The 44,820-nt window shown below is 48.8% G+C and carries 44 protein-coding genes; 19 read left to right on the top strand and 25 right to left on the bottom strand.

The genetic code is table 11. From position 1 onward, the window contains the following. Positions 1 to 197: 197 nt before the first annotated feature. Positions 198 to 416, bottom strand: a complete 219-nt coding sequence (locus AC1S52_RS26550) for a hypothetical protein (protein ID WP_482032009.1) — start codon at positions 414 to 416, stop codon at positions 198 to 200. Positions 417 to 626: 210 nt separating this feature from the next. Beyond that, positions 627 to 767 carry a hypothetical protein gene (locus AC1S52_RS26545; protein ID WP_482032010.1) on the bottom strand — a complete coding sequence of 47 codons (141 nt, stop codon included), beginning with the start codon at positions 765 to 767 and terminating at the stop codon, positions 627 to 629. 1 nt (position 768) lies between these two features. Here AC1S52_RS26545 and AC1S52_RS26540 point away from each other — a divergent pair, with 1 nt between their 5' ends. Both AC1S52_RS26540 and AC1S52_RS26535 read left to right on the top strand, forming a co-directional pair. Further along, on the top strand, positions 769 to 996 hold the full coding sequence (locus AC1S52_RS26540; protein WP_482032011.1) for a hypothetical protein: 228 nt from the start codon (positions 769 to 771) through the stop codon (positions 994 to 996). Positions 997 to 1,019: 23 nt separating this feature from the next. Next, the gene (locus AC1S52_RS26535) at positions 1,020 to 1,415 is read left to right on the top strand and encodes a PIN domain-containing protein (RefSeq protein ID WP_482032012.1); all 396 of its coding nucleotides are present in this window, start codon (positions 1,020 to 1,022) and stop codon (positions 1,413 to 1,415) included. 200 nt (positions 1,416 to 1,615) lie between these two features. Here the strand turns inward: AC1S52_RS26535 and AC1S52_RS26530 are convergent, their stop codons facing one another. Both AC1S52_RS26530 and AC1S52_RS26525 read right to left on the bottom strand, forming a co-directional pair. Further along, positions 1,616 to 3,871, bottom strand: a complete 2,256-nt coding sequence (locus tag AC1S52_RS26530; protein WP_482032013.1) for a spermidine synthase — start codon at positions 3,869 to 3,871, stop codon at positions 1,616 to 1,618. Positions 3,872 to 4,690: 819 nt separating this feature from the next. Next, entirely contained in the window at positions 4,691 to 4,885 is a 195-nt protein-coding gene (locus AC1S52_RS26525) for a hypothetical protein (RefSeq protein WP_482032053.1), read from the bottom strand. A gap of 172 nt (positions 4,886 to 5,057) precedes the next feature. Between AC1S52_RS26525 and uvrC the strand changes: the two genes are divergently transcribed. After that, entirely contained in the window at positions 5,058 to 7,037 is a 1,980-nt protein-coding gene (gene uvrC, locus AC1S52_RS26520) for an excinuclease ABC subunit UvrC (RefSeq protein ID WP_482032052.1), read from the top strand. Positions 7,038 to 7,062: 25 nt separating this feature from the next. Here the strand turns inward: uvrC and AC1S52_RS26515 are convergent, their stop codons facing one another. Further along, positions 7,063 to 7,605 carry a hypothetical protein gene (locus AC1S52_RS26515; RefSeq protein ID WP_482032051.1) on the bottom strand — a complete coding sequence of 181 codons (543 nt, stop codon included), beginning with the start codon at positions 7,603 to 7,605 and terminating at the stop codon, positions 7,063 to 7,065. Positions 7,606 to 7,635: 30 nt separating this feature from the next. Between AC1S52_RS26515 and AC1S52_RS26510 the strand changes: the two genes are divergently transcribed. Further along, entirely contained in the window at positions 7,636 to 7,890 is a 255-nt protein-coding gene (locus AC1S52_RS26510; protein ID WP_482032050.1) for a hypothetical protein, read from the top strand. Between the two features lie 13 nt (positions 7,891 to 7,903). Here the strand turns inward: AC1S52_RS26510 and AC1S52_RS26505 are convergent, their stop codons facing one another. From AC1S52_RS26505 to AC1S52_RS26490, 4 genes are all read right to left on the bottom strand, one after another. Then, positions 7,904 to 9,349 carry an SMI1/KNR4 family protein gene (locus AC1S52_RS26505; RefSeq protein ID WP_482032049.1) on the bottom strand — a complete coding sequence of 482 codons (1,446 nt, stop codon included), beginning with the start codon at positions 9,347 to 9,349 and terminating at the stop codon, positions 7,904 to 7,906. Positions 9,350 to 9,392: 43 nt separating this feature from the next. Then, complete coding sequence (locus tag AC1S52_RS26500; RefSeq protein WP_482032048.1) at positions 9,393 to 10,478, bottom strand: FAD-dependent oxidoreductase; 1,086 nt, start codon at positions 10,476 to 10,478, stop codon at positions 9,393 to 9,395. A gap of 674 nt (positions 10,479 to 11,152) precedes the next feature. Further along, entirely contained in the window at positions 11,153 to 11,743 is a 591-nt protein-coding gene (locus AC1S52_RS26495) for a 2OG-Fe(II) oxygenase (protein WP_482032047.1), read from the bottom strand. Next, positions 11,691 to 12,668 (bottom strand): RluA family pseudouridine synthase, encoded by a 978-nt coding sequence (locus AC1S52_RS26490; RefSeq protein ID WP_482032046.1) that lies wholly within the window; start codon positions 12,666 to 12,668, stop codon positions 11,691 to 11,693. The genes AC1S52_RS26495 and AC1S52_RS26490 overlap by 53 nt, the downstream gene beginning before the upstream one ends. Before the next feature lie 420 nt (positions 12,669 to 13,088). On the opposite strand from AC1S52_RS26490, the gene AC1S52_RS26485 reads away from it, so the two are divergent. Next, positions 13,089 to 13,931 (top strand): restriction endonuclease, encoded by an 843-nt coding sequence (locus tag AC1S52_RS26485; RefSeq protein ID WP_482032045.1) that lies wholly within the window; start codon positions 13,089 to 13,091, stop codon positions 13,929 to 13,931. A 202-nt stretch (positions 13,932 to 14,133) separates the two neighbouring features. Here the strand turns inward: AC1S52_RS26485 and AC1S52_RS26480 are convergent, their stop codons facing one another. After that, positions 14,134 to 14,655, bottom strand: a complete 522-nt coding sequence (locus AC1S52_RS26480) for a Uma2 family endonuclease (RefSeq protein ID WP_482032044.1) — start codon at positions 14,653 to 14,655, stop codon at positions 14,134 to 14,136. 76 nt (positions 14,656 to 14,731) lie between these two features. On the opposite strand from AC1S52_RS26480, the gene AC1S52_RS26475 reads away from it, so the two are divergent. Beyond that, positions 14,732 to 15,337, top strand: coding sequence for an esterase/lipase family protein (locus AC1S52_RS26475; RefSeq protein WP_482032043.1), 606 nt, complete (start codon positions 14,732 to 14,734; stop codon positions 15,335 to 15,337). 133 nt (positions 15,338 to 15,470) lie between these two features. Here the strand turns inward: AC1S52_RS26475 and AC1S52_RS26470 are convergent, their stop codons facing one another. Beyond that, positions 15,471 to 15,962 (bottom strand): host attachment protein, encoded by a 492-nt coding sequence (locus AC1S52_RS26470; protein WP_482032042.1) that lies wholly within the window; start codon positions 15,960 to 15,962, stop codon positions 15,471 to 15,473. A 379-nt stretch (positions 15,963 to 16,341) separates the two neighbouring features. On the opposite strand from AC1S52_RS26470, the gene fusA reads away from it, so the two are divergent. After that, complete coding sequence (gene fusA / locus AC1S52_RS26465) at positions 16,342 to 18,387, top strand: elongation factor G (protein ID WP_482032041.1); 2,046 nt, start codon at positions 16,342 to 16,344, stop codon at positions 18,385 to 18,387. Positions 18,388 to 18,421: 34 nt separating this feature from the next. Here fusA and AC1S52_RS26460 read toward each other — a convergent pair whose 3' ends face one another. The 4 genes from AC1S52_RS26460 to ftsH all read right to left on the bottom strand — a co-directional run bounded on the left by AC1S52_RS26460 (position 18,422) and on the right by ftsH (position 23,123). Continuing rightward, positions 18,422 to 19,039, bottom strand: a complete 618-nt coding sequence (locus tag AC1S52_RS26460; protein ID WP_482032040.1) for a pyridoxamine 5'-phosphate oxidase family protein — start codon at positions 19,037 to 19,039, stop codon at positions 18,422 to 18,424. Between the two features lie 9 nt (positions 19,040 to 19,048). After that, a complete protein-coding gene (locus tag AC1S52_RS26455; protein WP_482032039.1) occupies positions 19,049 to 19,666 on the bottom strand; it encodes a glutathione S-transferase family protein in 618 nt (205 codons plus the stop codon). A 249-nt stretch (positions 19,667 to 19,915) separates the two neighbouring features. Continuing rightward, positions 19,916 to 21,058, bottom strand: a complete 1,143-nt coding sequence (locus tag AC1S52_RS26450) for a substrate-binding domain-containing protein (RefSeq protein ID WP_482032038.1) — start codon at positions 21,056 to 21,058, stop codon at positions 19,916 to 19,918. A gap of 88 nt (positions 21,059 to 21,146) precedes the next feature. Beyond that, a complete protein-coding gene (gene ftsH, locus AC1S52_RS26445; protein ID WP_482032037.1) occupies positions 21,147 to 23,123 on the bottom strand; it encodes an ATP-dependent zinc metalloprotease FtsH in 1,977 nt (658 codons plus the stop codon). Positions 23,124 to 23,211: 88 nt separating this feature from the next. Between ftsH and AC1S52_RS26440 the strand changes: the two genes are divergently transcribed. Further along, complete coding sequence (locus tag AC1S52_RS26440) at positions 23,212 to 23,511, top strand: small RNA NsiR4-regulated ssr1528 family protein (protein ID WP_482032036.1); 300 nt, start codon at positions 23,212 to 23,214, stop codon at positions 23,509 to 23,511. Positions 23,512 to 23,631: 120 nt separating this feature from the next. Here the strand turns inward: AC1S52_RS26440 and AC1S52_RS26435 are convergent, their stop codons facing one another. The 3 genes from AC1S52_RS26435 to AC1S52_RS26425 all read right to left on the bottom strand — a co-directional run bounded on the left by AC1S52_RS26435 (position 23,632) and on the right by AC1S52_RS26425 (position 27,075). Beyond that, positions 23,632 to 25,269, bottom strand: coding sequence for a cryptochrome/photolyase family protein (locus tag AC1S52_RS26435; protein ID WP_482032035.1), 1,638 nt, complete (start codon positions 25,267 to 25,269; stop codon positions 23,632 to 23,634). 89 nt (positions 25,270 to 25,358) lie between these two features. Then, positions 25,359 to 25,733, bottom strand: coding sequence for a response regulator (locus AC1S52_RS26430; RefSeq protein ID WP_482032034.1), 375 nt, complete (start codon positions 25,731 to 25,733; stop codon positions 25,359 to 25,361). A gap of 382 nt (positions 25,734 to 26,115) precedes the next feature. After that, a complete protein-coding gene (locus tag AC1S52_RS26425; protein WP_482032033.1) occupies positions 26,116 to 27,075 on the bottom strand; it encodes an aldo/keto reductase in 960 nt (319 codons plus the stop codon). A gap of 322 nt (positions 27,076 to 27,397) precedes the next feature. Between AC1S52_RS26425 and AC1S52_RS26420 the strand changes: the two genes are divergently transcribed. Next, positions 27,398 to 28,888, top strand: a complete 1,491-nt coding sequence (locus tag AC1S52_RS26420) for a BCD family MFS transporter (RefSeq protein ID WP_482032032.1) — start codon at positions 27,398 to 27,400, stop codon at positions 28,886 to 28,888. On the opposite strand, the gene dtd is transcribed toward AC1S52_RS26420, so the two are convergent. Next, positions 28,885 to 29,337 (bottom strand): D-aminoacyl-tRNA deacylase, encoded by a 453-nt coding sequence (dtd, locus tag AC1S52_RS26415; RefSeq protein ID WP_482032031.1) that lies wholly within the window; start codon positions 29,335 to 29,337, stop codon positions 28,885 to 28,887. The two genes, AC1S52_RS26420 and dtd, sit on opposite strands and share 4 nt — an antisense overlap. Before the next feature lie 518 nt (positions 29,338 to 29,855). Here dtd and AC1S52_RS26410 point away from each other — a divergent pair. Further along, a complete protein-coding gene (locus tag AC1S52_RS26410) occupies positions 29,856 to 30,032 on the top strand; it encodes a hypothetical protein (RefSeq protein ID WP_482032030.1) in 177 nt (58 codons plus the stop codon). 122 nt (positions 30,033 to 30,154) lie between these two features. After that, positions 30,155 to 31,657 (top strand): hypothetical protein, encoded by a 1,503-nt coding sequence (locus AC1S52_RS26405; RefSeq protein WP_482032029.1) that lies wholly within the window; start codon positions 30,155 to 30,157, stop codon positions 31,655 to 31,657. Between the two features lie 160 nt (positions 31,658 to 31,817). Here the strand turns inward: AC1S52_RS26405 and rlmD are convergent, their stop codons facing one another. From rlmD to AC1S52_RS26375, 6 genes are all read right to left on the bottom strand, one after another. Next, positions 31,818 to 33,221: a 23S rRNA (uracil(1939)-C(5))-methyltransferase RlmD gene (rlmD, locus tag AC1S52_RS26400; protein ID WP_482032028.1), complete on the bottom strand. Its 1,404-nt coding sequence runs from the start codon at positions 33,219 to 33,221 to the stop codon at positions 31,818 to 31,820. Between the two features lie 42 nt (positions 33,222 to 33,263). Then, positions 33,264 to 33,800, bottom strand: coding sequence for a pentapeptide repeat-containing protein (locus AC1S52_RS26395; protein WP_482032027.1), 537 nt, complete (start codon positions 33,798 to 33,800; stop codon positions 33,264 to 33,266). A 55-nt stretch (positions 33,801 to 33,855) separates the two neighbouring features. Continuing rightward, a complete protein-coding gene (locus tag AC1S52_RS26390) occupies positions 33,856 to 35,571 on the bottom strand; it encodes a GAF domain-containing sensor histidine kinase (RefSeq protein WP_482032026.1) in 1,716 nt (571 codons plus the stop codon). Then, the gene (locus AC1S52_RS26385) at positions 35,568 to 36,314 is read right to left on the bottom strand and encodes a hypothetical protein (protein WP_482032025.1); all 747 of its coding nucleotides are present in this window, start codon (positions 36,312 to 36,314) and stop codon (positions 35,568 to 35,570) included. Before AC1S52_RS26385 ends, AC1S52_RS26390 begins: the two co-directional genes overlap by 4 nt. Positions 36,315 to 36,484: 170 nt before the next feature. Beyond that, entirely contained in the window at positions 36,485 to 37,498 is a 1,014-nt protein-coding gene (locus AC1S52_RS26380) for a WG repeat-containing protein (protein ID WP_482032024.1), read from the bottom strand. Between the two features lie 420 nt (positions 37,499 to 37,918). Continuing rightward, positions 37,919 to 39,406, bottom strand: coding sequence for a S8 family serine peptidase (locus tag AC1S52_RS26375; RefSeq protein WP_482032023.1), 1,488 nt, complete (start codon positions 39,404 to 39,406; stop codon positions 37,919 to 37,921). 61 nt (positions 39,407 to 39,467) lie between these two features. Between AC1S52_RS26375 and AC1S52_RS26370 the strand changes: the two genes are divergently transcribed. The 8 genes from AC1S52_RS26370 to AC1S52_RS26335 all read left to right on the top strand — a co-directional run bounded on the left by AC1S52_RS26370 (position 39,468) and on the right by AC1S52_RS26335 (position 44,690). Continuing rightward, the gene (locus tag AC1S52_RS26370) at positions 39,468 to 39,761 is read left to right on the top strand and encodes a hypothetical protein (protein WP_482032022.1); all 294 of its coding nucleotides are present in this window, start codon (positions 39,468 to 39,470) and stop codon (positions 39,759 to 39,761) included. A 456-nt stretch (positions 39,762 to 40,217) separates the two neighbouring features. Then, positions 40,218 to 43,328, top strand: coding sequence for an NACHT domain-containing protein (locus AC1S52_RS26365; protein ID WP_482032021.1), 3,111 nt, complete (start codon positions 40,218 to 40,220; stop codon positions 43,326 to 43,328). A 10-nt stretch (positions 43,329 to 43,338) separates the two neighbouring features. Continuing rightward, a complete protein-coding gene (locus tag AC1S52_RS26360; protein ID WP_482032020.1) occupies positions 43,339 to 43,623 on the top strand; it encodes a type II toxin-antitoxin system HigB family toxin in 285 nt (94 codons plus the stop codon). Positions 43,624 to 43,625: 2 nt separating this feature from the next. Further along, positions 43,626 to 43,859 carry a hypothetical protein gene (locus AC1S52_RS26355; RefSeq protein WP_482032019.1) on the top strand — a complete coding sequence of 78 codons (234 nt, stop codon included), beginning with the start codon at positions 43,626 to 43,628 and terminating at the stop codon, positions 43,857 to 43,859. Between the two features lie 22 nt (positions 43,860 to 43,881). Further along, positions 43,882 to 44,121 carry a hypothetical protein gene (locus AC1S52_RS26350; RefSeq protein ID WP_482032018.1) on the top strand — a complete coding sequence of 80 codons (240 nt, stop codon included), beginning with the start codon at positions 43,882 to 43,884 and terminating at the stop codon, positions 44,119 to 44,121. Further along, entirely contained in the window at positions 44,084 to 44,251 is a 168-nt protein-coding gene (locus AC1S52_RS26345; protein ID WP_482032017.1) for a hypothetical protein, read from the top strand. Before AC1S52_RS26350 ends, AC1S52_RS26345 begins: the two co-directional genes overlap by 38 nt. Further along, positions 44,248 to 44,376 (top strand): type II toxin-antitoxin system RelE family toxin, encoded by a 129-nt coding sequence (locus AC1S52_RS26340; RefSeq protein WP_482032016.1) that lies wholly within the window; start codon positions 44,248 to 44,250, stop codon positions 44,374 to 44,376. Before AC1S52_RS26345 ends, AC1S52_RS26340 begins: the two co-directional genes overlap by 4 nt. A 167-nt stretch (positions 44,377 to 44,543) precedes the next feature. Beyond that, positions 44,544 to 44,690 carry an antitoxin family protein gene (locus AC1S52_RS26335; protein ID WP_482032015.1) on the top strand — a complete coding sequence of 49 codons (147 nt, stop codon included), beginning with the start codon at positions 44,544 to 44,546 and terminating at the stop codon, positions 44,688 to 44,690. Positions 44,691 to 44,820 lie beyond the last annotated feature (130 nt).

Here is a 44,820-nt window from a genome sequence, read left to right as displayed (position 1 = left end):
TGCAGTTAGGGTTGAAAAACTTGACCTACAACTTGCTGCGCTTAGTGTTCTGGCAAACGCGCCCACTTGAGGGATAGATCTGCCCAAAATCGGGTATTGAGTCAGGTTAGACGCTCTATGCGCCGCAAATTTTGCTGGCAGAAGCCCAGCAATTGACCATGAGACTGTTATGAGACTGAAAATTGCTAGAAAACCAATTAATCGAGGTGCCCAATAGTTATATCTCTTTTTAACCTAAAATAGAAGTTCCAGAAATCTTCGCGGCTTCTAATAGCTCCCATTTTTTGATAGAAAGCACTAAAACCTGGATCTTCAAATATTAAATTTTCGATTTCAGACTCTTCTTTAAATCCAGCCAGCCATTCCTTTTCTAATTCTTCTTTAAAGGCATCTTTGAAGGCATCAATTTCTTTCATAAGGTATCCCTTTTAGAAAAACTGTATTAATAATAACGTCAAGTGCGATCGCTGATCTTGTAGGGTGCGTTCCCTACTGCAACTCCTTCTACCCCGCCGATAGATTGCTGGGAACGCACCATGCTCATGCATTCTTTAAAGCAAGCTGCCGCAGTCTAACAACGCCCATGCACACCGACCGCCGAAAGTTGATCGGTTATGATGCAAAGGTTATCTGCGGCGGGTGATGGGCACCGTTATGCGACTGAAGTCCCCGGTAAAGGCAATCCCTGTTAACCCTCTGTCAGCATTAAAGACTGCTCTTTCACTGCTCTCCAGGTAAGCGGTATAGGATGGTAGCAAGGAGGGCAATATGAATATTCCTATCATCGATGAAGTCGTTGAACAGTTGAAAGCTATGCCTCAGCCTTTGCAAAGGCAGGTGCTTGAATTCGTTCGCTCTCTGGTAAAAGCGGAAGTTCGAGGTACACCAGGGCAGCAATTGTTGCGCTTCGCTGGTTCAATTCCCTCTGATGACCTTCAATTAATGCGTGAGGCGATCGAGCAAGATTGTGAGCGGGTAGATATCGATGAGTGGTAGGTTTTTGCTCGATACCAACATCGTTGATTGCGCTTTTTTCAGATGAGGCGATCGTCAAAGACAATCTTGCTCAAGCCAGTGAAGTTTTCATTCCAAGCATTGTCATTGGTGAACTGTGTTATGGAGCCAGAAAGTCAGGACGAGTTGAATCAAACTTAGCAAGAGTTGATGAATTAGTTGCTGGCAGCACAATATTGGTATGTGACGCTGAAACCGCACGGCAATACGGTGAGGTCAAAACCAAGTTAAGGCTCAAGGGTCGTCCGTTACCTGAGAATGATGTCTGGATTGCAGCCCTTGCACTGCAACAGGCTCTAACTTTGGTAACACGCGATGCTCATTTTCAAGAAGTGGAGAGTCTGCAAACGTTAGCGATAACCTCAACCTTCATCCTTAAGTCGATGTTAATTCTGAGGTAACAACCTAACCCACCCGCTTTGGGTAGGGCGAACGAATTACCCACTATGCCATGACAGACCAACTCAAACTTTTCAGCACTGCTGACCAAACTGCTAGTGATTCGAGCCAGTGATGAAGATCGGGAATTGGCAGAGCAATTAGCAGCCCAGTATGACCTGTCGATGAGTGATCTCATCCGAGTGTTGTTGAAGCAAGTAACTCAGCGATCGCGGACGGCTCTCAGAATGCGGAAGATATCAGAAAAATTATCCGTCCACAGGGATGCTCGATCTGTTGGAATAGCCTGCCAGCGAGGATCTTGCCGCAACGAACCAAAATCCTCTGGATGGCGTGCCAGCAGTACCCAATGGGAAGGGGATTTCCCCAACTTCCGCTCAGTATCGGATACGGTCAGCTCCAACTGGCGCAGGCTGGCAAGCCCCAGATCGTTTGCTAACGCCCCCAGAATTGGTTCCAGGTCAAGGTAACGGTTTGAGATGTTGATGATCAACAATCCATGCTGGGTCAGCTTGCTCAGGTAAAGCTGTACGGCTTCTCGCGTAACCAGATGAACGGGAATAGAATCTGAGCTAAAGGCATCCATCACCAACAAATCGTAGTAGTTAGCGGGGGCCTGATTCACAGCCAATCGCCCATCGCCCAAGACCACCTGGGTTGGAGCCGGAGAGTCTTGCAAATAGGTGAAATACTGCTTTGCTAACTCCACATCAGTTGGATCGATTTCATAAAAAGTCCAGTTCTGATCCGGGGTAGCATAGGCAGCCAGGGCACCAGTTCCCAAACCCAAAATGGCAACATGGGAGAAGTTTGCTCCCAATGCTTGAAACACCTGCCCAATCGGTCCACTCGGAAAGAAGTAGGTCAATGGTTCGCGGTGCCGTGCCGGATCCAGACTTTGCTTACCATGCAGGGTCGTTCCATGCAACAGGCTGTGGTAGAGGTTGCGTTCGTTTACCACCCGGTAAACGCCAAAAAAGCTACGTTCTGTAGCCAGTAACCGTCCCAGTGGATTCAACGAAAATTGGTTCAACAGAACCACCAAAATTAGAGCCAGAATGAACCGAAAGGGTTTAATTGCAAACACCCATCCAATCCCTGCGGTTAGTCCCAGAGACAGAACGGCACCGACTAGGCTGACGTTGAGCAAACGAAAGTTGAAGCCAACCAGAAGCACCGCCAACAAAATGCCAACTCCAAAGGGGAGGGTGCGGGCAAGCCGGAAGCCAGCCGTTTGCTCTTCCAAGGTTGTCTCAGATGCTAGCTGTTGCAACAGTAACAGGCTGAGAAGCAGTGCCAGTGGATATTCTAGAATCGTTGAGAAGAGGAGGGGAGCGGCGATCGCATTAAACCATCCACCTAAAACACCCCCAAGTGAAATCCAGAAATAGAATAGGGTCAGGTATTGGGGATCGGGACGAGATCGGGAGAGTTCTCCATGAAAAAGGCGGGCAATCACGAAAAAGCCCAGCCCATGCAGCGGAATTAACACCCAGGCGGGTTGAGTCACCTGGAGCAAAAACAGAACAATCAGTGCGGTCAACACCAGGGGTAGCAAAGCCACCATTTCAGGTGCGGGCAATTGAGGTTGACGGGCAAACGCCAGAATAAAGGTCAACAGATAAAGCGCCAGGGGCACTGCCCAGAGAAACGGAATTGAGGCAATATCCGTTGTCAGGTAGGTGGTCACGCCCAGCAACAAACTGGATGGCAGAAACGCCAGCACAACCCACCTCGCCTGATGCAAAGGGGTTGGTGGAACGGCTGTTGCAAGCGAACTAGAGCCTTGCTCAGTCCCTGCCAATGTTTGAATACTCTCATCTAGAGAAACGTCTGAAGCACTGTCCGATTCTCCAGTGGAGACGCTGCGCGATCGCCACACCTGCACCGCACATAGCCCGACCAAACCAATGAGTAACCCATACCCCCATGCCCAGAGCCAACTTTGTCGAGTTAACGGCAGCATCGGTTCAACCAATAAGGGGTAGCTGACCAGTCCCAGCAGGCTACCCGAATTACTGGCGGCATAGAGAACATAGGGATTGTGCCGGGAGGGGTGATCCGTATGGGCAAACCACTGTTGCAACAGCGGAGCAGTGGTCGAAACCATCAGGAACGGAAAGCCTACCGATCGCAGCAGTACCACCAGCACCCAGAGAATAGGATTTACCTCCTGAGTTGGTATCCAACTGGAAGGCATGGCAATGGGCAAAATCAGCAGAGGCAGGAACAGTAGTCCGACATGCAAAAGCGTTTGATACCGCAGTTTCCACCAGGTCGTGGTGAGATGGGCATAGCTATACCCAACCAGCAGCAGGAACTGAAAAAAGAACAGGCAAGTATTCCAGACCGAAGGTGCCCCTCCCAGCAGCGGCAGGATCATTTTGGCAACCATCAGTTGCACCCAAAACAGCAGAAACGCGCTGATGAACAGGGTAAGGGCAAACAGACTCAGCACTGGGGTAGTAGGGGAAAAAGATCCCCGGTTTCTCGTAGGATATGGTTTAATTTACCGAATAATCTTCACAGAAACCGGGGATCTGTTAAGTTGTCGCAGATTGCGTTTCCGAATGAACTGATCAGTCCTTGACGATAGCCAATTTCCCTTGAATGAAGCCTTTCTCAATCCCCGCCTCGCAGCTTTTTGACTGGCTAACGTCTCCGGGTCAGGTAAAACCTTAGTCAATTACATACTTGAAACACCAAAAGACTGACCCTCATCCCTTAACCCCTTCTCCCATTGAGAAGAAAGGGAAATGATCAAAGTCCCTCTCTCGCTCTGGGCTACTGTGTATACACAAGTGTGAAAGTTGAATCGGTAGGTGATCGCAGAGTCAACGGTGAATGCCAAAACCCTGCTTGGGGGGCTGCCCCCCAAACCCCCCGTGGCAGGTGACGGTTGCGTCCCCCGCACCCCCTCCAAAACGATGTAATCTCGGCGTGAATGGCAACCTTCATCCCATTGGGTCTTCAAGCAAGGGCAAACGGGTGGCAAGGAGAGCGGTTGGTTTTTGAAGCGGAGGCAATGGTTGACCGATTCTCGTCGCGCTAGACTTGAAGCCCCAACGCTAGAGCCTTGCGGGGGGTTTGGGGGAGTTAGGACCCCAAAAGGCGGGGGACTGGGGGGAAGTCCCCCAGAGCCAGTTTCTAACGAAGCCGAGATCTGTATACACCGTAGCCCGCTCTAGGAGAGGGATTTAGGGTGAAGCAAGTATATAAATACCAAACGTTAACGATTTCTGTACTGCCGCTATACTACTGTGCTCAGTGTAACCAGCTAATCATCCGAACTTTGCTGATTTTTTTGCTCAGCTACAAATGTCTCAATCAATTGACCGAGAGCTTGAACGGATTGTCCTGCTGCCGAAATTCGCGATTCCAGCTCTGTAGCCAGCAGTGTTGCAGCCTGAAGATGATTGAGGGTCTGTTCGAGCACGTCACGGGCTTGGAGTTCAAACTCTTCCAAATTCATAGGGAAATCCACACATCTCATGTTTCATATTATACACGTTTAATTCTTCCCCTTACGGATAGAACAATTCCGGTATTCCATCGAAGTCTGTAGAGATTCATCTAAAATTGATGTAAGTGCTATAAAGTTGCCTTCCTGAGATAAAGCCCCTTAGATTGCCCTTGATTCAGTTGTGACATTTGCGAAGACTGTGCCGCTGATTAAAGACCCTCAACGTTTGGATAGTGTTCTCAAAGAGATTCCGCCTGAACCAGGGGTTTACCTGATGCGGGATAGCAATGAACAGATCCTCTATATCGGTAAGTCAAAGAAGCTGCGATCGCGGGTTCGGTCTTACTTCCAGAGTGGTCCCTACCACACCCCTCGCATTAGCTTGATGGTGCGGCAGGTGGTCGAAATTGAATTCATTGTTACGGATACGGAAGCGGAAGCCCTGGCGCTGGAGGCGAACCTGGTCAAGCAGCACCAGCCCCACTTCAACGTGCTGCTGAAGGATGATAAGAAATATCCCTGGCTCTGTATCACCTGGTCTGAGGACTATCCCCGTATTTTCATTACCCGCAGACGGCGACAGGGGAAAGGCAAAGACCGTTTCTATGGTCCCTATGTGGATGTGGGTCTGCTACGGCGCACACTGCACCTGGTTAAGCGGATTTTTCCCCTGCGCCAGCGTCCGCAACCCTTGTTCAAAGATCGCCCCTGTCTTAACTACGATATTGGGCGTTGCCCTGGTGTGTGCCAAAAGCTCATTAGTCCAGAGGATTATCACAAAACTGTGCAAAAGGTAGCAATGGTATTTCAGGGACGTACTAAGGAACTGGAGGATATTCTGACGCAGCAGATGGGGCAAGCAGCAGAATCCCTCAACTTTGAAGCGGCTGCCCACATTCGTGACCAGATTAACGGGATCAAAACGATCGCCGCCGACCAAAAGGTTTCCCTGGCAGATGATACCGTTTCACGGGATGCGATCGCCCTGGCTGCGGACGAACATCACGCCTGCGTTCAACTTTTTCAGATTCGAGCAGGGCGCTTGGTGGGGCGGTTAGGTTTTGTTGCCGATGCTCAATCTGGGACACCGGGAGCCATTCTGCAACGGGTACTGGAAGAACACTTTCAAACGGTCGATTCAGTCGAAATTCCAGCGGAAATTCTGGTGCAGCATGAATTACCGGAAGCGGATATGCTGGCAGAGTTTCTTAGTGAGGCAAAAGGGAGGAAGGTTTCCATCATCGCCCCTCAGCGGCAGACCAAAGCGGAATTGATTGAGATGGTGGAACGCAACGCCGAGTATGAACTGGCGCGTACCCAACGCTTTGCTGATCGCAACGCCCAGGCAATGCAAGACCTGGCAGAATTGCTCGACCTGCCCGACCTGCCCCGTCGTATCGAAGGCTATGACATCTCCCACGTTCAGGGGTCAGATGCGGTTGCGTCTCAGGTTGTGTTTGTAGATGGCTTACCTGCCAAGCAGCATTACCGTCACTACAAAATCAAAAACCCTACTGTCACCTCCGGGCACTCGGATGACTTTGCTTCAATGGCAGAAGTAATCACCCGTCGGTTTCGCAAATATGCGGCAATGAAGGAGCGAGGGGAACAGGTGCGGAGTGAGGAAAGTTCTGTTCTGGATCGGTATGTCACGGCTACCTCGGACTTTCCAGACCTGATTATGATTGACGGAGGCAAGGGGCAACTTTCTGCCGTGGTCAATGCCCTCCGGGAAATGAACCTGTTGGAAGATGTGCGGGTGATCAGCCTTGCCAAGCAGCGGGAGGAGATTTTTCTGCCAGGGGAGTCTTTGCCGCTGAGTACAGACGCGGAACAGCCAGGAGTCCAGCTTCTCCGTCGCCTGCGGGATGAGGCACACCGATTTGCGGTTACGTTCCATCGGCAACAGCGCTCGGACCGAATGCGGCGATCGCGGCTGGATGAGATTCCCGGATTAGGACAACATCGGCAGAAGCAGCTTCTGGCAACCTTTCGCTCGATCGATTACCTGCGAGAAGCAAGCCCCAAGCAGATTGCTGAGGTTCCCGGTATCGGTCCCCGGCTAGCACAGCAAATTTATGACTACTTCCATCCGGGACAGGAAGAAGAGCCAGCGGTAACGCCTGATGTCCCGGAAACGGCTGAGAGTGTGACCACTTAGGGTTTGGAGTAATGGGGGATGGGGGTTAAGCTTTTGTTTCTTCGATCATGGTGACTAACTTATAGACGCCATCTTCAAACAATTGAGTCGTTCGCACACGATGATTGAGCGTGGTCAGGGCAATTACTTCGTTGTAGTAGGTTTTGCGCCCCTCTAGAGTGCGGCTTCCCCGATAAACAATCAAGTCATCGCTGATTGCCCAGGCAACCCCAGAGAATGCGGTTGCTTTTTCACCCCCCAAGGTATACACCTCATCCGTTAGGGGAAAAACCAGCTTTCCCTCCCGAAAGTCCCCGTAGTAACTGGCTGTTACTTCCCTGGGGGTGTCAATCCGGACGGTATTGGTCTGCACATACCGGGCACCATCTATCTCAATCACAACCCGCACCAGATGCTCATCCATCAGTTCACCCGTGGGGCTAATCCGACGAGCAATTCCTTCCCAGGTGCCACAGTTGCGTAAAAAGGCGAGAGGAACCTCAAACTCGTCATAACTCAAACTGGGAATTCCCATTCCTTCCATTTCAGCCATTTGAAAAGGAAATGCATTTTGTTCCAGTCCAGCCATTGAATCAACCCCTTTTCTTAATGGTTAGTGTTGGCTATTGGCTGTTGGCTGTTGGCATTCATCCTTCATCCTACCCTGCGGGAACGGCAAAGCCGTACATCCTACCCTGCGGGAACGGCAAAGCCGTACAGCCTTCACCGCATCACTTTGCTAGAACCTCAAGACTTGCAAGGTCTCCACGCTGCCCTATCTAACAACCAACAACTAAAAACTAACGACTCAAATCAGTGGCGGCAAGTAATCTTGAACTCACTTCTAGAGGCTTGCAACCGTCTGTGCATTTGAATGGTTAGGTTGTTCAAGAACCAAAACTTCTCTTACACACTTTCTGCATTATGTCCCAGAACGAACGATATCGATAGGCTCCAGGATTTTTATTGCCAAAGTCCCATGCTTCCCATTCGTTTCTAGAGTCTATAATTTGTGGGTTGAGAAGATAAACATCGCCATCTTCAGTAGAGCTAATCTGGAGAGCAGTCTTCATGTACTGACCTCTTATCCAACAGCAGTCTTGATGGTCTCCATATTGGAAATACTTCTCATCCTCAACATCATCGCCATTATCCCAACATTCTGCCCAATCTCTATTCTCTTCAATGAACCAGTTAATTTGGTCTGTACCATATAACTCGCAATATTCATTTAAGATCGTAAAACCATTAGAGGCAAGGAGGAAGTTCCGATAGCTTATGGGTAGTTTTGCCCCTAATCTTTTCTCTAGTTCAGAAACTTCTTCCTCAGTTGCGCCTATCCGAAGGCAAGATTTATTCTCCAAAACATCTGAATATTGAAATTCATAGTTATCCATATGTTCTTCATTAAGATTATCAAATATTGCTTCACTCCATTTCTCTAAGAAATTATTCCAATCATTAACTGTTGGAATAAAGTCAATGTTTATAGGGATGTAGTTCCTTCTATTCACTGAATCGAGAAAATCTTGGGCTTGTTCTTGGGAAAGATTAATACTATTTTGTAAAGCACCTTCTGAAATCCTACTCATGAGATCGGGTAGGTAAGCCACAAGATACAAACCCATTATTAAATTTTCCAAGGATTGCCACCATCTTTGGATGAATCTGTCAGCATTACTTGTATCTTGAAGATGCAGATAAGTACGTATTCCAAACACCAGGATTTCCTGCTCTACATAGCTCAGGCGATCGAGTTCCCAAGCATCAAGAACATCCTCAAAAACTTTCAACCACCTGCTGGCTTCCTGCCATTTTTTACGATTGACGTAATATTGGGAGAGTACACGATGTAAATCCTGAAAAAAGCTATATACTTTGAATCTGTCATCGCCCTTAATATCAACTTTTGGATGTGTAAGGTCATATAAGAAATTTTCGCTCCAATCACCTGAAGGCATTGCCACATGAAACCAGCGATCTATACCTGATACACCCTCATATTCCCGAAGTTTTCTATTGATATATTTTTCAAGCTCACTAAATGACATTTCCTGCTCTGAAAAAATCCTAGGGCAGGGAATCTTGATGAAATAGCATAGGGCAGGAGTAATCGCTTTAATAGGATGAACTAGGGAACTTACTTCACTAACTTTTAGTTCCCCCTGTGTTAGCTTGATAAATCCTTGATAGGCAAGCTCAGGAAAACCTGCAAACAATAGAATTGTGCTAGCTTCCAACAACAGGGGTGATGCTTCGTCAGGAGGCAGTATCTGTATCTTATGCTCCAGATCAGATAGATACTCGGAGCCTATCAATTTTGTGTTTTTCACTGTTTACCTCAACAATTAGAACACTCTGCAACCTAACAACTTCTTAAGCAGCTTGCTTATGACGGCGTCCGATTTTCTGGCTCATTTCGCGACTGGTGCGTTGATACTCATGCACGATGGGCTTCCGTTCTGCTTGATATGTCTCTACTGCCGCTTCAAGCTGAATATTGGAGGCAAGATGCCGCGCCAAAGACAGAGCATCTTCAAACCCGGCAGTCATGCCGCGAGCGCGGGTTGGGCTTTTGGCGTGGGCGGCATCACCGATTAGAACGATTCGTCCATTGCACAAGCGGGGTAAGGGATCGATGTCATAGGAATACCGGCTGACGATTTGTTCCGGTGGGGTTGCCTCAATCACAGTACGGGCATCTCTGGGCAGCTTCGCCAGTTCCTTCGCAGGAATAGTGGAATCCTGGGGTCTGAGGGTACCGATCGCGCTATCTTCCAGGTTCTTTTCAATGAAGAAGCCCCAATGGGTGCGATCGCCGCCAATGTCAAAGAAATTGGCATAAATCCCCCGACCACGGGCGTAAACAATAAAGTTGCCTTCCGGGCAGAATGTATTGTCAGCCACGACTCCCCGCCAGACCAGATCGCCCAGATAGCAAAGCTCTACCCCAGAAACAACAAACTGGCGCACCTTAGATAAAATTCCATCTGCCCCCACAAGGAGATCGCCTTCCCACTCACTCCCATCTTTAAAGTGGGCGGTGATACCGCTGGTAGTTTGGGTAATGGATTGCAGATCAGCGTTAAAGTGCAGGCAGTCTGCTGGTAATGGATTCAGGAGTGCTTCTAGGATGGCTGTACGGTGTACAAGCATTCCTGGCAATTCATTTTCTGCATAGGTGACTGGTTCAGAACTGATAACTCCACCCCGTAAATTGCGAAACTCAAACCGCTTTACAGGGGAACCGGCATGAATAATCTGGCTGCAAATGCCGGGGTTGCCCTGGTAAAGGGCTTCCATCCCTGCCTGCACCAAAAGAATGCCACACCCCTCTGTGCGGGGATAGGGTGCTTTCTCAAACAGAGTGACCTGAACCCCTTGCTGGATTAACAAATTCGCAAGATAGACCCCCGAAGTTCCCGCACCAATGATACCAATCCGGTAATTTGAAGAAGCCATCTGCGTACCCTCCTGGTGAAAGGTTGAATTAGATAAACAGGTGTCAGGTGTCAGTTTGATTGGATGCAATGACAACGACTGCAATGACTACTGCCAATGGAAAAAGTGGTTCAGTTTGCAGATAAGCTTTACAGCAGTTTTTAGACGAGTGCCACACAATGAATGCCGTTATATTAAGGCACAACCAACGTTCTGTGTAGCATACACAAATGAAAATTGCTGTAAGTAATAATGCATGATTTGTATCAGACAATAACCAGCTACTCAACGCAAACCACTTTTCAAGCACCAAACTGGTTGTCGATTGTTACCGATTCATTCTGCCGTTGTTGCATCAACGGCTACATGTTTAAGTGAACAACCTAAATGAATAACCTATAACAAGCTATAGATAAGGAACCCACATCACTTATATAACAATCATTCTAACTAACCCGCATCTGTCAAGAAGGGTACCCGCAGGGGGTATTTCTTTGATCTGAGGGAGTGTTCAGGTCTACCTAAAGTATGGACAGCGGAATTGAAAAGATGAACACCTGTTACACCTTTTTACACCAGTTGAGTGGATGGGTAGATGGGTTAGATAGGTGGATGGCATTTTGTCTAAACCCAGAAAAACCAATTTGCGGGGTTATGAAGGGTTTGCAATCCTTCATAATCTGCTTGGCAGACTACTAGTTCAAGGTTCTAGATTCCAGCTTGAATTCTGGAATGTCTTGTAGCTGCGCTTCATCCAAACTGTATTGTTCACAAACCAGGCTGAGACGAATGCCGGAACTGGTGACTGGGTTAATGGAGTGGGTCAGATCACCCTGAAAAAAAAGCAGTAGGTTTGACTGGGGACGGATTTGAGCAACTTTGCGTTTGTGCGATCGCAGTACCAGCTCTCCGCCTTCTAAGTCGGCTGGCACCTGGACATAGAGGACGCTGACCACGGCGGGTGGATCGATAGTTTTGCAGTAGGAGCGGAGGGATCGATCGATGTGGGGATCGACCCGTGAGCCTGCCTTTAGCAGCAAGGGATTGAGATAGAAGGCGTTACATTCCGGTTGTAATGCCTGGGTCAGATAGGGTTTGAAATAGGGAAATCGTTGTTCGACGGTCGCTAGGTGCGATCGCTGGAATACGACAGAAAACCCCTTTGTGCCCACAAAGTCGCGGTTCAAATTGTTCACGGCAAAGTAAGGACATGCCAGAATTTGCCCCTGCAATTCACTCAGGTAGGTTGGGGGAAATGCCTGTGGGTGTTGCTGGTAGTAGCTCAATGGATAGCTCCTTTGGGGCGGGGCAAAGGAAACTCATGACCTGACCTGTACTGGGATGGGTGAAGCATAGCTGGTAAGCATGGAGGTGGTAGCCACAGTCTCCGGGGACGGGCAGTTTCTCGGCGGCGATGGGCTGGAGTCGGGGAACCCCACCCACCTGATAAAGTGGATCGCCAATCAAAGGATAGCCTGCGGCAGCGAGATGAATCCGGATCTGGTGGGGGCGTCCGGTCAGAATGGTGACTTCTACGAGGGTGGAGTCAGCAGTACGGTTGAGGACGCGGCATTCGCTATGGGCAGTCAGTCCCTCAGCCGTTGCGCCATAGACATAGCCCAGAACAGGATGGGGAATTTTGCCAATCGGCTGGGTGATGGTGAAGCAATCCGACAGATCGCTCCTTCCTACCAGGGCACGATAGGTTTTGCGGAGGGGGCGATCGCCTCCTCCCAGGGTATTCTGGCGCATTTGCTGGCTGAGGCTGGCTCTGGCAAGGTGCGATCGTGCCATCAGCATCAGCCCGGAGGTTCCCCGCCCTAAACGGTGAATCGGCAGAGGAGTCTCCTGGGGATAGCGTTGTTGCACCTGCCACAGCAGGGTATGTTCCAGAAAACCGCCGCCTGGGAGCACTGGCAACCCTGCGGGTTTGGCAATCACAAGCAAATCCTGATCTTCGTAAAGCACCTCAAAGGAGAGGGGAACTTCAGGTTCTTCCCAGGGGGGACGGTGGTAGGATAACCGCTGCTCTGGCTGTAGCGAGGTTTCGGGAGTGGTTAGTTTGCCATTCAGCAACACCTGACCAGTGACAATCCGCTCCTGCCATTCTGCCTGGGTGGAGTGGCGATAGCGTTGGGTGTAATACTCCAGTACTGTGAGTCCTGTACCGGCGCGATCGACCTGATCTTGATAAATCCAACCCCGATTCATGGTTCTGGCAAATATATCTATGAGATGAGTCTAGCAGCGCCCATTAAAACTCTTGAAATTTGCGCACGATGGAAATTAGAGCCTGAAATCTTCATATTTTTGTCTATTTGAAGGTGTTGGATTTCGCTACTGCTCTACCTAACCTACATTAAGTAGGTAAGGGTAGGAAAACGCATCTGAACTGCGAAATGTAACCTTCGCTCTATTCGTCAGTCTAAGCAAGTTTGGAGTCAACTGTACAAAACTTGACTTACATGAGCTAAATTGTACTGACCTACTTACTGTTCCAGTTCAGCCACCGTAAAGATCCTTTTTTGAAAGAGAGCCACATCTTTGTAAAGTCGTAAGGGATGATTCAGTGCAGTTGCAGGGCAATCGAATTTAAAATTGACAGCAGAATAGCTTATCGATCTTTAAACAATGGCGACGAAGACAAAAACTCTCTGTTTCGAGTGCGGTAAAGGTACGCTTCGCAAGCATCCCATTCTTGACATGTATTTATGTGCCAACTGTCAGCGCCAGCATCAAGATAAGTATCGATACATAACTAAAACACGAGCACTAGGCGAGTATCGTCTCAAACCTAAGGATCTAGAATCACTCCGTGTACATGAAGTTGATAATCCCTATTACAAAAAAGCTGCTCCAATGCAGCTATACCTACTTAATCAGGTTGAAGAGGTTTCCAAGAAAAAATGGGGAAGCCCTGAACCCTATACCGTAGAACTTGTTGAGTTCTCTAAAGCTCTTCTCGATTGGTTTCTTGAGGATACGGAGCGTCTAAAACAACTACCTCCTGATAAGTTTCAATACTTAATTGCTGATCGACTTAAATATATGGGTTTGAGTGTTCAGCTAGTTGGTGATGTCTATCGTAAAGATGGCGGAGTAGATATTATTGCTTATCCAAATGGGGGCTTTACTTTCCCTTTTTTACTAGCTGTTCAAGCTAAACATCATCGCACCAGTCGTAAAACAGGCGCTCCTGATGTCCGTGATTTTCATGGAGTGCTTACTTCACGAGTAGCACCGTTCCATATGGGCATGATCGTAACAAACACCTCTTTTACTGCGGATGCACAATGGTTCGCTGACACTAATCAAACTTTGTTAAGGCTTCGAGACATCAAAGATTTAAGTCGTTGGATGAAAAATGATTTTGTGAATGAATCTGAATGGCGCGAAATACCTGAGCAAGTCGAACTCGCACCCGGTGTTACCATACAAATCCCTAAACAACAGCTTTGGCTCCCGAAGAAATGAGGGCTAACCGCCAGTCTTGTAGGTTGGATTGAACTTTGTGAAACCTAACGCTCTGTTATTAACAAAATAGAACAATTTAACTGATTTACTGTGCGATCGTATTCCCACTCATCCAACTTAGATTGGCACATCTTGTTGTAGGTTGGGTTGAGTGCAGCGAAACCCAGAAATCAAAGAGCTTTTACGTGGAAATAGCGATCGCTCAAAACTGTACTTTTTTATAAATAGTTGTTAACTCAATTTGAAACGATATGGAAACTGAGATCAGTACAGCATCCATGCTTCCGAATTCCGACAAAAGCCACTTGTTATCAGCCGTTCTGACACAATGCTCAACGTGAACTCTACTCTGGTCAACCAGAATGTATTCTTGAAAGCTGGGGAGTGATCGATAAAATTCAAATTTCTCGCCTCGATCATAGTTCTTAGTCGATTCCGAAAGAACTTCTACAATCAGCAATGGGTTTGTAATGGTATCTTTTCGTCCTTCTGCAAGGGCTAGTTCCTCAGCAGTCACCATCACATCTGGATAGGTGTATAGCCCTACTTGTGGTATCCAGAGGCGCATATTGCTGATGCACCCATCGTAGGCTTGATCAGCTAATTCGGTATTAAGATCTGAACCAAAATTGACTGCGATGCGGTGTTTAGATCGAGAGCATCCCAGTGAAGTCCACTGGCTGAAAGCCCTTGAATAGTTATAGCCAATCGATAGATGGTTCAATACTCTTTGGTAATTGACAAATTTGTTGCGTCATAATTTAAAGCAGGATGAGCAACTGACTCAGTTAAGGTTCTCAATGAAGGTTCTATTGATTCATGGATTAGGGCGATCGCCATTATCCTTGTTCAATCTTGGATGGCGTTTACAGCAAGCTGGACACGCTACCGAGCAATTTGGGTATGCCGCTTTCATGGAATCCTACGATCTCATTGTGGCGCGGCTACAGGTGCGCCTGCGAACCCTGGCAGACCAGGGAACCTATGGTGTAGTTGCTCATTCTCTGGGTGGTTTGCTCACGCGATCGGCGCTGGGCTTATCCAACATCGCCCCCCCTGCCCATATCGTGATGCTGGGAACCCCAAATCAACCGCCCCGCTTGGCGGCTCATGCGTGGCAACTGCCTCCATTTCAATGGTTCGCTGGTCAGTGTGGCTTTAATCTGACCTGTCTCGAATTCTATGCCGCTATTCCACCACTCCAGACTCCCTATACCATTGTGGCGGGAACCAGTGGACCGACAGGCTTGCTCAGTCCGTTTGGGATGGAAGTTAATGATGGAATTGTTGCCCTGAGCGAAACTCGGCTCTCCAACCAGGATCGGATTGTCGAGTTGCAGGTATGGCACACCTTCATGATGAACGATCGCGCCGTTCAGAAAACTGTCCTCCAGTGTCTACAGTGAGGACACGGTTCCAGTGGTTGCACCTTCCTCTAGTGTTCCGTCAGGAAAATTTTGATGGGTCGTAGACCTCAAAATTTAGCCATCATTAACTTCCTGGGTATTTGCTACCTGTCAAATTAAATTTGACAGAGCACTAGTTAGGTCTGCTTTGTACAGGGAGAAGGTCTTTTTTTGCCAAATACTCATGCAACTCATGGGCTTTGAGTTGGCATAAATCTTTAGTTAATTCATTAAACTTCAAGTTCTTCGGCAAATCTGGAATTAAAACTTCGCGCATTATCCCCAAGATCTGAGGTTCTGCAACCAGCAGCAGTTGGTGGGGGTGGCTGGATTTGATCAATTGAGCCAACTTTGCGGCAATTTCCTGGGCAAACCGGCGCTCAAACTCAACCCGATGGTTTTCACGGTGATCATCATAGCCATGAGCCTGACCAGTCGTACCACGATTGCGTCCAGGTTTGGTATTAGACCACAGATCTTGCCCCTGAAGCACCTGAGTAGAACTATGTAGCTCTTCAACTTCAATTAGCTTAGGACTGGCTTCATATTCGGGAAGGTCAACCGACTCAAGCACAAAAAGCTTTGCCTTCGCGCTGCTGACAACAGCAACCATGTAGTTTTGCATAATCCATCTCCAGACACTCTGGATACCTGGATTCTACAACGTTGAGTAATATTGAACACAATTTCAAATAAAGCTTAAAGTTCTCAACTCTTTTCGTAAATCTCTGTGACAATTAAGGTAGGTTCTCATCAACTATTTGGTTTGATTAGGACTATGGATTATGAATTTGATCTCCTCCCAAACTTTATGGCTGGGTTTAAGAGGGTGTTTGAACAGTATCCATTGTCCTGCTGTCGCTTGATATATCCTGCTATAGCTTCATACCCCACAGAACGGAAGCTATAGCAGAGTGGTTGCGTCAATGTTCCGCTTCACAATTTCCTGACTTATTTCTAATTTGCTGTTCCAGTCAATTAATCGCTTTTCTTTCAATGATTTTATGAATACTCTGGATCATATTCGTAATATTGGCATCTCTGCCCACATTGATGCTGGAAAAACGACGCTATCCGAACGGATGCTTTACTATACGGGCAAGATCCATAGAATGCATGAAGTTCGTGGCGATGAGGATGGTGCCACGATGGACTATATGGAATTGGAGCGGGAAAAGGGAATTACCATTACTTCAGCCGCCATCACCTGCTTCTGGAAAGAAAATCAAATTAATTTAATTGACACACCGGGTCATGTTGATTTCACGATTGAAGTTGAGCGATCGCTGCGAGTATTAGATGGTGCTGTGATGGTGCTGTGTGGCGTGGGAGGCGTACAATCTCAGTCCATCACGGTTGATCGGCAAATGAAGCGCTATCGTATTCCACGAATTATTTTTATCAACAAGCTGGACCGGGTCGGAGCCGATCCGTTTCGGGTTGTAGCCGCGATTCGGGAAAAGCTAGGCTTAAAGCCGATTGTACTCCAGTATCCCATCGGTTTAGAGGAACGGTTTGAAGGCATCGTTGATTTGATTGAAATGACCGCCTTCTACTTTGAAGGAGAGAACGGCGACCACTGGGTCAAGCGTCCTATTCCTGATGAGTGGCAGGGAGAAGCACAAATCGCCAGAGACCAACTTTTAGATCAGATCTCGATACGCTCAGAAGCAATGATGGCTAAATTGCTCAATGGCGAAGACATACCCAGCCATTTGATCTGGGAAACCGTGCGGGAAGGCACCCTAGCCCATGAATTTACCCCCGTATTAATGGGATCTGCCTTCAAAAACAAAGGGGTCCAAAACCTGCTGGATGCGATTGAACTCTACTTACCGTCTCCAGCAGAACGGGAGGTGGTGACTGCCATTGATCTCACCACCCAAGACACCGTACCCGTCCCCCCAGACCCAAGCCAACCTGTCGTTGGTTTTGTGTTTAAGCTAACGGATGATGAGTATGGTCAGATGACTTACACTCGCCTGTATGCGGGCACATTGAAACGCGGCGATCGCCTTTACAATTCCCGCACGAAAAAGTCAGCCCGCGTCACTCGCATCATTCGGATTGAAGCCAATCGCCGCCAGGAGCTTGAGTTGATCGCGGCTGGAGAAATCGTTGGCTTAGTGGGGATGGAGTGTGCGTCTGGAGATACCCTCTGTACTCCAGGAATAAACGTTTCCTTAGAAGAAATGTACATCCCAGAGCCTGTGATAACCCTGGCAATCACGCCCAAAAGTCAGGTAGACGGCGATCGCATCGCAAAAGCGCTGCAACGGTTTGTCAAAGAAGACCCCACCCTGCATGTCAGCGTTGATCCAGAGTCTGACAAAACCCTGTTGTCGGGCATGGGAGAACTCCATTTAGAAATTTATCTGGAGCGCATCAAGCGGGAATATCACGCGGAAGCCTATATTGGCAAACCCGCCGTTGCTTTTCGGGAAACGATTACCCAGCCCGCTCGATTCGACTACACCTTCAAAAGACAGACGGGTGGACACGGACAGTTTGCCCATGTCATCGGTCGCCTGGATCCCTGGGAAGGTCCATTTGTGTTTGAAAGCCGGGTTGTGGGAGGAGCTATTCCCAACCAGTTTATTGCTGCCTGTGAGCAGGGCTGCCGCGATGCCTTGAAAACAGGGTGGCTAAAAGGGTATCCAATTATTTCTATCAAGGTGGTTTTAGAAGGCGGTAGTTTTCATCCGATTGATTCTTCCGAGATCGCATTTCGAGTGGCGGCTAGACAGGGGTTTGAGGATGCCTTTGCCAGGGGAAATCCCGTTCTTTTAGAACCCATGATGAAGCTGGAAGTGGAAACACCCAGTGAATTTATCGGACGAATTCAGGGCAAATTGCTAGCTCGACGAGCCTTATTGCTGGGTTCGGAAACCCGCAACCAGGATGCCATCATTTGGGCGGAGGTGCCGCTGGTTGAGATGTTTGGCTATGCTACTGAGTTGCGATCGCTGTCTCAGGGCATGGCAACGTTTGCAATGGAGTTTGCCGAATACCGTCCGCTTTCAGAAGCGCTGATAGCACAGGTTAGATGAGCTTGAAAAGTTTTGTCATTGACCTATGTTTCGCTTAATTCTCTGCTGACATCTCCGCCCCTGAATGCCCCATCGACTCTAACTCAGCAATGCGATCTCGTAGAGGAGCCAGCATGGCTTCTACTTCGGTTTCTGAATAGCGAATGGGAATGTGCTGGGGGCAGTTTTCACTAATGGCTTCGACATGGAAAAGAATTGCGCGTTCAATTGCAGCAGGATAACCCGGAACCCGCAATCGTTCAGTCCATGCCGAATCACCTTCCACAAATTCAGCTCTACCCCAAACTTTGATTCGTTTGCGATGACGGTAATCCATCAAAAATAGAAATGCTTTGTCATTACCGGATAAATTACCAACGGTAATGTATTGCACATTTCCCGAAAAGTCAGCAAAGCCCACAGTCTTCTCATCCAGGACTTTCAAGAAGCCTGGGGGTCCGCCACGAAACTGGATGTAAGGATAGCCAGTGGAACTGACTGTTGCAAAATAAAACCCATCAAGTTGCGCAATGAATTCCTGTATTTTGGGAGTAATCGTATCGTTAGCAGGACCATTTGCAATGTAGGTCTCATAGGTTTGACGGGATCCGCGTTGTTCCTGAACAACCTTAACTTCCGGGGTAAAAGCAATTTCACCAAACTTGCGTGGCATGGTATTCTCCTACGCTGCAATCGGTTCTGGAATGCCAATCATGCCGACGAAACCGGAAAGGTGCTTGATGCGATCGATCCAGGCAACGACCCTGGGATAGGGAGTGAGATCGATCTTGCCATCACTCGCCAGAGCCACATAGGGAAAGACTGCTACATCTGCGATCGTAGGATGCCCTAATTCTAACCAATCCCGTTCTCCCAAATGATTCTCCAGTTGAGTCAGAATAAACTCTGATTTTTGAATTGTCTGTTCCAGGTTGATGCTGGTGGCTTTGAACAAATGGTACAGGCGAGCCGACTCCGGTCCCTGGCGCACTTCCCCGGCAGTGATTGAGAGCCAGCGTACTATCCGACTCAGTGGTTCTGCTTCTAATGGCAACCAGGATTCCCCACCATACTTGCGAGCCAGGTACACCAGAATCGCCTGAGCATCTGCCAGCACAGTCTCGCCATCAACCAGAACGGGAACCTGTCCAAAGGGGTTGAGTCCCAGAAATGCAGGCTGCTTATGCTCACTTGCCATCAAATCAACCTTAATCCATTTGTACTCCAAACCCAGTAAGGACAACATCAATTTGGCTTTGTAGCTGTTGCCAGAAAGTTCATGCCCATAAAGCTGAATCATGATTAATCCCCTTAGCTAATCTTTGCAGACATTGCATTATTGCCCTGGCATAATATAACTGTACCGAACGATTGGTACAATGACAACCAGGCTAGGGGTATGAAGAGGCGTAGATGTTCTAGTCGGCTGTGTGGTGTAAGTTCGGCAACCCTTGTAAAGGTGTCAGGTGTCAGGAATACTAAATATTTCCGTCTAGTTCTACTAGACGGATTGTTTTCGATTGAGGAAAGGTGTGGTGAGAGCCAGGAGTTACGGAATCGGCTCAACTGTGGCAATGACCTCACCCGTTTGGCTTGTGTCATAGCCCCCTAATGCTTCCAGTTGTGACAACACGCGGCGATGTCCTAATGTACTCAGTAGTTGCTGCACAGGGGGTTCTTCTAAATAGGGCTTGAGGACGACCAGATCGTAACGGGAGCGATGGAGGGGGATGAATTCTAATCCGAAGGCAGCCGCAACGGATGCCGTACTGATTCCTGCTGCGACTTCACCAGTTGCGATCGCATGAGCGACTTCTAAATGTCCATACACAATCTGGTCGAACCCTTGGACAGATTGAATATCCACGCCTGCTTGCTGAAGCGATCGCTCCAGTACTTGACGGCTACCAGCCCCCTCTTCTCGATTCACAATGGTTACTCCAGGTCGGGTCAAATCTGCCACACTGTTGAGGTTCAACGGATTCCCCGGCTGAATTAATAAGCCCTCCTGCCAACTGCCCAAATTAATTAAAACGGCTGAGGTATCTTGCAAAGCCGCTTGCACAAAAGGGACATTATGATCTTGTGTTAGCGGATCGTACAAGTGCATTCCCGCCAGATGAACTTCCCCCCGACAAAGCCGATGAAGGGCACTCATACTGTTGTCAAATGTCCATTGCACGCGCAAGTCAGGATGCCAACGTTCTGCTGCCCGCGCCCATAGTGAAAGTGCTGGAGTGCAACCTGCTATCACGACGGCGTGATGAAGTTTCTCCAGGTCATCCAGTAATTTGACTCGCATCGTGGGTGAGTCTGCCTCATAGATTCCCTCCCCATCCGCTGGAATCATTTCCAGGCGAAAAGCATGATTACCCAGCAGTGGGTGAGCAATCCACTGCCCACCCACCCGCGCTAAACTGACTCGCAGCAGTTCACCCTCAGGGGCATTTTGGGTAGGAATTGCCTCAATTTCGGTCGTGTCTTGTTCCAGCCAAAATAAATTCTCGACCTGACAGCCCAATGCTTTTGCCAATCGGAGTGCCACCGTGGTTGACGGAGCATACTGTCCCGCTTCCACCCCACCGATGGTCTGTCGAGATACCCCTGCGATCGCCGCTAAATCCTGCTGACTCATGCCCAGGCGCAGCCGAATTTGCTTCAGATTATTGCAGAGGTCACTGTCTTGCTTCATCTAGATAGTTCCTGGGTTTTTCTAAACCGTAACCGCTGGGAAAATTAAGCGATCGCATCATTGCTCTGCTTCAGATTGGGTTAAACCGCTACAGTTTTCCCGTTCTTAACCATTCAGGCACTTCCGACGGAACCCTGACCCGCTGCAAATATTCGTGCAGGTGCGACCCTTCCAGGACTTCTTTTTCAAGCAAGCGCTGCGCCAATTCTTCCAATAAATCCCGGTTCTGGGTCAGAATGCTTTGCGCCACGGTATGGGCATTGTTGATGATGGTTTTCACCTCCCGATCAATTTGGGCGGCGGTTTCGCTACTGACCGGACGGCGAGTGGTTTGTCCACCGAGGAAATCCTGTTGCATCTGCTCAAAGGCGATCGGTCCCAGTCCTCCATCCATTCCATAAATCGTGATCATGCGTTCAGCGATGCTGGTGACTTTTTGAATGTCATCGCTGGCTCCAGTCGAAATTTTGCCAAACACCACTTCCTCCGCCGATCGCCCCCCCAACAGCGTCGCAATCCGTCCCCTCAGTTCATCTTCTGACATTAAAAAGCGGTCTTCCTCTGGGAGTTGCAGGGTGTACCCCAAAGCACCCACCCCCCTGGGAATAATTGAAATCTTCTCTACCTTATCGGCTCCCGGCATTTGCGAACCGACGATCGCATGTCCCACCTCATGGTAAGCAACGGTCGTTTTCTCCTGGAGGTTCAGTACCCGCGATTTACGTTCCAGTCCAGCAACCACCCGTTCAAAGGCTTCGCTAAAGTCCTGCATCTGCACCACCCGTTCTCCCCGACGAGCGGCTAACAGAGCCGCCTCATTCACCAGGTTTGCCAGGTCGGCTCCGGCAAAGCCAGAAGTGCGAGCAGCCAGCAGTTCAAACATCACATCCTCAGCCAACTGTACCTTCTGGGCATGGACCCGCAAAATTGCCTCCCGTCCCTGTTTGTCGGGGCGATCGACCAGAACAATGCGATCGAACCGTCCGGGACGACGGAGTGCCGGGTCCAGCACCTCTGGGCGATTAGTGGCTGCCAGAATCACCACCCCGGTATTGCTTTCAAACCCATCCATTTCCGTCAGTAGCTGGTTGAGGGTTTGTTCCTGCTCACTGTTACTTCCGGCAAACTGACCACTGCCTCTAGATCTGCCCAGGGCATCGAGTTCGTCAATGAAAACAATGCAGGGGGCTTTCTCCTTTGCCTGCTGAAACAGATCGCGCACACGGGCAGCACCCACCCCCACAAACAATTCAATAAATTCGGAGCCAGAAATGCTGAAAAAAGGAACGCCTGCTTCCCCAGCGATCGCCTTTGCCAGTAGGGTTTTACCCGTACCCGGTGGTCCCGCCAGCAGGACTCCCTTGGGAATGGCTGCCCCAATCTGGGTATATTTGTCTGGTCTTTTGAGAAAATCAACAATTTCAATCAGCTCAGCCTTTGCCTCTTCAATTCCTGCTACATCCTGAAACGTAACGCCCGTATCACCTTCAGCGTAGATGCGGGCTTTGCTCTTACCTACCGTCAGGGCGGATCCGGCGGTTCCCTGCATCCGGCGCATTGCCCATAGCCAGATACCAACGAAAATTAAGGGCGGCGCGACCCAGCCAATCAGGGTGGTGAAAATGTTGCCCTGGTCAGGGGGGGCGGCACCAAACTCGACCTCCTTTTGTTCCAGCAGGGTCACCAGGCTAGGGGTGTCTGCCGCAATCCGAACGGTGGAATAAATCGGGGGGCGATCGCGGACTCTTCCTGGCTGAAAGGGCGATCGGGGAGTGGGGCTTGCCGTCGGTGTAGGAGACGCGGTTGGCGCTTGTTCGTCTTTAGGCAAATCTTGCCTGAGAATAAACCGAACTTCATCCTGGGTAATGTATGCCTGAGCGACCTCTCCCGCCCTCACCTGGCGGGTAAAGGTGCTATAGGGAACCCGTTTTGGACCCGGTCGCAGGGCTGGAATCAACAAAAAATTGAACAGGATCAAAAAAGTAATCAACCCAATCAAGCTGCTGCTGAACTTTTTAGGTTCGGGCATGGATGGGGTGCGATCGCTATCCTTCTCAACTGGCATAGCAAAACTCCAGGAATCGTACTGTCAAGATCCTACCTGCCCCCTGACACCTGATAAAATTCCCTAGACGCAAAGGAGATTACTAGCGATGACTCTGGAGACAAATTCACCGGATACAACCGGGGCGGATGCAGTGGATGAAGCGATCGCCCGTGGGATTGATTTTGACGGATCACCGATTCCGGCTGCCAAATTGGAGCTTTACCAGAAAGTTATGGGGCTGGAAGCGGGACGACAACGAAGCGGGGTGTCGAATACCATGCGATCGCGGATTGTCCGAATTGGCGCAAAACACATCCCCCAAGATAAACTGAACCAAATGCTGATTGCGGCTGACTTTGCCCCGTTGAAGGAGAAAGAAGTCGCCTTTTACTACAGTGGCAAATAGTTGACAGCAATTTCCATTTGTGGCTATGGTCAAACTTCTTATTTAGCAGGGATTTTTGACCTTAGTTTGTACCGCACTCGTCTGAGAATTCCACCCATCCACCTCATATAGCATCTAGCATCACAGCAAACTTAACTGCCCATCCTCAGACACTCTGGGCTTGCGTCGAGTAGTTTTGCGGGGTGGGGGAATACTGACGTGAGCGACAAACCAGGTACGGAGTGCCTTTGCCTGCTCCAAACTTAAGGATTCCAGATCGAGGGGGGGCGGAAATAGCTCAGACTGGGGTGTCGATGCCCAGCTAACCTCACTGGAAGAGGGGTCTGCGCCAAAGGGTAAAACATCCGAGGTCAGACGGGCGAGATAGGGTACCACATTCTCCTGATTGAGAAATATCTGGCGCTGCCGTTCTAAGGTTTCTATCCGCTGCTTGCGGGCTTTCTGGTAGTCCAGGATGGGGGCAGGATAGCCTTTGACAGCAGGGGGAGAACCCAGGCAGGCGGGCGGCAGATGTGCCAGTTCGGGGACCCAGCGTTTAATGAACGTTCCCTCTGGGTCGCAGCGATCAACGGCAACCTGCTGCGGATTGTAAATGCGGGTCCAGGTTTTATCGACGCAGTGGGTGACTCCACACTGCATCGCCCACTGGTAATGGTCGATCGGACAATCACCATCGATCAGGTGCCGCATAAAGTGAAGCGCCCCATAGCGCCAGTCCATTCCCAGCAGGTTACTCAGAAAGCTGGCATAGAGGGCACGGCTGCGGAAGTTGAGTTCTTTCCAACCCCCGGTTGCCTGAAGACAGCGGGCAGCCGCATCCACAATCGGAAAGCCGGTTTGCCCCTGTTGCCACGCCTGGTACAAGGCTTGATCAAAGTACCAGCCGTCTTCGTCAAAAACACTGTAGAGCGATCGCAATTCTAACTGGGGTAAATAGCGGAACCGTTGGGCAAAGCCACTGCCCCACCGCAGGCGGGAAATTAACTGGCTGCAACTCCGTTGAACCCGTGAGTCTGAAGATTCCACAGCTTGAGCCGTTTGGTAACACTCTCGAATCGAGATGGCACCAAATTTAATATGGGGACTCAACCCGGTCGTTGCCTCTGCTGCCGGATAGGAAAGCTGCCAGTAGTAGCGATCACTCTTTTCTGCCAAAAATTCTTGCAGCAACTCCCGGGCAGCCTGGGTTCCACCCGCAGGAATGGGTTTACCGTCCGGTGTCATGCCTAAATCGCTGAGGGTTGGCAGGGGTTCACTGTTGATCTCCGTGGGTACCACAACTCGACCAGGCGTAGGCATCCGTTCAGCCCCCATTTCGGCATACCACAGTTCCCGGTAGTGGGGATAGGGGATAAGATCGGGAACCGTGCCCGGTGGTTCAAACCAGCGAATCTTCAGGTTCTGGCGGGCAAGCGCCTGGTTCAGGTGGGCATCCCGGACACGTCCATAGATGCGTTCAAAGTCAATGTGGGCATAAATTCCTTCTGCCCCAGTTTCCCGGATCAACCGACGCAACACCTCTACGGGATCGCCATACCGCAGAATCAACCGCCCGCCGCGATCGCCCAAGTCCTGATCCAGCGATCGCAAACACGCCAACATAAATTCGACCCTTGCCACCGCAGTTTCCGGGTGGTGCAACAGGGCACGGTCAAACACAAACACGGGAATCACTGCACCCCGCATCGCCGCCCGGTACAAGGGCGCATGATCCGCCAGACGCAAATCGCGCCGAAACCAGACAATCGTGCGATTCACCCGCTACCTACCAATATTCGACTGAAACACAGCAAAGGATGCTATCTCACACCACTTTGGGGTAAAGACAAACAACCCTCACCCCTCACCTATCCCCTCGCCTGACTCAACAGTTTCTTCACTGCCTCTAGCATATCGGGGGGATGGTAGGGCTTGGTAATGTAAGCATCAGCTCCCTGTTTCATACCCCAATAGACATCAAACTCTTCACTCTTACTCGTACACATCACCACGGGAATGTGCTTAGTCTTGGGATCGTTCTTAATCCAGCGGCAGAGTTCGTAGCCATTCTTACGGGGCATCACAATATCAGTGACAACCAGATCAGGAGAACTGACCTTGATTTTTTCTATTGCTTCTTCACCATCTGCCGCTTCAACGACTGTAAAGCCGCTCCGCTTCAACTGATCCGAGATCATCTCCCGTACAGTATGGCTATCGTCAACAATCAAAACAGTGGTCATACTCCCGGTTGGCTCAGTGATTGGAGGCAGATAAAGGGCTAGTTTAGCGTGTTTCCAAGCCCAAAATGTGGACTTTAGCAGACTTTCCCTTCAAGAAAGGCTACACGATCGCCCCGTTTGTTTCCTTAAATGCTTACTGACTACAGAGTGCCCAATCGATCCACCTCAGGCATCGTATCACTCCTTAATTCACACAATTAGTTTAGATCTCCAACATTGTGGGGAATTGGGGTGAAGGGGTAGAGGGGTGAAGGGGTGAAGAGGTGAAGGGGTGAAGGGGTGAAGGGGTGAAGGGGTGAAGGGGTGAAGGATAAAAGCGAGGTACAGTAACCTGCAATATTCAAAACTCTCAACTCTCAACTCTCAACTCCCCACCCTTCCCTCACTTCCAGGGACGGCTCATTTCATCCAACTGAGCCACTTCATCCGTGCTCAAGCTCCAGCCTAAAGCCCCAGCGTTTTGCCTTGCCTGCTCCGCGTTTTTAGCCCCCGGAATCGGAATCACATTCCCCTGGGCAATCAGCCAGTTGAGGGCAACCTGGGCGAGGGTGCGTTGATACTTTTCTGCGATGGTTTGCAGGGTGTTAACCAGAGGAGTCACCTTTTGCAGCCCCTTGGAACTGAAGTTGGGATCAATCCGCCGTGCCCCCTGGGGCGATCGCGCGCCTTTGCCTGTATATTTGCCGGTCAGCAAGCCTTGCGCTAATGGACTGTATGCCAGAATCGTTACATCCAGTTCCCGGGCAGCATCCAGAACACCCTTGGTCTCAATCTTACGAGACAGCAAAGAATAGCGCACCTGGTTCACAGCCAGTGGAATGCCCCTGGCTGCGAGAAACTTATGAGCCTGCCGCATCTTTTCAGCCGAGTAGTTGCTGACACCAATTGCCTCGATCCTGCCCTTTTCTACTTCATTTGCCAGGGCATCCATTAGCTCCTTTTGCCCAACGAAAAAGTCGATGGGGGCATGAACCTGATAGAGGGCAACCTTTTCAACCTGAAGTCGCTCTAAGCTGGCAGTCAGAGCATCGGCAACTGCCTGGGCGCTAAAGCGCCAGGGGTAGGGAAAATATTTGGTCGCAACCTGAACAGGTTGGTTCGTTTGTTTCATGAAGGTCCCCAACAGTCGTTCTGATTCACCGGGACCGTAAACTTCGGCTGTATCAAAGAAATTAACGCCCGCTTCCAGTGCCGCATGGAAAGCTTCTTGCACCTGCTGTGCGCCATAGTCCTGACCATAGCCCCAAAAAAGCTTGTCGCCCCATGCCCAGGCACCAATCCCCAGCGGTTTGACCGCCGGACCGTTTTTACCGAGGTTGATTGTTTGAACGGATTGCAACATGATTATTCACAGTTTGTTACATACCTGGATTGTAGCGTTGCAATCTGCCATCAGTGGCTCTCCTCAGGCATAGAAAGCGTTGCTAATCCATCATTCCTGTGAAAAACACAACTCAAACGGTGACATGGGTTCATTCTGAATCCCTGACGGCTTATCTTTAGAAAGTATGAAACCATTGGGTTGGGAATAGGCAATGGGGAATAGGGAAGGCAGAAGGCAAAAGATTCCTGTCCACTGACTCCTGACTCCCAACCCCTGACTCCCCACTTCCCAATCACCGATCACCCCATTACCAATTTCACAGAAAGTTTTTTAAGCAGCTATGGCGACCAGTAAATTCTCAAACTCTCCACTCGACGATGATGCCATGCCAGAACAACTGCCTGTGGTGAAATTGCCCAAAATGCTACAGCTCGGCTTGTTTCAGATGGGGCTGGGCATTATGTCGATTCTGACGCTAGGGTTACTGAACCGGGTGATGATTAAGGAATTGGCGATCGCCCCTACCATCGTGGGGTTTATTCTGGCAGTTCCTTACTTTGTCGCGCCTGCCCGCGTCTGGTTCGGGCAAATGTCAGATTCTAAGCCGCTGTTTGGTAAGCATCGCTCTGGATATGTCTGGATTGGGGCTGCCGTGATGGCGTTTGTCTCCTTTCTGGCGGTGCAAGTGGTCTGGCAGTTGGGCAACAGTTTTGCGGCTGGAGGCTGCGCGGTTGACTCAACCGGGTTAGATGCCCTACAAGAGTTTTTTACGGAAGCTCCTTGCAGCCAGAGCCGGGGATGGGCATTGATGCTGGCAGGGGTTTTTGCCCTGTATGGGCTGGCACTAAGCGCCTGTTCAACCCCCTTTGCGGCAATGATTGTGGATGTGTCGGATGAGGACAACCGCTCCAAACTGGTGGGAGTGGTCTGGGCGATGCTGATTTTTGGCACGGTACTTGGAGCAGGGGGAATTTTTGGGGCGTTGAGTCGGTTGACTACGAACGCTCCGCCGGAGGTGTTGCAAGCCTCTATTACCCGGTTGTTTGTCGTCATTCCCATGGTTGTATTTGGGTTGGCGATCCTGTCCACGCTGAATGTTGAAAAGAAGTACTCTCGCTACACATCGCGATCGATGCTGGTGAACCAGGAAAACAAAATTACCCTGGGACGTTCCTGGAAAATTCTGACAGCTTCTCGCCAGACGGGGCTATTTTTTACCTTCCTGATCGTGATGACGATGGGGCTGTTTATGCAAGATCCCGTTCTGGAGGCATACGGGGGTGAAGTCTTTGGCATGAAAATTGCCGAAACGACCTTGCTAAATGTGTTCTTTGGAATTGGCACGATCGTTGCTATGACGACGACCGGGTTTTTCATTGTGCCTCGTCTGGGCAAACCATTGACCACTCGCTTGGGTTGCGTGCTGATTGGACTGTGTGCCGGATTACTCATCCTCTCAGGCTTTACCCGAGATCCACGGTTGCTGCAATTTTCGATGCTGCTGTTTGGTCTGGCTGCCGGGATCACAACCACCGGGGCAATTAGCCTGATGCTGGATCTGACGGCTGCTGAAACAGCAGGCACCTTCATCGGTGCCTGGGGGCTATCCCAAGCCTGGGCAAGAGGATTTGCAACCATTAGTGGCACCGCCCTTTTGGACCTGGGTAGAACGTTGTTTTCAGAACCGCTACTTTCCTATGGGTTGGTTTTTCTAATCCAAGCTCTGGCGATGATTGTGGCGATCTGGCTCCTGAGCCGGGTCAATGTCGAAGAATTCATTACCAACGCAAAAACAGCGATCGCGAATGTTCTGGAGAATGAGTTGGATTAGGTTGAAACCTCCCGTTCCAGCAAAAGCGTGACAGGACCGTCATTCTGAATCAGTACCTGCATCATTGCTCCAAATTTTCCGGTTTCAACCCGTAAGCCGCTGGAGCGCAATTTGTCCACAAACTGTTCATACAATGCTTCAGCGGTTGCCGCAGCCGCCGCCCGATCAAAGGAAGGACGGCGACCTTTACGGCAGTCTCCATAGAGCGTGAACTGGCTAATGACCAGCAATTCGCCCCCAATTTCCTGAACCGACTGGTCAAACCTGCCCCCTTCCCCGTCAGGAAACAACCGCAGTTCCAGACATTTACGCGCCATCCAGTCCAGTTCGGCTTCGGTGTCTGCTTCTGAAATCCCGACGAGTAAATTTAGCCCCCGTCCAATTTTGCCTACCACTTCGCCATCAACCACGACCTGGGAAGCTATAACTCGTTGGATGACAACACGCATAGAAATTTAGCTCTATCTCACTCTTAGTTCCTTCAGTCCAATTCCAGGTACGGAGATAGTTAAAATCACCGCATCAATTTCCTAACTTTGCAAATGTTACTGACCGTTTTAACTCATCTGTTAAGACAAGATATTGATTCCTGGCTCATTCAAGAATTCCACACTCTGTTAGACCAAATCCAGTGAATTCTTCAGACTCGCTTACGGCAGCACTGGCAACACAACACTCATCTAGCAAGAACTTTTATCAAAGCATTATAGTCTTCTGACGAAAACTTTTCTGTCGGATTAAATTTCGAGATTCTTTCAGGGTAAGCACACCTTAAAAATCATTGACAAAAGAGTTATCCGTCAGATGTTTATCCAGAAAGGTTTTCAGGCGAACAGGTAGAGTCAAAACGCTCCGAATTGTTAAGAGCAAGCAGGCTAAATATTAAAATATCGTTGCTTTTCTGGACTACAACTTGCTGAAAAGCTTACAGGCGCATTTCTCACGAATGGTGTGATTGCACAATGAATTGAAGATTACCGTGTACGATGCGATCGCCAAACGCATTCTTGACACACCACTGATCATTCGCAACGCCATGCTGGTGCATCTATTTGAGCCAAGAGATTTGCGCTCCTTGCTAGTGGTTAAGTTGAGTAATCACTCAACTCTTTACGCTATTATCCTCAGCTTGATAACTTCTTGATGCCACTGGATTACTGTGTGCGATAGAATACACCAAATTTGGAGATTTTTTCCTGAATTGGGAACACTATTCGTGTAAGTATTAATGCCATTTCTACTTGATTGAGTGATTGAGAGCTTGTTATGACAGAATTTGAGGGACCATCAAAGAAACATAAGTTAGAGCTTGAAGGGTTTGCAGCGGCTGAAATTGCCAAGCAACTTGAGCAAACCCAAATCAATAAGTTTCATACCAAAGGTGGTACTGGTTTCGGCGCAGAAGAGGCTAATGCATTTGCTGATAAGTTTCAATTTAAGGATGTGAAGATAACAGGTAAAGATAATTCGTTGAATGGTGCAGATAGAATTGTAGATGGTATTGCAATCCAGACAAAATATTATCCTGACTCAAGAAGCACCTTTAATGCTGCTTTCAATGAAAGTGGGACATACCGATATCAAGGGCAGGTTTTAGAAGTTCCTCGTGAACAGTACGATGAATGCCTGAGATTGATGCAAGGTAAGATAAAAGAAGGGAAAGTACCTGGCGTTACTGATCCGAATGAGGCAGAACGCTTTGTAAAGAAAGGGGAAGTTACGTACAAACAAGCCCGCAACATTGCTCGTGCTGGCAATGTAGACTCATTACTGTACGATGTAAAAACGCAAGCTGTATCGACAAGCTATGTATTTGCAATCTCTTTTGCTGTTCAGTACTCTGTATGTCGTTTGAGTGGGCAAACGCACGAAGATGCCCTCAAAAACGCAATTAGCAGCGCTGTAAGTATAGGGAGTACCTCGCTAATAACAGGTGTTATAGCTTCTCAAGTACTTCGCACTAAAGTTGCAGCAATGGGAACAATTGCTGCCAGACACCTAGTTAAAGGAGCAGCCCAAACGCAATTCGGTAAAGTTGCTGTTGAAAAACTTGCTGCGGCTTCGCTTGGTAAAGCCGTTTATGGTGCTGCTGCGGTTAACCATGTGTCAAAACTATTGAGATCTAACGTTATCACCTCGGTTGTTGCAACTGTTATAATTTCCACTCCTGACTTCTACCGAGCAGCAATATCTAATCGAATGTCATGGTCTCAATTTAGTAAAAATTTAGCCATTAATGCTTCATGCGTTGCTGGTGGAGTTGCTGGATGGCTAGGAGGTGCTGCTGCGGGTGCTGCTATTGGTAGTTTTGTTCCTATTGTTGGAACCGCAGTAGGTGGGGTTGTTGGGGGGCTTTTTGGAGCTTTCGGTACAGGAACTGTTGCTTCCATCGGTACAAAAGCAGTATTAGACCATTTTATAGAAGATGATGCTAAACGTATGTTAGATCTTGCAAACAAATCTCTAGGAGAAGTGGCTTGCGATTTTTTGTTGACTGAACAAGAGATTAGTCAACTTATAGAAAAAGTAAAAACCACTGTTGATATTGATTGGCTAAGAACCATGTATCAAACAGGAGCTAATAGCACCTCCGATGAGAAATCCTTAGAATATGCTTGTGTCCAGTTTGAGAAAATGTGTGAGGAGATAGTATCTCAGCGATCTAAGATTTATTTACCTGATCCTCAAAGCGTTAACACCGAGATTAGTAATATTGTAGGCTTCCTTCTAGAAAGAAACAGTTCTGACTTCTTACTGGCTGGTTCTTGAAACTCTAGTTCAAGCTAGATTAGCAGTAATCAAATTTTGTATTTCAAATATGCTCAGACTCCTGACCTTAACTTTAGGCTGCACACAGACTACCAACAGGGAATGAGCGCTAATTTTTTGACATAGCTGGAGTGTGGGACCTGAGCTAGTTGAAGAGAGGTTAAAGACGAGTTAAAAATGCGGCACATTCAACATGGGCGGTTTGAGGGAAGAAATCGACGGGTTGGACTTGCTGAAGGTGATACTCCCCAGATTGGCAGAGCAGTTTGAGGTCGCGGGCAAGGGTAGCAGGATTGCAACTGACATAAACAATGCGCTCTGGCTGTATTTGCTGGAGTGCTGCAATCACTGCTGGAGTACAACCCTTGCGGGGTGGATCGAGCAATACAATATCTGGCTTCACACTCAGAAATGGAAGTGCTTTTTCGACTTCTTCAATCTGAAAGTCTACATTTTGAATCTGGTTTGCGATCGCATTGTTCCACGCCTGCTCGATCGCCTCCGCCTGCACCTCTAACCCGATCGCCTGTTTTACTTTTTGGGCTAAGGGTAAGGTAAGTGTGCCGACTCCACAGTAGGCATCCACCAGAACCTCATGCCCTTCTAGCTTGAGCTGATCCAAAATAATTTGTAAAAGTGCTTCTGCCTGCTCTGTATTGACCTGAAAGAAGGTATCTGGACGAATCTGAAAGCTCAACCCAGCTAAGGTTTCTGTCAGGTAGGGCTTTCCGGCAATGCAGTGGGTTTCATTGCCAAAAATGGCATTGGTGCGATCGGGGTTGATATTTAGCACCACACCAACCAACCCCGGATAGCGATCCATCCATGCCTCAGCCTGTTCCTCAATCCCGTTCAGGTTGCCCTCTTTAGAAACCAGCGTGAGTAATATTTCTCCTGTGCGACGTCCAATTCGTAGACTCAGGTGACGCAGTTTGCTGCGGTGGTTTGTCTCGTCGTAAATACCCCACCCGCGCTGCTGAATGTCCTGTTTCACCTCTGCCAGCAAAGGATTCAGGCGCGTATCCTGGATGGGGCACTGATTCAGATTAACGATCTGGTGGCTTCCTTTCTGGTAATAGCCTGCCTGCACCTGCCCAGTTTGCGATCGCCGCAAGGGATAGGTTGCTTTATTTCGGTAGTTTAATGGTTCAGCCACCGACAGGATGGGATGCACTGAAGGATTGCTAAAGCCGCCAATGCGCTCCAATGCCTGGATCACAATATTTTGCTTTGCCTCTAGTTGGTAGGCGTAGTCCACATGTTGCCACTGGCAACCGCCACACTTATCCGCCACGATGCAGCGGGGGCGAATCCGATGGGGAGAGGGTTCTAGAAGCTCATGTAGCTTACCGTGAGCATAATTTGGTTTGACCCGCACCAGACGTACCCGAACGCGATCGCCCGTCACGGTATCCGGCACAAATACTACCCGCTCCCCATATCGTCCGACCCCATCTCCGCTGTCGCTCAGGTCAGTGATCTCCAGGTCGATCAATTCTCCTTGCTGCCAGGAGGGTTCAGATTTTGGATTTTGGATTTCGGATTTTAGATTGGGGTGGGTCATGGGTGTAAGGTGCAAGGGGTGAGGTGTGAGGTGCGACTTCATCTACAAATGCACGCTTCCATCGGGCAGGGTTGCCCCTTTCAGGTTTGTGTTTGTTAGATCGGTGCGAGCGAGATTGGCTTCGGTTAAGTCAGCGTGGGTGAGGATGGCTCCAGCGAGATTAGCAGATTTCAAGTTTGCGCCGTGGAGATTTGCCTCATGCAGGTTTGCCTGTTTCAGCTTTGCCTCAATCAGCCCTGCCCATCTTAGATCGGCTTTGCTCAGGTCTGCCAGATGGAGGTCTGCCCGATCCAGGTTGGCAATATAGAGAATGGCGTGGCTCAAATTGGCATGGCTCAGGTTAGCCCGTTCCAGATTAGCCACGTGAAGGTTAACCTGGCGGAGGTCAGCACCACTTAAATTGGCGTAGCTCAGGTCAGCGCCATCCAGGTTGGCGGCATGGAGATTAATCCCACTCAAATTGACCTGATTCAAGTCCGCATCACTCAGATCAATAGCAACTCTAGGATGTCCTAATCGCCACTCATTCCAGTGGTCAACCCCCTGTTTTAGCCGGGCTATTTGCTCCTCCACCGCCATTGCAGAAACTCCCAGTCAGGCACAAGCGATATGCTCAGAGTCCATAGTCTAGCACTTAGCTTGCCATCTCCTGGTGTGCAGGAATCTCAATCACAAATTCGGTTCCTTTGCCTGGACTTGAGTTGCAGTACAATCGACCACCGTGGGTTTCGGTAACAATTTGATAGCTAATGGACATTCCCAGCCCGGTTCCCTTGCCAACTGGCTTGGTGGTGAAAAAGGGATCGAATAACCGCTGACGTACCGTTTCATCCATGCCTGGGCCATTGTCGATAATGCGAATCACCACCCAGGCGGAATTGAGCATCCAGGAGTCAGCCTCTAAAACCACTTCGTTGCTTTTGAGTTCGGTGCAAATTTTAATAGTGGGGTGAGGGGGGGTGGCTTTTGACGTTCCCGGAGAGTGGGTGGTCGCTGGGGTTGAATTTAACCTGGAACTGAAAACTTTTAGCTCAAAACTTTCTTCCAGGGCATCGATCGCGTTGACCAGAATGTTCATAAACACCTGGTTGAGTTGCCCTGCATGACACTGAACCAGTGGCAAATTGCCATACTCTTTGATGATTTGAATCGCGGGTTTATTAGCGGTGGCTTTCAAACGGTTTTGCAGAATCATCAAGGTAGAATCCATGCCTTCATGCAGGTTGACCGCTTTAATTTCAGCCTCATCCAGGCGGGAGAAGGTGCGCAGCGATCGCACAATTTCGCGGATCCGCTCTGCCCCCACTTGCATCGAAGCAAACAGTCTGGGTAAATCTTCGGCAATGAAGTCTACTTCGATCGCGGCTATTTTACGTTGAATTTCAGGAGTGGGGGTGGGGTATTCCGTGGCATAGAGATGCAATAGATCTAGCAAATCCTCAACATATTGACTGGCATAGATCAGGTTGCCATGCACAAAGCTGACTGGATTGTTAATTTCGTGTGCTACACCGGCTACCAGTTGACCCAGGCTTGCCATTTTTTCAGTTTGAACCAGTTGGGGAGTCCGCTGGATTTCCTTTAATGCTTGCTCTAGCGCCTGTGCCTGTGCCTGTGCCTGTGCCGTCGCGGTGCAGCTTTGTTCATAGAGTTCTGCCTGATCAAGGGCGATCGCCAACTGATCAACCGTTGCCTGAAGCAGTTCAACTTCATCCATACTCCAGTCGCGGGCTGCCTGCTGATGGAGACAGTGAATCACGCCCAACTTTTTATTTCGAGTTTGGGCAGGCAGAATGAACTGGTCATAGCCCTCAAATGCTGCCTTCAGGCGGCTGGTTTCTGGATAGGGGAGAACATTCAAGGGCATGTCTGTGGTCAGAGACAGGCTCTCTAGACAGGTGGGGTGACTGCCCACGTAAATTTGATGGAAATCTTGGCTGATCTCAGGTGCATGGGCTTCGCAAACTGCCTGAAAACTCCGTAAGGTTGGGGAATACCACCAGAAAATGCAGGCATCAATCTGTAACAGTTGACGGATCTCGATTACAGCCGTTTTGAGGATTGTTTCCAGATCCAGTGAGTGGCGAATCTGACTTACCAGACGGTTCAACAATTCCTGGCGCTGTGCTAGCTGGCGTGATTGTGCCTCCGATCTGGAGAGTTGCTGGGCGTGTTCTTTAACCACAGCAAGAGCCTGTTCCAGCTTGGCAGATTTATCCAGAGTTTCACGCTCATAGACTTCCAGAAGTTGTTCTAAAGCTGCAACCTGCTCTCGAAGCTGAACCAATTCCTGAATTGTTTCATGGCTGACTTCAATACCAGTCTGGTCTACAAGGCTATTGTGGGTCATAGGTTTAGGCTGGCAGCAGTTGCAAAAACAGCTTTTCCTTCAAAGGGCAGTAGTGACATCTTGGCGTTGAGCGCCAGGGTTTTGAACAGGTCGGCGGTGTCTCGTGGAATAGGCGTTTTGGAGAACATGATGATGGCTAAGAGATTGCCGGAAGCCAGCATTCCGCCAAATCCCAAAACGGATTGCACCCCGTAGGGAATGACGAACTCAGCCTGTGCTGGAACGAAGGGACTACCAACTGCCTGCGGGACATGAAAGACATTGAAGGTGGTTTGCTCAAGGTCAACCACCAGATCAGGATCGGGTTCCAGCACGGTGCCAATTTCCAACCCCAACTGGCGAATGAACTGGGAGATCATCGGCGATTGGGCGACCAGTTCGGCACTAATCAGAGGAATTGCCTGATGTCCCTGGGATGTCTGTCTAATATTCCAGTCAGGGTGTTCTCCTGCCGTTGCCAGCAGGGTCAGGCTTTTCATTTGAGGGGAAGCCGGTTCTCTGCCCAGCGATCGCTCAACTACCAGGCGCAAGGCGGGATCCAAGTCACTATAGGCATGGGTTTTGAATAACCGCACCAGGGCTAGGGATCTGCCCCCCGTTTGAGGATCAATAAAATGCTTGTAGAGATACTGAACGATTCGATTCGCAACTTCTTCCATTGTGGTCGCTCCCCCACCAATCTTACGGAGAGCTGCTCCACACTCAGTCATATCGCTGAGAGTAAAGTGTGCCAGGTTATACATGAATTTCTGATTGAGTGAAATTGGAGAATCCGGATCTGCTCGAAGAATTCCCCAATTTCAACCAAATGGAACGATCTGCATGGCTGGAACGGTGGAGGGGTAGAGGGGTAAAGGGGTAGCTCATCCACTCATCCCCACACACGATTAGCGAAAAACCTTATGCCATGCGACTAAGAATTTCCCTGGGCAGAACGCTGGCTGATGTACCCCCATTTATCCCCCACCTGAACTCTTGCCATGCCTTCGGCAAAGGGTCCCGCGTTGTCAAAGACGGCTGGAATCGTGAGTTTGCCTGATTTGTCAATATAGCCCCATTTACCATCCACCTTAACGGCTGCCAGCCCTTCAGAAAAGTCACTAGCGAAGTCAAACTGGCGATTAATCACTTTCTTACCGGACTTGTCAATATAACCCCACTGATTGATGCTTTGGACGGCTGCCAGCCCTTGGGAAAAATCGGAGGCAAAGCTGAATTGGGGCGAAATGGCGATCGCCCCCTGCCGGTTTACATAGCCCCATTTGTCCCCAACCCGAACCCGCGCCATGGAGTTGGAAAACCGGAATGCCCCATCAAACTGGGGTGCAATCTCCACATTTTTACTTTTACTCAGGTAACCCCATTTTTTGCCCTGGCGAATGACTGCCATCCCTTCTGAAAAGCCCCAGGAGTCATCAAACTGAGGGTCGATCGCGATCTGTCCGCTGCGATCGACATAGCCATACTTACCATCTATCTTCACGGCTGCCAGGTTTTCCGAAAATGCCAGTGCCATAGCAAACTGGGGCGGAATCACGACCTTCCCGGTCTGATCCACGTAGCCGTACTTGCGCCCTTGCCGCACTAACGCTAACCCGTTGGAAAATTTGGAAGCTTCCTCGTATTGACTGGCAACCAGTTGTCCTTTTTTATCAATAAATCCAGTGACACCGCCAAACCGGACTACGGCAAATCCTTCGGAAAAGGAAGACATGCCGCTAATTTCCAGGTCAGGCTTCACAACCACTTTCCCAGCTTTATTGATGAAACCGTAGGTATCTTCAAACCCGACCAGTGCCAGACCTTCAGCAAAGTCTGCGGCGCTATCGAATTGGGGTGAAATGTTGTCCGTTGAGTCCTGGGCAATTACATCTGGTAGGGCAGGCGCAAGCTCTGAGAAGGGTGCGGACTGAATAGCAGATGCCATTTGATGGACTTTATGTGGCTGAGCAATCTGGTTACAGGCACCTAAACCGAATGAACCCAATCCGACGAGCAGCAGCGGGCCCCAAATCTTTTGATGGCATGGCATAGTCATTGCAGCGGTGAAGAGTATCTCTATTGTCCCTAGGGTTTCCAGCAGACATGGCATAGAAAGCCCTATATGTAACAGAGAGTAATTTTGTTAGGAAATTCTGGCATCCTCCAACGGGTGCAAGATTCCTTGGGCAGCGTGTTATACGAAATACTTCCAAAATAGGTGGGTTTAGCCCCCGATGGTTACTCAAGGATAGGTAAGAGAGCAATTTGTACCAGAGGGCGATCGCACAAACCACCCAAGACCTCTGAGGTTTTTGAAAACCTCGGAGGTCTAAGCGACACGAATCGCGTTTACATGAGCGTTAACCTAAACTGTAATTCCACTTCGCTTCGCCGTTCCGGCTAACAGAGTGGTTACTTCTGCTGAAGACAGATTCGGGTTTGCACTTAGCATCAACGCTGCCACGCCTGCCACATGGGGCGTTGCCATTGAAGTACCGCTAAAGCTGCGGTAAGTATTGTTTGGTGTCGTAGAGTAAACATTTACCCCAGGAGCAACCACATAATTCAGCGCTGATGTGCCTGCATCATTGGAGAAACTTGCCACTTTATTGTTACGGTCTACTGCACCAACGGCAATTCCATACTGGCTTGCTAACCGTGCCGGATAGCTAGGCAGACTTTGAGACTCGTTTCCAGATGCCATCACCACCATTGCCCCCACCTGGGTTGCATACTGAATTGCGGACTGAATCTCAGAGGAAAAGCCCCCACCCAGACTAAGGTTGATCACATCTGCGCCATTGTTGGCTGCATAACGTATCCCAGCAGCAATGTTTGCACTACTGCCGCTGCCGTTTGCATCCAGAGCGCGTATCGCCATGATCTGAGCATTGTAGGCAACCCCGGTTGCACCAAAGCTGTTGTTGACCGCCGCAATGGTTCCAGCCACGTGGGTACCATGCCCATTCGGATCGGTAGGAGTATTATCCCGCTGGACAAAGTCCCAACCTCGAATGTCATCAATAAAGCCATTGCCATCGTCATCAATACCGTTGCCGGGAATTTCACGGGTGTTGACCCAGATATTGGCAGCCAGATCAGGGTGGGTATAATCTACGCCACTGTCAATCACAGCCACGACTACACCCTGCCCGGTATAGCCCCTTGCCCAAACTTCTGGAGCGTTGATCTGGTCAAGGTTCCAGTTATTACCGCCCAGATTGGCTACGGCAGAAAAAGGAGTTTGACCGATCGCCCCTGCAACTGCCGCCGACGCATCCACCAGTCCATACCCGTAGGTGGAATTAAACCCTGTAGGCATTGGAAAAGAAGCGGAAGAGCCTGTGGCAGAGAGGGCGAGAGTGTAGTCGGTGTTGCCGCTGTATTGATAAACCCGAACGTAGTAAGTACCTGCACTTAGCGTTTGGCTAATGCTCTCATCCAGGTTCCTGGAGTTAGCTGAACTCTGAATAATTGCCCCAATTTCACTCAGAAGCTGCACATCGGCATCGGCAGTCATCCCGGTGAGGGACAGGTTGAAGCTGACAGTAGACCCGACCGAAAAGCTGTAGAAGTCGTTGCGGTCGGTGTTGCCGACTGAATCGGAGAGCGTAACTGGACTGCTGCCCAGGGTACCCACGTTGTAAGCAGTGGCACGGGTATTTCCAGGGTCAGGGGTGACGAGGGAGGTGAAGGCGCTCGCTCGAAACAGGCTTTCGCTAGAGAGGGCATTGCTCAGTTCGGAGCTGAAAGCTTTTGGGGCAATTCTAGACAGGTCTGCGCCTGCCAGGGAAGAGGTACCGTAAGAACCGGAGTAACTGAAATAGTCAGATGATCTTGATTTGCAAAACATCTATTCACCTCTGATGAAGATATAAAAGCGATCGCTCCGATGCCAGACTTCTCACAGGCTGATGAATGATCCGGAGATTTCATTTTTCCGGATCACCTACACAAAACTGCATGGCAAAAGCCACAAAGGTCAGGCTTCGACCGTTGTTAGTGATTGGTTGTTAGCAGGCTTTTTCCTGCCGCTTACGGTCTATTACCTGTTGCTTGCGGTAACGGCACAACAAACTGGCTTACCAGCACCCATGAAAAGCATTCGCGCTTGGCATTTCTGTAGGCGCAGGGCGGTAGTGGTTGAACATAGGGCTTTCTACTGCCTGTGTCCTATCGGCTGTTGTTACCTGAGGGCGACTGGTTAAAGTTGAGCCAGATCTGTTGAGGCGCAATTAAGTACTTTTGCCACAGGTTAGAAATCTTTTAATCATCAGGGAAGCGATCGAGCGATTGGTTGCAATGATACGTTTCAGTGCAAGTAGTAAAATCTAGCTTCTCTAGAAGCTAATGGTAGAAACCCTGGTCTTTTGGTAGAAATCCCCAATTTGATGGAGTCACTTTAAGGTTTTTACAAGGGCGATCGCTCTCCTGAACTTGCCAGTTTAGAATCTGTCTACTGGTTTGGAAAAAATAAAATCAATTCCAGCCGTTTTACCGGGCAAAATTTTAGGGACACTTATTTTTGTGGCTATTTTTTCCGGTGCAACCGTGCAACCCTTTGAATAACAACCCTACCTGCTGGGACCTGAGCCTGCCATCTCTGGCATCTGCCTGACATGGATGCGATATTAGTAGTGTTCGGTCGCGTCTGAAATCTCAGTATGCTGGAATGGTTGGCAGCCACAACAGGAATAGAGCTAGGTAAGCTGGTGCTTGAGCAGGTTCTCAATTTGAGTAAGCCTGTTCTGGAGAAGTATGTTCAAGATTTTTTCAAAGATTCTTTGAATAGTGGAGTTGCTCGACTCAACGCCGCAACGCTAAAAACGCCAATGGCAGAAGCAATTGGTTACTTTATCAAGCGATTTATTAAAGAACTTCAGCTTAATGACGTTCCTGAAACCAGTATTCAGCATCACTATCAGGCAGCAATCAAGAAGTTTGTGCAGGATAAGGCGGTGCGTCCCATTCTAGGAAAAGCCTTTGAAAAGGATTGCAAGCAAATTGATTACGCACAGTTAGAGCAAATCTGGACCCAACAATATCAAGGGTCTGGTTGGCAATTTCCCGCCGAGGAGTTTGACTGGCGGGGTGTCTGCAAAGAATATGTCTATGAAGTCAAAGGCATTGTTAAAGCGAATCCAGAGTTGCGATCGCTATTCACAACCGACTTGATGGAAGACATTGCCCGCAATACGGCGCAACTTTCACCGGGATTTGATGTTGAAAAATACCGAGACAGTTTGCAGTCGAGTTATGGCTATCTCAAGCTGTACACCCTCGACAGCACTGACCGGGTCGATGCCATCAAGCTCTGGTCAATGTTCATCGAGCAAACGGTGCGAGAGGCATTGCCCCCCCTGCGCTACGACCTGCCTTTGGACTTGAAACGCCAACTGCAAGCAGCAGGGCAACTCGAAAAAGACTTATCCCTCGAAGCTTTAGAGCATTATCGTCACGAGTATTTTCAGCAACCTGCACGAAAGGTTTTAGAAGCGATCGCAGACTCCCAACGGGCGGTGATTTTGGGTGATCCGGGTTCAGGAAAGTCGAGCCTATTGCAATATCTGGCACTGGAATGGGTCGAGTCTCAGACCTCGGAGGTTTTGAAAACCTCCGAGGTCTCAAGGCTACCGTTATTGATTGAGCTACGAGAATTTGCCATTACTCCGTCTGCTAACTTTCTCGAATTTCTCCATCGCGGTCGGGGTGTGGATTGGCAGTTTGACCAGCAGCAACTGCATCAGCATTTACTGGCGTTTCCCACACTGGTGATGTTTGATGGTCTGGACGAGGTATTTGATCGCACCACCCAATCCACCGTCATTGACGATATCATTCGCTTTTCCCAGCAATATCCCAACGCCCAGGTATTAGTCACATCTCGCATCATCGGCTACAACCCCGATCGCCTTCAGCACAGCGGCTTCCGACACTTCACCATTCAATCCCTGGATACCGACGAGATTCATGAATTCATCGATCGCTGGTATGACCTCTCAATGGGCAGCGATCCGGATAAAGTAAGGCTGAAACAGCGCTTGAAGGATGCCCTTGCCAATTCCAAAGAGATCGCCAACCTGGCAGACAATCCGCTGTTACTAACGATGATGGCGATCCTGAATCGACGGCAGGAGTTACCCCGCGACAGATCTGACCTCTATGACCAGGCATCACGGGTGTTGCTCTACCACTGGGATGTGGATCACAAGCGATTGCAGTTACCGATGGATGCGATCGGGCGGCGAGAAAAGCAGGAAATGCTGCGTCTGATTGCCTATGAGATGCAGGCAGGGGAAGACGGGCTGAAGGGAAATCTCATTAGTGCTGATCAATTGACCCGCATTTTGACCGACTATTTACGCGATCAGGGCTTTAGCGAACCCCGCGAAAAAGCCAATCGGTTGATTCAACAACTGCGAGAACGAAACTTTATCCTCTGCTATCGCGGAGCCGACACCTACGGCTTCATGCATCGCACCTTTTTGGAATATTTTTGTGCCGTTGAAATTGTTCACCGTTTTGAAAAACAACGCACCCTCACCTTTGAACAATTACGCGATGATGTGTTTGGTCAACACTGGCAAGACGAAACCTGGCATGAGGTTTTGAGGTTGATTTGTGGAGCGATCGACCCTAAGTTCACAGGTGAATTGATTGAGTTTTTAATGACTAGAGAGTTAGATCGTAGTGTATTTCTCAAGCATGACGAGGATAAAAAACGTCTGAAACCGGAAGGATTTACAAATTTGATTCTAGCAACTGACTGTTGCATTGAGATGTCTACTCCACAACTTGTACCTTTAGCAAATTCTCAATTACTTAATACCCTCAAGGATGAACTTCAAAATCCAGAGATTCCATTAACATTTGAGGCAACTGAAGCCATATTAAATCGAATCCTTTTATGCCTCTCTAGTAAGGACATATTGCCCTGGCTCAAGAACTATGCTCAACAAATTGATGACTGGCGTATGCGGGAGGCAACGGTCTATGTAATTGCAGAGAGATTTAAGGAGAATTCTGATACTTTACCTTGGCTTGAATCTCGTTCTCAACAAGATATCAGTGGGCCTGTACGTTGGACCGCGTTTACAGCTATAGTAAGGCTTTTTCGAAATACTCCTGAACATTTGCCTTGGCTTAAAAATATTGTAAGACAACAAGATGGAGACCGTTATTTGAGGCAGGCATCTGTTCAAGCCATCGGTCAACTCTTCCATGATCATCCTGATACATTGTCTTGGTTTAGGGCATTGATTGTTGAGGAAAAAAATTCCTATTTACGAGTGATTGCCGCAAGGATGATTACTAGTCGCTATAATATCGAATCGCAAACTCTATCGCTTTTCAAGCTCTATATTCAGCAGGATAAAGATGAATGGATACGTGCAGAGTTTGCAAAAACAGTAGTTAGAAATTGGGGAAATGATTCAGATATATCAACATGGCTTAAAATATATATTCAAGATGAAACTTCTGTATGGGTAAAGCAGGAAATAATAAATGAAATAGGTAAGAGTTGGAGAAATACAACGGGACTGGAAATCCTTTCTGAAATTACAGTTAATGCTGATATAGATAAACATTATTCAAGTGCATCTACAGTTTTAGTTAATCCACGTCTAGTTGCTCTCACAGCAGTCACTGAGAACTATCCCACTCACCCAAAAACTCTTGAGCTGTTGCGCGATCGCGCCCTTAATGACCCCGATGAGCAACTAAGAGAATGGGCACAAAAGCAATTAGAAAAATTAAAGATGGAGGAGGCATGAGCAAGTCAATATGCATGTGATTACTCGCAAACGACTCAACGAATTTGCCAAACTTCATCCAGATGTTAAGAATGCTCTGGCTCAGTGGTACAAACTCATTAAACAGAATGAATTCGTTTCATTTGTTGAACTGCGTGAATTATTTCCATCAGCTGATCAAGTAGGTAAATTAACAGTTTTTAATATTGGAGGAAACAAGGTTAGACTCATTACAGCAATTCATTACAACCGGAAAAAAGTTTACATTCGAGCTGTATTAACTCACGCAGAATATGACGAAGAGAGGTGGAAATAATAATGCCAAGTCTCAATTCAGATCAAACAATTAAAGCATGGTCTTCTATTGCTGAAACGGTTTTCGTGCCTCACACAGAGCAGGAATACGAACATTTAGTTGAATTGCTAGACAGTTTGATCGATCAGGTTGGTGAAGATGAAACTCATCCTCTTGCTTCGATGATGGATGTGATTGGTGTTTTAATCGAGAATTATGAAGCTCAACATGTTCCTGAGTTGGAAGAGATTTCCTGATTCACAATGGAGGCAGATTCTAATGGCAGAGAATCCTGTAAAAGTAGATATTTCATTTCAGTCACTTTTAGAAGCAGTCTCATCCTTAGGGATTGCTGAAAAGCATCAGCTTTGGGAACTTTTGGAAGCCGAATTGTTCCCCGATGATGAGGACTCGACCGAGGACATTGCTGAAATTCAAGCGGCTCGTGCTGACTACAAAGCAGGCGATTACATGACCTTTGATGAATACACGGAACAACGGGCAGAGCGATCGGCATGACCTACGCCATCATCATGCCGAAGCTGTGCAAAAACAGCTAGATACCTTGCCTGATGACGTTTGCGATCGCATTGCTATCAAAACCAACAACTCGCTGAAGACCCACGCCCTGATGGAGTGGTCAAGATGAAAGGCTCTAATAATGAGTACCGTATTCGTATCGGTGATTATCGCGTTCGTTATGAAATCGACGACTCAACACAAACAATTCGGTTGTTGCAGTGTAAGCATCGCAAGGATGTCTATAAATCATGATCTGTGCCCCCTATCGCACCACTCCTACAACTCTTGAACTGCTGCGCGATCGCGAAGTGTCTCGTAGAGAATCGCGCCATCAATGACCCCGATGAGCAACTGCGAGAATGGGCACAGGAACAATTAGAAAAGCAAAATGAAAAATTAAAAGTGGAGGGAGTAATGATATGCAACAGATTGTAGAAGCAGTTTATGAAAACGGCATCTTTCGTCCATTAAAAGTGCCAGAGTTGTCTGAAGGACAGGAAGTTCAGTTGATTTTTAAATCGAAAGATAAGATAAGACCCGATCAAATGCTCCAGTTGAGACTGTAAATTAGTTTGTGTCAAAGGTCAAAAAACAAGATCTAATGAACTAATGAACAAAGGCACTAAACTATGACCTTTCGACCGGAACTCATTGACGAGTTGCTCAAAGAATATCGTACTCCCGAAGACCTAATGG

It is taken from the genome of Kovacikia sp. CALU 1929 (assembly GCF_056784235.1).
This window is presented reverse-complemented; position numbering and strand designations above follow the sequence as displayed.

What these genes read in the sequence shown, in the direction of transcription:
- AC1S52_RS26550 (WP_482032009.1), bottom strand. Translation starts at nt 416, where the DNA reads ATGAAAGAAATTGATGCCTTCAAAGATGCCTTTAAAGAAGAATTAGAA.
- AC1S52_RS26540 (WP_482032011.1), top strand. Translation starts at nt 769, where the DNA reads ATGAATATTCCTATCATCGATGAAGTCGTTGAACAGTTGAAAGCTATG.
- AC1S52_RS26525 (WP_482032053.1), bottom strand. Translation starts at nt 4,885, where the DNA reads ATGAATTTGGAAGAGTTTGAACTCCAAGCCCGTGACGTGCTCGAACAG.
- AC1S52_RS26515 (WP_482032051.1), bottom strand. Translation starts at nt 7,605, where the DNA reads ATGGCTGGACTGGAACAAAATGCATTTCCTTTTCAAATGGCTGAAATG.
- AC1S52_RS26500 (WP_482032048.1), bottom strand. Translation starts at nt 10,478, where the DNA reads ATGGCTTCTTCAAATTACCGGATTGGTATCATTGGTGCGGGAACTTCG.
- AC1S52_RS26490 (WP_482032046.1), bottom strand. Translation starts at nt 12,668, where the DNA reads ATGAATCGGGGTTGGATTTATCAAGATCAGGTCGATCGCGCCGGTACA.
- AC1S52_RS26485 (WP_482032045.1), top strand. Translation starts at nt 13,089, where the DNA reads ATGGCGACGAAGACAAAAACTCTCTGTTTCGAGTGCGGTAAAGGTACG.
- AC1S52_RS26475 (WP_482032043.1), top strand. Translation starts at nt 14,732, where the DNA reads ATGAAGGTTCTATTGATTCATGGATTAGGGCGATCGCCATTATCCTTG.
- AC1S52_RS26470 (WP_482032042.1), bottom strand. Translation starts at nt 15,962, where the DNA reads ATGCAAAACTACATGGTTGCTGTTGTCAGCAGCGCGAAGGCAAAGCTT.
- fusA (WP_482032041.1), top strand. Translation starts at nt 16,342, where the DNA reads ATGAATACTCTGGATCATATTCGTAATATTGGCATCTCTGCCCACATT.
- AC1S52_RS26460 (WP_482032040.1), bottom strand. Translation starts at nt 19,039, where the DNA reads ATGCCACGCAAGTTTGGTGAAATTGCTTTTACCCCGGAAGTTAAGGTT.
- AC1S52_RS26455 (WP_482032039.1), bottom strand. Translation starts at nt 19,666, where the DNA reads ATGATTCAGCTTTATGGGCATGAACTTTCTGGCAACAGCTACAAAGCC.
- AC1S52_RS26450 (WP_482032038.1), bottom strand. Translation starts at nt 21,058, where the DNA reads ATGAAGCAAGACAGTGACCTCTGCAATAATCTGAAGCAAATTCGGCTG.
- ftsH (WP_482032037.1), bottom strand. Translation starts at nt 23,123, where the DNA reads ATGCCAGTTGAGAAGGATAGCGATCGCACCCCATCCATGCCCGAACCT.
- AC1S52_RS26440 (WP_482032036.1), top strand. Translation starts at nt 23,212, where the DNA reads ATGACTCTGGAGACAAATTCACCGGATACAACCGGGGCGGATGCAGTG.
- AC1S52_RS26430 (WP_482032034.1), bottom strand. Translation starts at nt 25,733, where the DNA reads ATGACCACTGTTTTGATTGTTGACGATAGCCATACTGTACGGGAGATG.
- AC1S52_RS26425 (WP_482032033.1), bottom strand. Translation starts at nt 27,075, where the DNA reads ATGTTGCAATCCGTTCAAACAATCAACCTCGGTAAAAACGGTCCGGCG.
- AC1S52_RS26420 (WP_482032032.1), top strand. Translation starts at nt 27,398, where the DNA reads ATGGCGACCAGTAAATTCTCAAACTCTCCACTCGACGATGATGCCATG.
- dtd (WP_482032031.1), bottom strand. Translation starts at nt 29,337, where the DNA reads ATGCGTGTTGTCATCCAACGAGTTATAGCTTCCCAGGTCGTGGTTGAT.
- AC1S52_RS26405 (WP_482032029.1), top strand. Translation starts at nt 30,155, where the DNA reads ATGACAGAATTTGAGGGACCATCAAAGAAACATAAGTTAGAGCTTGAA.
- rlmD (WP_482032028.1), bottom strand. Translation starts at nt 33,221, where the DNA reads ATGACCCACCCCAATCTAAAATCCGAAATCCAAAATCCAAAATCTGAA.
- AC1S52_RS26395 (WP_482032027.1), bottom strand. Translation starts at nt 33,800, where the DNA reads ATGGCGGTGGAGGAGCAAATAGCCCGGCTAAAACAGGGGGTTGACCAC.
- AC1S52_RS26390 (WP_482032026.1), bottom strand. Translation starts at nt 35,571, where the DNA reads ATGACCCACAATAGCCTTGTAGACCAGACTGGTATTGAAGTCAGCCAT.
- AC1S52_RS26385 (WP_482032025.1), bottom strand. Translation starts at nt 36,314, where the DNA reads ATGTATAACCTGGCACACTTTACTCTCAGCGATATGACTGAGTGTGGA.
- AC1S52_RS26380 (WP_482032024.1), bottom strand. Translation starts at nt 37,498, where the DNA reads ATGGCATCTGCTATTCAGTCCGCACCCTTCTCAGAGCTTGCGCCTGCC.
- AC1S52_RS26375 (WP_482032023.1), bottom strand. Translation starts at nt 39,406, where the DNA reads ATGTTTTGCAAATCAAGATCATCTGACTATTTCAGTTACTCCGGTTCT.
- AC1S52_RS26370 (WP_482032022.1), top strand. Translation starts at nt 39,468, where the DNA reads ATGAATGATCCGGAGATTTCATTTTTCCGGATCACCTACACAAAACTG.
- AC1S52_RS26365 (WP_482032021.1), top strand. Translation starts at nt 40,218, where the DNA reads ATGCTGGAATGGTTGGCAGCCACAACAGGAATAGAGCTAGGTAAGCTG.
- AC1S52_RS26360 (WP_482032020.1), top strand. Translation starts at nt 43,339, where the DNA reads ATGCATGTGATTACTCGCAAACGACTCAACGAATTTGCCAAACTTCAT.
- AC1S52_RS26355 (WP_482032019.1), top strand. Translation starts at nt 43,626, where the DNA reads ATGCCAAGTCTCAATTCAGATCAAACAATTAAAGCATGGTCTTCTATT.
- AC1S52_RS26350 (WP_482032018.1), top strand. Translation starts at nt 43,882, where the DNA reads ATGGCAGAGAATCCTGTAAAAGTAGATATTTCATTTCAGTCACTTTTA.
- AC1S52_RS26345 (WP_482032017.1), top strand. Translation starts at nt 44,084, where the DNA reads ATGAATACACGGAACAACGGGCAGAGCGATCGGCATGACCTACGCCAT.
- AC1S52_RS26340 (WP_482032016.1), top strand. Translation starts at nt 44,248, where the DNA reads ATGAAAGGCTCTAATAATGAGTACCGTATTCGTATCGGTGATTATCGC.
- AC1S52_RS26335 (WP_482032015.1), top strand. Translation starts at nt 44,544, where the DNA reads ATGCAACAGATTGTAGAAGCAGTTTATGAAAACGGCATCTTTCGTCCA.